Genomic DNA, 57,671 nt, shown 5'->3' with positions numbered 1-57,671 from the left:
GCGGGACAGCCGGGAAAGGGGAGTCTGATCGTCTGGGTCTCGCACAACTCGCAGCGTAGGGGCACCCCTTGCCGAACGGCCTCGGCCGAAAGGACGACGCGACGAAGCCGAACGGTGCCGGGAACGAGGTCCGACCAGGTCATCTCACCGCAGTGATCGTGCCAGCCGTCTCCGTGAGCTTCTTCCGGCCGAGCAGTTCGCTGATGTCCGACTCCAGGCATTCACGGATGTCCCGGCCCGCCCGCCGCCAGCCGAAGAACTCACAAGCCTGTCGGACGAGTTCGTCCCGCGACATCCCAGGACATTCGGCCGCGAGCTCGTACAGCGCCAACTGCCTTTCCGCGGGGGCGATATGCGCGGCCTTGCGTGGCACGTCGTCGCCGTACGGCGTACGCGCGTCCAGTGCGTCCCGGCCCGCCAGGTCCAGGAACCCACCGTTGACGGTGACGGTGCCCGCGCGGACAAGGCCTCGTACCACCTCGCGGACGTTGTCACGGATCCTGTTGCCTGCTCGGGCCAGACCCCACGCTTCACGGGCCCGCTGAACCAGCAGATCCTCATGGATGGGGCCTTCGATCCCGATGACCCTGTTCAGAAGCTTGCGCAGGGCCGGCCGGGCCTCCAGGGTGTGCAGTTCGTGAGGCGAATCGACGGACATGTCACCCATCTCATACAGGGCGCTCCACGGGCGGTCCGGCTCCGTGTCGACCGGAACGCGTTGGTGGTCCGCCGGAACGACGACGGTCGCGGGCGCGGCCCCTGGGCTCGACGAATCGCTGCCCCTGTCCCTTCCCGGGACAGCCGTGATGTTCTCCGGCGCGCCGTCGCCCGCCGGCGGTACGACCGCCGCGGCGTTCGCAAGAACCGAGAGCGGGCCCCTGGCGACCGCGAGTTCGACAGCCTCGCGCAGCCGCAGCTCGGCAGCGGCTCGGCTCCGGTACCAGTCGGTTCCCCAGATTCGGTAGAGCTGCCAGCCCAGGCCCGCGAGGACCTGTTCGCGAAGGCGGTCCCGGTCCCTGGCGGCCTTGGAGGAGTGGTACATGGCCCCGTCGCACTCGATACCGAGGGCGTACGAGCCCGGGGCCTCCGGATGGCGGACGCCTAGGTCGATGCGGTAACCGGCCACACCGACCTGCGGCTGAACCCGGTAGCCCCAACCGCGCAGTACCTGAAGAACAGACTCCTCGAAGGGGCTGTCCGGTTCGGCGTCGGCCTGGATCACGTCCTGGGCGAGGACGGCGGGCCCGTTCTCCGCGTACTCCAGATACCTCTTGAGGTGCTGGACGCTCTCGTTCGTACTGTCGGGAAGTCGGCTGCTCCGGAAGGAGGCGACGGCCTCCATCCGGAAGCGGGCCCGAGTGACGGCGACGTTGAGCCGACGCCAGCCGCCCTCCTTGTTGATGGGCCCGAAGTTCAGCCCGAGTGTGCCGTGCTCGTCCGGCCCGTAGCCGATGGACATGATCATGACGTCGCGCTCGTCGCCCTGCACCGATTCGAGATTCTTGACGAAGAAACCGTCGAGCCTGTCCTCGGTGAAGCAGTGGTTCAGGTCGGGACGGCGCAGCCGGGCCTGCTGGACGGCCTGATCGATGGCCGATGCCTGAGCCTGGGAGAGAGCGACGACGCCGAGGGTGCGGCCGGGACGTGTGTCGAAGTGGTGGATGACCCGCTCGGCCACGAGTTCCGCCTCGCCGCGGTTGTCACGGCGGCCACCGCGGTCGTAGACGCCGTCGGCCTTGATGAAGGCAACACCGACGTCGTTGCCGTGGTCCAGGGCGCCGGGGAAGGTCACCATGGAGTTAGCGTAGAAGGACCGGTTGCTGAAGGTGATCAGGTCCTCGTGGCGGCTGCGGTAGTGCCAGCGCAGGGGCAGTTCCCGCATGGCACCGGCCTTGCAGGCGTGCAGAAGTGACTCGAAAGTATCGGGAACGTCTTCGTCGTACTCGTCGGAGTCGTCCTCGACAGAGGAGTCGAAGAACGATGTGGGCGGCAGCTGCTTCTCGTCGCCGGCGACCACCAGAGAACTCCCCCGGTAGATGCAGTTGATCGCGTCGGCAGGTCGGACCTGTGACGCCTCGTCAAAAACGACGACATCGAAGTGGTAGTCGGCGGGGAGGAACTGACTGACCGTCAACGGGCTCATCATGAAGCACGGTTTGATCAGCTGTACTACTTCCCGGGTCCTGCCCAGCAGTTCACGCACCGGCATGTGCCGCCTCTTCAGCTCCGCCTGCCGGGTGATCACTGCGGCGGCGCCTCCGCCGAACCGGCGCGGCCTGCGCCTGTTGCACGACTCGATGACGGCTCCGCCCGCGGCGGCGACAAGCCGGCGGTCGGCCTCCTGGAAGTCCGCCACCCGGGCGTTCAGATCGTCGGCACGAGTGGTCCGCAGCCTCGGATCAGTGGCCAGGATGTCGTCGGCCCAGGCCCTGAGCACCGCCTGCTCGACAACTGCGGGCAGTTGCTCCGGCAGGACTCGGCGCTCGGCCGCACGGGGGACGAGGTCATCGGCGCCGTAGCGGGCCAGCACGGCAAGCGCGTCACCATGCGCCAGCCATTCCTCCGGGCCCTGGGTGTCGGACAGGAGGATGTCGAGAAGCTGCCGGGCCTGGCCGAGCGTGCCCAGCAGTACCGGGGACAGTTGCGCCCGCCGCGCGGGATCGAAGAGGCCGAGCAGCGCGGTCGCCGCTTCCGTCCAGCGCGCGGCCCGGTACGTCGCGGCCTCGCACCAGTCGGCGAGCGAGTTCCGCGCGCTGTCGGCGAGCAACCGCGGCAGCGGATCGGATTCGGTGTCGTCGGCCAGGCGTGCGGCGGGCAGGTCCCGGTTGACGGCGTCAGCGGTCAACTCGCGCACGCGGTCGGCGGTTGCCAGTGCCCGGTCGAGCACGACCAGATCCTGGCTCGTCCGCGGGGTGTAGCGGCCAAGAAGTTCCCTGTGCAGGTCAGCCTGCCGAACGACCTCGGCGGCCGTATTCTGCCAGGCCAGCGCGTGTTCCAGCCGTCCCAGTAGCGCCTTGTTCCAGGTGCCGTTCCGGGTGAGCCTCACGAGAGCACGGCGGTCGTCCTTGTACCGGGTCGAAAAGCGTGCCATGACTCCCCGGTGCTGCTCGGCGAAGCGCCCTACCAACTCGGGCAGTTCCGCGTCGGCCAGCACCTGCTCGCCGAAGACGTCTTCCGCTGTCCGACGCGCAGTTGTCTCCGCGGCGACGGCCGCTCTCAGCTCGTCCGCCGCCTGATGCGCCCGGTGCAAGGCGGAGCCGTCGAACCACTGTCGCAGCGGGCGGTCTGCGGCAGCCGTCAGGTCGGCCAGTTCGAAGAGTTCGAACGCCGTGCCGGCCGTCTCCGGCTTGGGCATGCCGAACAGGTCGGCGAGCTGGGCAAGGGTGCCCGAGAGATCTTCCGGAAGGACGACGCCTGATTCCGCCGGCTCGCGAGCGGGCAGACCGGCGCTCAGTGCACGTACGGTCTGCCTGAGATCGTGCGCGGTCCGCGGCTCGGGAACCGTGGTCGCGAAGGGGCGGCGCTCGGCAGCTGTCAACAGGGCTTCGAATGCGTCGGCGGCGTCGGAGAGGACGCTGAGCGCCGAGGTACCCACCAGTCCGCGCCAGGCGAACGCCTCCCCCTCGACTGCCGGGCGCCATGCCCGGCCAAGGGCCCCGGCGGCTTCCATGAGTGCCTGGAGCGCCCCGGCGCTGAGCTTCTCGACGGTCTTGGCGTTTCTGACACCGAGCGTCAGCTGCGGGGTGCCGGCCTGCTCAAGAAGCACCAGACGGCCCAGAACGTCGTGCAGAGTGCGCCGGAGCGGTTCTCGCATCTGGTTCATACCCGCCGCGTAGGCGGACAGCTCCTCACGCAGTCGGCGCGCTCGGTCGAGTTCGTGCTCGGCCGCCCCGGTGATCCGTACCTCCGTCGTCAGCACCCGCGAGAGTTCCGTGGCGACGGCCTTCTTACTCGTGTCGCCGCTGTGCAGGGCCATCACGAAATCGTCGAGGCCGACACCGCGCAGGCGATTGCGGACCACGTCGAGGGCCGCCGCTTTCTCACTCACGAAAAGCACGGATCGGCCGGCGTGCATCAGGCCGGCGATCATGTTGGTGATGGTCTGGCTCTTGCCCGTACCCGGCGGGCCACTCATGACGAACGACCGGCCTTCGAGGGCAGCCGCGATGCACTGCCGCTGCGAGGAGTCCGCGTCCAGGACGAGCGGGGTGCGCTCCGGCAGCTGAACCTCGTCGATGCGGTCCAACTCCGGCGGTTCGAAGCCGATCAGGTCGTCGGGCAGCCCGGAGTCGGGGCCGAGGGCGACGGCCCGCACCAACTGATGGGCCAGAATCCGCTCCTCGTTCTGCTGGAGATCCTGGTACATGGCCTCCTTGTACGAGGCGAACAGACCGAGCACCACCCGCTCGCTGACCGACCATCCGTCCTGTGACAGGGCGATTTTCCGAGCTGCGCCGAGTACCGCCTGAAGATCGGTCACGTCGGTGCCGGTGACGGGGCTCCAGTCGACGCCCAGCCGGTCCAGCTTGACCGCCAGCGCCGGGTTGTGGATCCGGTCCTGGTCCTCCGCAAGGTGCAGACGGGTCCGCCCTGCGATGTCCCGCCGCAGCTCCACCGGAACGAGCAGAAGGGGGGCCGCACTGCTCTCGTGCGCTCCGTCCTCCCGCCAGTCGAGCATTCCGACACCCAGCCACAGCACCCACAGGCCGTAGTCGTTGTACATCTGGCCCGACTTCTGCCGCAGTTGGTAGAGCGCGGAGTCCAGGGTGGCCTGGGTGGTCTTCTGCGTCACCAGACCGGAAGCACCGGGCCCACGCGCGCCGACGGGTTCAAGGTCGTACGCCTCCGAGCTGTCCGTCTCCTGCTGCTCCTCGATCGCAGCGAAGGACCATCCCCGGGTCAGCGAGGAAAGGACGGCCGCCGCGTCCGGCGACGTGACTTCCAGAGTCGCGGTCCTGGTATGGCGAAAGTTGAGCAGCCTGTTGCGACCGCCCAGATCGAGCAGGGAGGTGCGCCAGCCGCTGAGGACGGTCTTCAACCGGTCGAGACCTGGGTCGCTGCTGCCAGGGTGCACAACACCGGTCGTTTGCCGGTTGGACATACGGATGACCTCCTGATCACGGACTGTGCAGGAGGCGACACACCTCGGACCCCCCGGGCTCAGTAGTTATCAGCCCAGTCCACCCAACACAGCCGTAATCACAACTCTCGATGCGAATCCGTTGCCCCTGGCTGGGAATGTGCTTCACGAGCGCGGCACGGAAGGCTCCGCCCTGAACGCCGCCTGCGCCCGATCAGCAGTCCGATCCCGGGGGGGGATGAGCAACGCCTGATCCGAGCCCGTCACCGACCGAAGGCCCTGGACCGCGGCCCCTGAGGCGGAAGCCTTCCGCGTGGCGCGGGACATCTACAGCCCCTCCCCAACCGTCCCGAAAAAAGCAAAAGCCCCAGGTCACGGCGAGTGAGTCCTGAGGCTTCGGCAGAGCCGCCTTCGGGATTCGAACCCTAGACCTACGCATTACGAGACCATGAGTGATCATGTCGTTTGGTGCCGTGCCGTGCTGCCAAGTGACGTTCAGGCCGATCAGAGCACGTACGGCCGGTTGTCCTGTGCCGCCTCGTTCGACGTCGTCCAAAGGCGTCCGGCCACCCAGCGGCCACCGTGAGCGCCACGGCCACGAGCGCTGGCGCCTCTACGTGCCCGCTGTACCGATTGTGGCAGCCCTACAAACCTTGGAGGATGCGCGCCTTGGCGCTCGACCCACCAAACGTGCAGGCAGAGGTACCAGCGGGAGTTCACTGGACGTCGACGTAGTCGGTGACCCGGGTACTTCTGAGGTAGTGGTCTCCGGTCTGGCGGTTGAAGGTGACGGCCCAGGTGCCGTCCTGTTTGGCGGTCTCCATGTCGTTCAGGTGGCCGTGTTTGTCGGTGCCCAGGTCGGCGACGAAGTGGTAGGTGGTGGAGCCGCGGGGCTTGAAGTAGAGGGCGGGTGATTCACCGAGGGGCTTCCAGGTGGTGCCGTTCTTGTACTGGAGGGTGCCGGTGAAGCTGATCCACTGGTTCCTGCGGACCGGGTCGGGGGTGGCGTGGAAGCCGGTGATGCGGGTGGCGTAGCGGTAGAGGTGAACGGGTTTGGTGGTGCTGGTGGCCAGGTCGGGGTTGCCGTTGAAGCGGGCGCGCCAGTAGGCGTTGGTGTTCGGTGCGGTGAAGGTGCCGGCGAAATCCTCCTCGAACTGGGGCTTGTTGTGCCGGATCGTGATGGGGAGGGTGGTGGCGTTCTTCCAGCCGCTCCTGCCGTCCTTGGAGTACTGCAGCGTGACGGTGGGCTTGGTGGGCCAGTGGGCGCGTGCGTCTTCGTAGTAGACGTAGCCGGAGACCTTGAGGGACGCCTCGTCGTTGAGGTCTGCGCTCATGTCGAGGTGCGTGGTGTAGGCGACGTGGAGACTGAAGGGCTCGGTGGCGACCTGCTGGAAGGGCATGTCGCCGGTGCCGGCCATGAGTTCGGCGGCCGGGGCGGCGTTGTACGAGGAGACGTGCAGCGTGTAGGAGCCGTGGCTGTCGGTGGCGGTCTCGCCGACTACGAAGGCGGGACGGTTGTGGGCGTCGAGCCCGAAGAGGGTGATCGTGGTACTCGGCAGTGGCTGCCAGCCGGCGGTGGTCTGGATCTCGGCGCGGCCGGTGACGGTGCCGGTGGCGCCCTGCTTCAGGTTCAGGACGTGGGTGCTCGCCGTGAAGCGGACCGGTGCCTGCGTGGTGTGCAGGTACTGCTTGGGGCTCAACAGGTCGATCGCGCCCGGGTAGTTGACGGAGGCCTCGGGGCCGGCCGTCAGGTCTATGGACGTCTGGGTGGGGACGAAGGCGGCGGTGAAGCGGCCGTCGGCCGTGGTGGTCGCGCTCACCCGGCCGCGCCCGGTCTCGATGTCGACGGGTACGTCGGCGGCGGGGGTTGGGGTGTCGGGGTGGCGGGGGTCGGTGGCCAGAGCGCTGCCGGTGACGGAGACCTGCTGGTGGAGGTAGTCCGGCACGGTGGGGGTGGCGGTCAGCTCGGGGATCGTGACCAGGGTCTGGTACCGCAGAGTGTGCGGGGAGAGGGCACCGGTGACGGTGGCGCCGGAGGCGTCCTCAAGGTCGACGGTCACCCGGTAGTCGCCGAGATCGGCCAGGTGGACCGGCGCCCGCCAGACACCTGACGTCGCGTCCTGTCCGGAGTACTGGGTGAAGTCCTCCGTAGATCCGGCCTCCGGGTCCCCCGCCGGTGCGTCCAGCGGATAGAAGTGTGCCGTGATGTGGGTGAGGGGACTGTCAGAGTGGGCAGTCACGAAGATCAACCCCGGCTCGTACCAGCCGTCCGCGTCGGACAGGACGGGGCCACCGGTCGCGTTGTCCGCCTGGGCCGGAGAGAAACCCGTGAACAGGGTGGCGGACAGGGCGGTTGCCGTGGCTGTCGCCATGAACGTGCTGCGTCTCAAGATGGTCCCCCAGGGAATCGGCCGAATACGAGAGTGAGTGTGAGGATCGAGCAGAAGGGCCGTGCCAAGTCGCGAAACTGCGGAGTTCGCCGTTCGTTCGGGGGTTCGCAGGCCAGATGATCGAGAACTTTAGTGACGTGCTCTGACAGGGCGGTACTTGGGAGCGTCGTACGGGCGGCTTGGAACCTGACGGCTCCTCAACGCCGAGCGGACGGGCGCTCGACCAGGGTGTCCCTGGTCGAGCGCCGAACGCCCCTTGCAGGTCAGTCGAGTTGGCTGACAACAGGGTTGTCGCCCTTCGCGGCGGCGTCGGCCGGGGGCAGGGCGGTGTCGTAGATGTGGATGTCACTGACCTTGCCGTTGGCGTACTCGCCGTAGGTGCCCTGGTAGAGGCGGCGGCCGATCTGGACGGGACCGGCGGCGTTCCAGGAGGTGCCGCTGTAGGTCTTGGTACCGGACTGGCGGCCGTTGACGTAGAGGGTGAGTTGGTTGGTGGAGGCGTCGTAGACGCCGACCAGGTGGGTCCATTGGCCGATGGTTGGGGTGCCGCCGTAGACGGCCGTGAAGGACGTACTGGTGGTGTCGTCGTTGTGGCGGCTGAAGGCCCAGGCCTGTTTGGCGGAGGAGTAGTACAGCTGGAGTCCGTTGGCGTTGCCCGCGCTGTCGGACTGGGAGACGAAGGTCGAGTTGGTCGTGAGAGAGCCGGGGTTGACCCACGCCGAGACGGTGAAGCTCTTGGACGTGTCGACGGCCGGCCCGCTCGTGGCGGCGTATCCGGTGGTGCCCGTGAGGTTGAGGACCTTGCCGCGAGTGGTGTCGGTGGCCCAGGAGTAGGCGCCGTTCAGGGTGCCGTCGAGGGTGCCGACGCTGTCCTTCGTGGCGGTGCCGGTGCCGTCGTCGAGAGTCCATCCGTGGGTGGCGGTGTTGGTGATCGTGCCCAGGGAGACCGGGTCGCCGAAGAGGTACTGGGGCGGGGAGACGAGGACTCTGCTCCGGATGTACGGGTATTCCGTGAGCTCGCCGTGGGTGTCCACGGCGTACAGGTCGGGGTTGCCGTCGGGTCCGCCGGTCGGACTGTTCAGGTCGCCCGGTGAGGCGACGACGGGGTAGGTGCTCGGCGACAGGGTCAGCGGCAGCGTGGTGCGTATGGAGGCGTGCAGGAGTGCGGGCAGCCCGTTGGCGTCGACAGCCAGTGAGTAGCTGTAGAGCGCCCCGGTGGAGTTGTCCCGTGCCCACAGGGTGGGCGTGCCCTGGAACTCGCCAGGCGCGATCAGTGTGAGGCCCGACCAGTCGCCGTCACCGAGAAGGATCGGGTCGGTGAGGTGTTTGCCGTTGTCGGACTGGTAGATCCACAGCTTGCCGTTCTCCACCGTGATGACGGCGGGATGGTGCTCCTGGTTTCCGTAGACGTCGCCGGGTGCGATGAGTTGGGTGATGTTCCAGGGCGTGGTCGGGTCGTATCCGGCGCCCGCACAGCGGCTGTCGGGAACGGTCGGCTGGCAGGGACCCTTGGTCACGGGGTCGCTGACACGCTTGCCGATGTAACCGGGGAAGCTGGACCAGGGGGCAAGTTGGGCGGCACTGTCGGCCGCGGGATCGAGGTCGTTCGGGACGACGTACAACTGGGATGTCTTGCGGTTGTAGGCGAAGAGGTCGTCGACGTCTGCGCCGTGCAGATTGCCGCGGTGGGCGATGAGGTAGTTGTTCCAGCCGGTGCCGTCGGGCGAGTCGGCCGGGGTCGAGACGAGCGCCGGGCCGCTGATCGCGGGAGCGGTGCTGACCTGTCCAGTCTGGGCAGGGGTGGCGCTCTGGGCGGGGTCAGTGTCGCCGGGTATCAGTTCGAGGTCGCCGCTCTTGGTGGTGGCGAGGAGGTCGGGGATGCCGTCGCCGCTGATGTCACCTGGTGTGATCTTGGCATCCGGATTCCAGGGGATGGTGAAGGTATAGCTGGCGGGGGCTTGAGAGAGGTTCCCGGCCGCGTCGACGGCGGCGACATAGAGAGTGTGGACCCCCCAGTTGGTAACCGGAACGGTAACTGTGCCGGTCGCGGTGCCTGAGCTGTCGCTGCTGGTGACGGAGGCTGGGGTGCCGGTGGTGACACTGGGTTGGCTGTCCACCTGCCACAGAAAGTGGTCGACGCCGCTGGACAAGCAGGCGTTCGGGGTACAGCTGGTGTCGGAGGGCGCGCCGTCGGCTGCTGTCACGGTGAAGCTCGTGGTCTTGCCGGGCTCGGCGTGGACCACCGGGTCGGCAGGGCCAGTACCTACGGGTGGGAAGGAGTTGTTCGTGGCGACGTTGGGAGTGTCCGGTGGGGTGAAGTCGGTTTTGAACCAGCAGTGGTCGCTTATGTCGGAAGTCAGGCTCAGGGTGGAGTTGTTGTCCTTTGCGTAGGCGTCCCAGCCGTACTCGTGGCCGTCCCTGAGGGTGAAGCCGACGGGCAGGTTGACATCTCTGGCGGTGTCCGCTGAGACGTAGCCGGTAGCGGGGCTTCCCTCGTCCTGGGCGTTGCCGCTGGAGTCGAGTACGGTCCGGTCCCAGACGTGGAAGATCGCCTTGACGTTCTCGCCGGAGACATTCGACTTGACGGTGGAGTGCAGTTGGACGTTGCTTCCGGCGTCGGAGGAGGTGACTGCGCCGATCCAGCCGTCTCCGCTCGTGACGCAGTCGCCGGTGGCGCCGGTGGCGGGCGGCGTGGTCTTCAGGCTCGTCGGGACATCCGGAGGGACGTCGAATTTCACGGTCATCGTGAGTTTGCTGGACATCCGCAGATAGTCGTCATTGCTGGACGAGGTGCTCTCGTTGCCGTAGAGGGCGACGGTCCAGTAGTCGCCGCTTGCGCTGTGGTACTTCGCGATTCGCTGGGCTTGGTCGAGAACCTTGAAGGACGCGGTGTGGTTGCTGCAACTGCTGCCGGAGTTGGCCGCGCTGGGGATCGTGGTTTTGACGGGGTCGTAGTTGTTGTCGACGGGGTCGGGTTTGGTGTTCCAGTCGGTGCCGGAGTCGATCGACCCCGTGGTGTGGAGGGTGATCGGCTGGTCCTGTGAGCAGTCCCAGCTGGCTGCATACGTTGAGTTCACCGTGATGAGCGCGTCGTAGACGTGCATGGAGGGATCGAGAGTGCTGGTCGGGATGGCGTAGTACGAACGCTCCAGACCGATGCCACAGACTCCGCCCCAGCGCTGGTAGCCCACTCCTTCGCCATCGGGCTGCGGCTTGTCGTACTGCGGGCTGTCGGAGCAGGTGGAGCTGGAGTAGACCTCGTCGTAGTGGCCGGAGGTCTTGGTGTCCGGGTTGTCGAACGGGTCGATGTACACGGGGTATGTCGTACTCGTGTCCTTGAGCACGGTCGGGTTCGGCGCCAGCGTGACGCTGCTGGAGGTGGTGGTCATCGACACCGTGTCGACATTGGCTCCCTCGCCGGGGCCATCGACGGACGACGTGGCGGGGGCGCCACCGGTCGTGCCGGTGTCCGCTGCGGGCACGTTTCCCGTCAGCGCGTCCGGAAGGGTGCTGGAGTCCCACATCAGCGGGCGGGGGCTGGTGTAGGCGACGGAGCCGTCGGCGGCGGTGGCGTTCATGCCACCCGAATCCGTAGCGGAAAGGGTCAGGCCCTGGGTGGAGGCGGCCTCGGTAAGCTGTTTGATGTGCGGGTCGGCGGCGGCTGTGGCGTCGTGGACGATCAGCACGTCGCTGAAGCCGCCCTGATCCGTGACCGACACGGACAGATCCACCCCAGGCAGCACCGACTTGTACACGGCCGTGTCATCGCTGACTGTGGGCGCGGGAAGGGTGAAAGGCATGGTCAGGGCCATGCTGTGCCCGTCCTGATTGGTGAGGGTGACCAAGGGACCGTTGCCGCCACTGGACAGAGCGACGTCGTTCGGCGTGGCCTTGGGCGACAGCGTGCCGTCCGAATTTTCGGCGAGGGTGGCGTCCACCGGCGTCCAGACGCCCTCCTTGAGGACCCGCACCGGCATGACGTTGGTGGTGGAGGTGAACATGCCGTCGGGGTTGGCGGTGACTGTGGAGGTTTCCGTCGTCAACGACTCGACGGGCACGTCCTGACCGCTGGCGACGGCCTCGGTCTGCGCGGCCAGCATCGGATCGCTCGGAGCCGGATCATCTGCTCTCGCCGAAACGGCGGGAACAGTGAGCAACAGGCCTGTCAGCGCGGGTATCAGCGCCAGCCGGCGTATCAGCTCTCTTCGCTTACGCGGCTTTCGGGCGTATCCGGACAACACGAAACAGCTCCCCCTCTATTTGCCAACACTTTGCATTAGTGATCTTCGTCACGTTTACGGGTGTTGAGGATGCGGCGGGCAATGCACGTGGTGTCTGTTTTGTCGCTAGGTGATGATGTTCGCCCCTTCACGGAAAAGGCACATCAGACACTCAGTTGGCATACGTGATCGCCACATGGTCGGCACAGGGTATTGAGTTGCCTCCCTCCCATCAATAGCCTCCCGTCGATCACGCTTCCCGTGTGATCGGGGCGGGACGGTCTGTCAAGGCCGCTGGTCATGGGGGAAATGAGTGAGCGGCAAGCGGCGTTGGTTTGCGAGCGTCCAGTTCCGGATCTGGGGCAGAGCGCTGACTCTTGCCACGGCGGTCGTCGCGCTGTTGGCGCTGTTGGTGCCCATAGCGGTGGCCCAGGGTGCGGTAGTGGGGCCCTACCGTTTCAAGGGCACGGTGTGGAACCCGAAGGCCCTGCCGAAGACTCCGGCGGTCGGCAGCCATGCCTTGCACCAGCCAACTACCGCTCACCCCAAGGGCTACAAGGCCGTCAGCAAGTATCGGGCCGTCAAGCCGGTGTGGCCGACGGCCGGCACGAAGACGGTGTCACTGACGCACACCACCCAGTCCGGCAAGACCGCGTCCACCACCGCTGCGTCGCCTAGTCCGTCATCCAGCCCCGCCGATGCTTCCGTCGCGGCCACCAAGTCGACATCCACCCCTTCGCCGAGCACGCGCGTCGTCCCGGTCACGAAGCCCGTCAAGGCAGGCGCCTTGCCGGTGTGGGTGGCGCCTGCACCCGTCGCCGGCCAAAAGCCCGGCTCCGGCAAGGCAGCTGGCCCGGCTTCGGTACAGGTGCAGGTCGCATCGCACGCCCAGGCGCTGAGAGCGGGCGCCGACGGCATGCTGCTCGCCTTCACTCGCGCCGGCGCGAAGTCCAGCAGTGGCCGGGTGCGGGTGGTCATCGACTACGCGTCGCTGGCCAAGGCGTACGGCGGTGGCTTCGGTTCACGGCTGCGGCTGTACCAGGTTCCGGCCTGTGCGATGACCACACCTCAGCTGAAGCAGTGCGGGACGCGGACCCCCATCACCTTCACCAACCGGGCGACCGCGGATCAGCTGACCGCCACGCTCACACTCGGCTCGTCCACCGCCTCGGCATCACGTGCAGCAAGCGGCACGGCCAAGGCGACGGCGATGTCCGCGGCCACCACGGCAGTGGCGGTCACCTCGGGCAGCTCCGGCTCGCAGGGCAGCTATGCCGCGACCTCGCTGAACCCTTCAGGGAGTTGGCAGACGTCCGGCACTGGCGCCTTCACCTACTCCTACCCGATCGACGTCCCGTCCACGATCGGCGGCAATGCCCCGTCGGTGGCCTTCTCCTACGACTCGCAGTCCGAGGACGGGGAGACCTCGGCCCGTAACTCCCAGGCGTCCTCGATCGGCGACGGCTGGAGCTACCAGCCGGGTTTCGTCGAGCGGACGTATCGTTCCTGCGGCAGTCTCCTGAACAGCAGCGGGGACAAGATCCTCAAGGGGTCGGGGGACGAGTGCTGGGCCGGTGACAACGCCACGATCTCCTTCGGCTCGCACTCCGGACAACTGGTGCCCGACGGCACCGACTCCACTGTGCCGGGCGAGATCAAACAGTGGCGGCTGACAGGCGACGACGGAACGCTGGTCCAGGAGCTGTCCGGCGCCGCCAACGGCCTGCAGGACGGCGTCTACTTCCGGGTCCTGACCACAGACGGCACCGCCGCGTACTTCGGGGCCGACCACTCACCGACCGGCCCCGGACCGTCCGGGGGCATGCAGTCCGGCACGCCCGGCGACTCCTCGACCGATGCCGCCTGGGGCGTACCCGTGCTGCATCCGGAGTCGGGTGACCCGTGCTACGACTCGGCCAAGGGCAAGGTGTCCCAGTGCGCCAAGCACGAGGGCTGGCGCTGGAACCTGGACTTCGTCGTCTCGCCGAGCGGGTTCGTGCAGCGGTACGACTACACCACCGAGAGCAACTACTACGACCTGGGCGGCGGCCAGGCCGCGACCGGTGACTCGGGCACCCTGACCTCCTACGTCCGCGGCGGAAAGCTCGACAGCGTCTCCTACGGCTACAAGCTCGCCGACGAGCAGACGGGGCGCACCCCCGCCGGTCAGGTCACCTTCACGTCCAAGCAGCGCTGCCAGACCACGGACACCTTCACCGACTGCTCGGCCGGAAACCTCAACGACAACACGGCCCCGCACTGGCCCGATGTGCCGTGGGACCTGCACTGCGACTCCACCGACAGCACCACCCTGCCGTCCGGGTCGACCTCGGTACCGACCAACGTCTGTATCACCGGGGGGCCGACGTTCTGGTCCACCACCCGCCTGGACAGCATCACCACGAAAATCCACGTCAAGGACTCGTCGACGGACACTCTGGTCGACGTCGACAGCTATCAGCTCGGGCAGGTGTACTCGGATTCCGGCGGCACGGTCGACCCGGTCACCGGCACCACGGTCGATCCCAAGGACGCGGGCTCCCTCCAGGCCGTGATGTGGCTGCAATCGATCCAGCACACCGGCAAGGACACCTACGGCAACAGCGACATCAAGCTGAACCAGGTCTCCTTCACCGGTACGGAGATCGACAACCGGGTCAACGACACCTCGCCGTCCGCACCACCGCTGTACCGGCCGCGGATCTCCTCGATCCAGACCGAGACCGGCGAGTCCATCGCCGTCGACTACAACGCCACCCCGTGCGCGAACAAGACGCTGTCGATCTCGGCCGCGGACACGAACACCAACTCCTGCTATCCGGTCTACTGGACGGTGCCGGGGGCTTCGAAGCCGATCGCGGACTGGTTCAACAAGACCACCGTGCACACGGTCACCGCGTCCGACCTGACGATCGCATCCCAGTACAAGCCGAACTCCCAGAACATTCCGGCGGGTTCGGAGATACAGGTCTCCACCTACAACTACTCCGGGCCCGCCTGGCACCGGGACGACTCGGCGCAGACGGACGACCAGTACCGCACATGGGACCAGTTCCGCGGCTTCCGCACCGTCACGGTGCAGACCGGGCAAGCCCCCGAGCCGGTCACCCAGCAGACCACTACGTACCTGCAGGGCATGGACGGTGACTACAAGTCCGACGGCACCCGCCGCTCGGTCAGTATGGACGCCAAGGTCGGCGGCTCCACGGTCCAGAGCGTCACCGACGCCGACCAGCTCGCCGGCACGGCCCTTCAGAGCGACACCTATACGGCGGCGGGCGGCACCATCGACGCCGTAACCGTCAACGGCCCCTTCACCTACACCACTACCACGCACGCCAACCAGACCCCATGGACGGACTGGACCCAGGAGGACAATCCCGGCGACACGAAGCCAACCCTGTCGACGCTGCCCGACCTGACCGCCTACCGCATCAAGGCCGCCCAGTCGCACGGCTACTCGTTGCTCGCGAACGGGACATGGCGCCACACTCAGACCGACACCACGTACGACAGCCAGGGCCGGGTCTCCACCGTCGACGCACACGGCGACGTCAGCGTGGCCGCGCAGGAGAAGTGCGCCACCACCACCTACGCCACACCGTCGTCCAGCAACACCATGACCCTGTCCTACCCGGACCAGGTCACCTCCGTCAGCGGACCGTGCGGCACCGCGGCCTCCGCCAGCACACTGCTGGCGGACAAGAAGATCTACTACGACGGCGACGGCACCCTCACCAACCTGGGCACCTTCGGTCAGCTCGACCAGACCTCCAGCACCGCCATCGGCCAGGCCAGCGCCGTACGCACCGCCACCGGCTACACCGGCACCACCGAGAACTGGCAGACCAGCTCGGCCATGACGTACGACGGCGCCGGCCGCATCACCGACGCCCTCGACGCCACGGGGCAGAACACCCACACCGCGTTCACCCCCGCGTGGTCCCTCCTGGGCGGAAACACCAACCCGACCAGCATCACGACCACCAACTCCCAGAGCTGGAAGGTCACTTCAGCCCTCGACGCGCTGCGCGGACTGCCCACCGAGAACGTCGACGCCAACAACCGCAAGACCGACATCACCTACGACGCACTCGGGCGACGCACGGCGGTCTGGCTGCCAGGCCGCGACAAAGCCTCGGGCCAGAGCGCGGACGAGACCTTCGCCTACTCCATCAACCCCGGCGCGGTCGCTGCCCCGGGCGGCACCGTCACCTCTCCCGGCGCCCCCTCCGCGGTGACCACCAAGACGCTGCGCGAGGACGGCACATACGCCTCGTCGATCACCATCTACGACGGGATGCTGCAGCCGCGCCAGACGCAGGCCACGGCCGACGGCGACACCAACTCCGGCCGAATCATCTCCGACACCTTCTACGACTCGCACGGCTGGCAGACCGCGTCGTTCGCGCCGTACTCCGAGCCGGACAACAGCCCGTCCACCACGCTGTATGCGGCGAACGAGAACCAGATTCCGTCGGAGACGACGACCGCCTACGACGGCCAGGGCCGCCCGGCCACCAGCACGCTGTGGCACCAGGCGGTCCAGCAGTGGCACACCACCACCAGCTACCCCGGCGCCGACGAAACCGACACCACTGCCCCGGCCGGTGGTCGGTCCACCGCGAGCTACACGAACGCGCTGGGGCAGACCACCAAGAGCGTGGTCAAGAACACCGGCAGCACGGTCAAACTCACCCAGGGCCAGGTCATCCCGTCGGGCACGTCACTGACCTCGGACAGCGTGCGGCTGGCCATGCAGGCCGACGGCAACCTGGTCCTGTCCTCCCTCTCGACCGGTAAAACCCTGTGGTCCGCCGGCACCTCGGGCAACCCGGGAGCCTTCGCCACCTTGCGGAGCGACGGCAACTTCGTCGTCTACAACGCCGGCGCCACCACAGCCCTCTGGTCGACCGGAACCACCACCGGCACGACGTTGCAGATCCAGAACGACGCCAACACTGTGCTCTACGACAGCACCGGCGCCACCATCTGGAAGACCGACACTCTGAACCAGGCCGGCGAAGCCGACGCCACCACCGCGTACACCTACACCCCGGCCGGCCAGGTCGACACCATCAAGGACAGTGCGGGAAACTCCTGGTCCTACCACTACGACCTGCTGGGCCAGAAGACCTCCCAGACCGACCCGAACACCGGCACCACCAGCTTCGACAAGTACGACACCGTCGGTAATCTGCTCCAGACCACCGACGCACGCGGCCAGGTCCTCTCCTACGCCTACGACTGGGACAACCGCCCCACCGCCGAGTACAACAGCACGTGGTCGGCCACGCCCGACCCCTCCAAAGAACTCTCCTCCTGGGCGTACGACACCCTGGCCAAGGGCTACCCGACCTCGTCCACCCGCTACGTCGGCGGGACGACCGGATCGGCGTACACCCAGGCAGTCACCGGCTACAACACGGCATACCAGCCGACCGGCACCACCATGACCGTCCCGGCCACCGACGGCTTCGCCGCAGCCGGACAGTCCACCGCACCCACCAGCGGCACGGTCACCTACACCGCGTCCTCCTTCTACACCCCGACCGTCGGACTGCTGTCCACCCTCCGCTACCAGGCAGACGGCAACCTGCCCGCCGAGGACATCGACTACGGCTACACCCAGCAGGGCAACCTCGACGGGATCGGCGGTTTCATCACCGCGGCCAACACCCCCGACTACCTGGACACCGCCGTCCACGACCCCTTCGGCCGGGTCCTGCAGACCAACTACGGCACCACCGGCAAGGAACTGGCCACCTTCGCCCAGTACGACGCCACCACCGGCCGGGTCACCCAGACGTCCAGCATGCTGCAGACGTCCACCACCGCCCTGGACGTGGCCAACTACCGCTACAACCAGGCCGGCGAGATCACCGCGATCGACGACCTGCAGAACAACACCACCCACGACACCCAGTGCTTCACCTACGACTCCTTCCAGCGCCTGACCGCAGCCTGGACGGACACCGCAGGCATCACCAACTCCTCCAGCGCACCGGTCGGGAGCGTCGGCGGCTGCACCACGGGCTCCGTACAGACCACCACCACGGCCCCCGTCACGACCAGCACAATCGGCGGCCCGGCCCCGTACTGGCAGACGTACACCTACGACCTGCTCGGCGACCGCACCGGCATGGTCAACCACGACACCACCGGCGCCGCGGCCAACAACACCACGCAGACCACCGCGTACACCGGAACCGACGGCACTACCAGCGCGACCCTGCCAGACCAGTCAGGCACCACGACCAGCAGCAACCCGACCACCGGCACCGCCACTTGGACACCGACCTACACCGATCCGGCGTACAGCAACAAGAACGCCGGCGACACCATGACCCGCAAGGTGTCCAGCACAGGCCCTGTCAACACCGGCTTCGCCCTCTCCGGCGGCGGCAAGCTCTGCATCGACGACGCAAGCGCCTCCACCACGCCCGGCGCGGTGGTCCGCACCTACACCTGCAATGCCTCCGCCGCCCAGAACTGGACGATCGGCACCGACGGCACCGTCAAGGTCCTGGGCACCATGTGCCTGGACACCACCGGCAACGCCACCACCGCCGGCACCCTCCTGGTGCTCGACACCTGCAACAGCGACGCCACCCAGAAGTGGAAGGCCACCAGCACCGGCACCCTGGTCAGCAACGCCAACAGCGCGATGTGCGTGACCGACCCCGGCGCCAGCGCCACCATCCGCACCCAGCTCACCCTCGCCACCTGCGGCAGTGCCGGCCAGACCTGGACCACCGCCGGCACCGGAGCCCTCCCGTCCGGCCAGACCCAGACCCTCACCTACGACGCCGAGGGCCGCACCGCCACCGTCGCCACCGGCTCGGGCACACACACCAACACCAGCAAGTACCTCTACGACGCCGACGGCAACCTGCTGGAACAGACCAGCGCCGTCGACGGCACCGACAAGACCCGCATTCTGTACCTCTTCGGCGGCACCGAACAGATCACCCTGAACGTCTCCGCGAAGACCTGGACCGGCCTGCGCAACATCACCGGCCCCGACGGCACCACCATCACCCGCTCCAGCAGCGGCACCGTCACCTACCAGGTCGCCAACGCCCAGGGCACCGCCACCACCGCCATCGACGCCAGCACCATGGCAGTCACCCGCCGCTACTACGACCCCTACGGCAACTCCCGCGGCACCAAACCCACTTCATGGGTCGCCGCCGACGAAAACCACGGCTACCTCGGTCAGCCCACCGACGCGACCACGGGCCTGGACCTTCTGGGCGCCCGGAACTACGACCCAGCCCAGGGGCGCTTCCTCACTGCCGACCCGCTCTTCGAGGCGGGGGATCCGAACCAGATGGGCGGCTACACGTACGCGGGAGACAACCCGGCTTCGGGAAGCGACCCGACAGGGATGATCCTGGTCAACTCTGACGGCACACAGTGCAGCGGCGGTTGGCAGAAATGCGGGGGCCAGGGCGGGGGCGAAAGCTCGGGCGGCGGAGGCTCGGGCAACACAGCCAACTCCAATGGCAACACGACTGCCGCGCCGTCCACCACCCCCGCACCCCCCATGGGCAGTACGCCCGCCTCAACGCAGACCCCCACTCCGACCCTCGGTGAAGTCCCCTGCCAGCCTGCTGACTTCGGCACGAACCGGTGCGGAAAGTGGGGCGGCCTCAAGGCTCTGGAAGTCGAGGCGGGCACCATCGTGGCAGCGGCTGCGCTCTACGGGTGCATAGTGAGTGGCGTCCTAGACTGTGTTTCCGGTCTGGTTCTGGGAGCCGCGGATGCAGAGGCGGGAGGAAGCCTGCTGCTCGGTAGCCGCATCATCGTGGGGCTTGGCACTGCGGCAGCCAGCGCAACCGAGGAATACGCCGACGAGTTGGCCGCCGAGGCCGGGGCAGCCGAGAAAGCCACCAAAGATGCCTCCGCAGCCAAGGGTGCCGCAGCCAAGGACGCCGACCCACAGGCCGAGGCCACACACTCCAATGCAGCCGCGGCCAAACCGGACACCCCCGCAAAGGGCGCGAGCGGCTCCCCCAAGGGTTGCAGTTTCTCGCCCGACACACCCGTCCTGCTGAGCGGCGGCAAGACCAAACCGATCGGCAAGATCAAACCCGGCGACAAGGTCGAAGCCGCCAACCCCAAGACCGGCAAGCACCAAGGCGCCCGCACCGTCCAACACGTGTGGATCAACCACGACCGCGACCTGCTCGACCTCACCATCCGCACCGCGGACGGCCAAACGGCCACCCTCCACACGACCGCCAACCACCCCTTCTGGGACGACACCTCCCACACCTGGGTCCCCGCCGGCAAACTCCACGATGGCGACGCCCTCAGCACGGCCACCAACGGCCACGCTTTCGTCGTCTCCACCCAGCCCACACCCGGTGCGGCAAACCGCTGGAACCTGACTGTCCAGCAACTCCACACGTACTATGTGATGGCTGGCACCACGCCGGTACTGGTCCACAACAAAAATTGCCCGGATAGCGTTGTGCTCGGAGTCGGCAAGCATTCTGATTCCCTGGCGACGTCACGTCGAGCAGCCGGCGATTCGAATGCTCACACATTCAACGACAGCGACTATGGAGATCAAGCAGAGAATGGCCTTCCGGCCTGGATGAATGGCGTACAAGAAGCTGTCGGTGATTCCAACACCAGACTCACCGTGACGCTTGATGGACTTCCCGGAGATACTCCTGCCGAGGCTTTCGCAAATGCCTATATTAGAGGAGTTCAAGGCGGCCTGAAGATGGCAACTAAGTCGGGTTATGGAACAGCATGGGAAATGGGCGTCATCGGCAGGAACGTGATGCTAGGGAATCGCAGTTGGGAGTCAATCAACTGGTACTGGAATGGCATGCCGGCGACGATGCATATGCCTGATTTCATTGGAATTCGGAAGGCGGCAGGCATCGGATGAATACACTGTTCGAGTCCCGTAGGGAATTTGAATTGTGGAGCTTTAGCGCATCACATCGGCAATTGATTCTGCGAAGCAATCCTGATCGAATCGCCCGAACGTCGACGCGAGTTGAAATCTACTTCGGACATGTAGAATTCATGTCTATAAGGTCCACTTATCACAGTATTCTAATCCGGGAATCCGGACCTGATGATGCCGCACATATCGCCAATCGCATTCCGACTGACCTCAGGCCCGGAACTACATATTTCCTGGAAGTGGGCACGCAGAGCTTCGTCGTATCTGCCAGGCCTGCGTGGCGTGAAGCGGAGTGCGATTTCGATGATCCATCTCTCTTCGAGCCACGCGAATAGCCACACGAGCTGACGGGATTTCGCCACAGAGACCTCAGATCCGCACTAAGGCTCTTCCAGCCTTCCCAAAAGAGCGTTTCCTCCCGGAAGGGCTATTTGACAGCTCGGACGGCGAAGCCGTTTGGATCAGATAATCGCGCATACGACGAGTCGGGTCGCGCGAGCCCGCAAAGTCTGCGGTTGAACGCTGGATCGCCAGCAGGGGAAAGGAGGCGTGTCGCGAGTCGCCACTATCGGAACGTTCCGTTCCAGGTCGGCCATAGGACCGAATCGGTCACGGTGTGGGTCAACGGCAACTGCTTCCACCTCAGCGACGCGGAAGGGAACGCGATCGACTCGGCCGACTCGCAGTGTCCTGCTCAGGGCTCTGCCTCCTGAGGTGTCCTCAGGAGTCGCGCTCGTTTGGAGTGACCCCCGAGATTCCGACACCTGGACGCTGGATGTTTCGTCATCCAGGGGAAGTGATCCATGGTGGCAAAGCGAAGGAATTTCCCGGACGAGTTCAAACGGGACACAGTCGACCTCGTGCGTTCCTCGAAGGACCGCACCCTCACCGACATCGCTCGGGGCCTGGGTATCCATCTGGAAACCCTGCGGAACTGGGTCCGCGAGGACGCCACCCGGCGTTCCCGGACGCTGGACGGCGAGGGTGAAGCCGGTATGACCTCCGGCGAGCAAGAGGAACTCAGGCGACTGCGGCGGGAGAACGCCCGGCTGAAGGAGGACAACGAGATCCTCCGGAAAGCCGCTGCCTATTTCGCTCGGGAGACGACACGGTGATCCGCTTCCGTTTCGTCGACGAACACCGGGACGCCCATGGCGTGAAGCGGATGTGCGACGTCCTGGGCTGGGACCGCTCCGGCTACTACACCTGGCACAAGAACAAGGAGACACGACAGCAGAGGGCGGACGAGGAAGAAGAACTGGCGCGGCAGATCCGGGAGATCCACACCGATTCCCGGGGCGCCTACGGAGCCCTGCGTATCACCCGCTCCTTGCGGGGGCAGGGCCACGTCGTGAATCGAAAGCGCGTCGCGCGGGTCATGCGGGAACGGCAGATCTCCGGGATTACGCGCGGGAAATCACGGTCGCTGACGAAACCGGATCGCATGGCGCCACCAGCCCCCGACCTCATTCAGCGGGATTTCACCGCACCGATGCCGGGCCTGAAGCTCGTTGGCGACATCACGTGCCTGCCCACAGCCGAGGGGTGGCTGTACCTGGCCACGGTGATCGACCTGTGCACGCGTGAAGTCGTGGGCTGGTCGATGGCCGACCATATGCGCACGCAGCTGGTCGATGACGCCATTCGGATGGCTCACGCCGGCGGGCATACGGCCGGTAACGCGATTTTTCACACCGACCGCGGATCGCAATATACGTCTGTCCAATTCCGGGAAACATTGGCGGAGTTGGACGTCCGGCAAAGTACAGGCCGAACCGGCTCGTGCTTCGACAATGCGGCTGCGGAGAGCTTCTTCGCCGTACTCAAGTCCGAGATCGGCACCACCGCTTGGCCGACCCGGATGCAGGCCCGGCAGGACGTATTCGGATGGATCGCGCAGTATTACAACCGAGAGCGGATCCACTCGACCATCGGCTACCTCACCCCGCATCAGGCACGGACCCTCTATCGGCAACGCCTCGACCTCGCGGCATAAAAAGGAAGTGTCGGACCTCAAGGGGTCACTTCACCGCCGGCAAACTCCACGATGGCGACGCCCTCAACACCGCCACCAACGGCCACGCCTACGTCGTCTCCACCCAGCCCACACCCGGTGCGGTAAACCGGTGGAATCTCACCGTCCGTCACCTCCACACGTACTATGTGCTGGCCGGATCCACGCCGATCTTGGTCCACAACACGAAGGGCTGCGAAACAGATCCGACGTGGGGCGGGAGCGTACAATTTGCGGGGACGGACACCTTGGGGCGCCCTCAGGGTATGCCCGCCGCTGTTAGTCGCCCAATGATCGGGGAAGGTACGCCAGCAGACGCTGATATTCGTCCGCCGGGATTCACCGGAGGGCGTCCAATTGGAGATCAGGCGCGTGGCCACTTGCTTGGAAGGCAGCTGGGCGGCTCTGGCGATATTCCAGAGAATTTGGTAACGCTTCTCCAGAATCCCGTGAACACTCCCATCATGAGCGGCTTTGAAAGGCAAGTTCGACTAGCCGTAGAAGGTGGTCAATTTGTCCAGTACTCGGTTACTCCTATATATCAGGGAAGTAATCTAGTGCCGCGCGCCGTAACCCTTTCAGCGTACGGCAACGGGGACTTCAGCCTAAATGTCTCAATTTTGAATAGGAGGTAGTGTGAGCATCGATGAACTAGCGTCTGTCGTGCCACCTCCCCCGGGTGTCCAGCCTGGTGAAGTCGACTGGCAGTCTGTCGAGCGCCTGATCGGCTGCGCCTTGCCCGCCGACTATAAGGAGATGGTCCAGCTATACGGTCCGGGCTGCTTCGCGCAGTTCATTCACATCTATCAGCCGTCGAGCGAACTGCGGGCTATTGATCTTCCTACTCAAGTTGGCGAGTCGTTGTGGGCGCTCAGGTATCTGAGAGACGCCGGTGAGCCAATTCCGTATCGGATCGACGATCCAGCGGAAGTGCTCGCTTTCGGCCGAACGGACAATGGAGACGTCCTCTTTTGGAGGCGTGCGGACATCGATGCTCCCGATGCATGGACCGTCCTCGCGAAGGAGCCTCGGGGTGAAGAGTGGTTCGAGTTCCCTGGTGACATGTCGGGATTCTTGGCTAAGGTCCTGGATCGTACAATTACTGTGCCTATTTTTCCACGACGATTCCCGTCAACGGAACCGATCTTTGAGTCTTACTAAAGCCTGTTCCAGAAGTCTCCGGGCGGGCATTTCTCTTGCATAGGTGGGGTGTTGAGGGCAGGGCCCCGGCGTATGCCCCGCTCGCCCCTGCTTGGAGTGGTTGATCACGGCAGCAGGCCCCGGAAACTGGTGAACACGGCACCTGGGGATCATGGAGTCCTACCTTTCTTGATGTGGTTCTGAGCTGGTCATTCGTAAGTAGCTGTTGCTCTATCGATCTTGGTGGGCATTGGTTCGAGCAGTGAGCCCCGATCGGGTGGTGTGAGTCGGGGCATGCATGGAAGCAGGGCCTTTGGTGCAGCTCGGATTGTCGAGTCCGTTGAGCGTGCTGGGAGATCCTGGTGTCGCAGTTCTATGTCCTGGCCTTGCTGGGTCCAATTCGTGAACGCCACGACCGGCAGGGCGACAGGGTCCGCGAGGCGGCTTACCGCGATCGGGAGCCCACGGCAGAGGTCATCAACGCTCAGTCAGTGAAGGGGGCCGCGACCGTGCGGGCCGCCAGTCGTGACTTCGATGGCGAGTCGATGGCTAACGGGCGCAGGCGGCACATCGTGGTGGACACCCTGGGGCTGCTGCTGGCCGTGATGGTCACCGCGGCATCGGTTCTGCACTGTAGCGCCGCCGTCGAACCCCGAGCCGAGGCAGTTGAACGCAAACTGCCGAAGACGCAGGAGCCGAGCTGCGAGCAGGTTGTCGATCGCGCCTGAGGCGGAGCGCATTGATCGTGGGATTGTCCGGATGGGACAACCCTGCGGCCACGAGCACGCCTGTGACCACACGGCGGATCGGGACCCGTTTGCGCGATCGCTGCACACTTGGCCACCATATGGCCACCACGCCGAACCGGGCAGCCCCGAACCGACCGGCAAGACGGAACAAAAGACCAGCTCAAAGCCCTGTGGATCGAAACAGCCATAGACAGTCGATCTCAGACCTGCGCATTGCGATGCGTAGCTCGCAGGTGCCCGATTTGCCAAGATTCCAAGGTCACCCGAAACAAGAAACCCCAGGTCAAAGGCTTGACCTGGGGTTCACCTTGGAGCCGCCTTCGGGATTCGAACCCGAGACCTACGCATTACGAGTGCGTTGCTCTGGCCAACTGAGCTAAGGCGGCGCGCTGTCCGCACCATGGTGCGATCAGCAACGTCGGAAAGTCTACACAGTTTCCGGGGGTGCTCCGTACACCCCCCAGCAGCACTCCCGATGCACCCCCAATGCACCCCCAACGCACCCCCGACCACGGCCCCGCGGAGCGGCACGGAGCCTACGAGCAGCGCTTCCCCTCCCCCGGCGGGGTCCCGCGGAGCAGATACGTGTCGATCGCCGTGTCGACGCACGCGCTGCCGCGGCCGTACGCGGTGTGGCCGTCGCCGACGTACGTGAGGAGGCGGGCCGAGGAGAGTTGGCGGGCCAGGGACTGGGCCCAGCGGTACGGGGTCGCCGGGTCGCGGGTCGTGCCGACGACCACGATCGGGGCGGCGCCCTTCGCCTCGATGCGGTGGGGTTCGCCCGTCGCTTTGACCGGCCAGTACGCGCAGTTCAGGGAGGCCCAGGCGAGGCCGTCGCCGAAGACCGGGGACGCCTTCTCGAACGCGGGGAGCGCCTTCTCGACCTGCTCGGTGGTGGAGAACGCGGCCGGGAGGTCGAGGCAGTTCACGGCGGCGTTGGCGAACATCAGGTTCGAGTAGCGGCCGTCGGCGTCCCGCTCGTAGTAACTGTCGGAGAGGACCAGCAGCCCCGCTCCGTCGTTCTCCTTCATCGCCGACGTGAGCGCCTCGCGCAACTGCGGCCAGGCCGCCTCGTCGTACATCGCCGCGATCACGCCGGTGGTGGCGAGGGCCTCGCCGAGTTTGCGGCCGTCCGCGTCGCCGGTGGGGATCGGGTGCGCGTCGAGCTTGCGGAAGAAGGCCTTCAGGTTCGTCCCGACCTTGGCGGGCGTCGTGCCCCTGCCGCCGAGCGGGCAGTCGGTCTGCCGTACGCAGTCCTTCGCGAAGGACTGGAACGCCGTCTCGAAGCCCGCCGTCTGGTCGAGGTTCATGCGACGGGCGGGGAGCGACGGGTCCATCGCGCCGTCCAGGACGACGCGACCGACCCGGTCGGGGAACAGGCCGGCGTAAGTCGCCCCGAGGAACGTCCCGTACGACGCCCCCACATACGTCAGTTTCTGGTCCCCCAGCACCGCCCGCAGGATGTCCATGTCCCGCGCCGCCTCGATCGTGGAGACATGGCGCAGCACGTCCGGCGAGTGGGCCCCGCAGCCCTCCGCGAACTTCTTGTACTCGTCGACGAGTCGGTTGGTCTCCCGCTTGTCGTCGGGGGTGGTGTCGGTCTGCGTGTACGTGTCCATGGCCCGGCCGTCGAGGCACTCGACCGGCTCGCTGCGGGCGACTCCCCGGGGGTCCATCGCGACCATGTCGTAGCGGGCGCGGACCTCCGCCGGGTAGCCGATCCCGGCGTACTGCTGGAGGTAGCCGACCGCCGAACCGCCCGGCCCACCCGGGTTCACCATCAGCGAACCGAGCGGCTTCCCCTTGCCGGTGGCCTTCTTACGGGCGACCGCGAGCCGGATGTCCCCCGCCGTGGGCTTGGCGTAGTCCAGCGGCGCCTTCATCGTGGCGCACTCGAAACCGGGGACGCCGCAGGTGTGCCAAGCGAGCCTCTGTCCGTAGTACGGCGCGAGGGTGGACGGCGTCGACCGCGGCAGCGCGGCCAGCGCCACGTCCGCGGCCGGACTCGCCGCCGTCGTCGAACTCCCCGACGAGCACGCGGACACGAACAACGCGGCGACGGCGAGCAGCACGCCGCCGGTGCTACGGAGTCGACGGCTTCGGAGGCTATGGGGGCTACGACGGGTGGTCCGGCTGGGCTGACTCGGCTGGCTGCGCTCGCTGGGCCGGCGGAGGGGGCGCCTGATGTGCATCGACCGAGCGTAACCCTGCGCGATCACTTGAATGCCCAGCGTGCGCGATCCACCCCGGACGAGTTACGCCGTCAACCTCACGCCCGAAAGTTCAGCCCCGCTCGACCCGGCCCGACCCCGCTCAGCCCACTCAGCCCGCTCTGAGCGCCAACGTCATCGCCTCCACCGCGAGCAGCGGTGCCACATTGCGGTCGAGCGCCACGCTGCACGCACCGATCGCCTCGATACGGCGCAACGTCGACTCCGGGGAACCGGCACGGGCCAGCCGCTCCAAGGCGTCCTCCGCGTCCGCGTTGGCGATCGCCACCCGGGAACCGAGCTGGAGCGCGAGGACATCGCGGTAGAAGGCGGTGAGGTCGGTCAGCGCGAGGTCGAGGCTGTCGCGCTGCGTACGCGTTCTCCGGCGCTTCTGCTTGTCCTCAAGGTCCTTCATCACCCCCGCCGTACCCCGCGGCATCCGGCTGCCCTGCCCCCCGCCCATCGCCGCCTTCATCTCCTCGGTCTCCTTGCCGTCCACCTCCTCGGCCAGGTGCTTGGCGTCCTCCGCGGCGGCGTCGACGAGTTCCTGAGCGGCCTTGAGACAACCGCCGACGTCCTCGACGCGCAATGGCAACTTCAGTACGGCGGCCCGGCGTTCACGCGCCGCTGGGTCGGTGGCGAGGCGGCGGGCCCGGTCGACATGGCCCTGCGTGGCGCGCGCGGCGGCGGCGGCCACGCCGGGCTCGATGCCCTCCCGCCGTACGAGCATGTCGGCGACGGCGTCGACCGAGGGCGTGCTCAGGTTCAGGTGGCGGCAGCGGGACCGGATCGTGGGCAGGACGTCCTCGATGGAGGGGGCGCAGAGGAGCCAGACCGTGCGGGGGGCGGGCTCCTCGACGGCCTTGAGGACGGCGTTGGCCGACTTCTCGTTCAGCCGCTCGGCGTCCTCGACAAGGATGATCTGCCAGCGGCCGGTCGCCGGCGAGGTGAAGGACTTGCGGACCGTGTCCCGCATGTCGTCGGCGAGGATCTGGGTGCCCACCGCGGCGACCGTGGTGACGTCGGCGTGGGTGCCGATCAGTGCCGTATGACAGCCGTCGCAGAAGCCGCAGCCGGGGCTGCCGCCGAGCGCGCGGTCGGGGCTCACGCACTGAAGCGCGGCGGCGAAGGCCCGCGCCGCCTGGTTGCGTCCCGCGCCGGGCGGTCCCGTGAACAGCCAGGCATGCGTCATCTTCGACGCCTCCGGAGGGGCCGTACCGGTGGTCGCCGCGGTGACGAAGGCGTCGGCGTCCCGGGCAGCGGCGTCGAGCTGCTCGCTCACCTTCTCCTGCCCCACCAGGTCATCCCACACGCTCACGGGTCACCGCCCCTTTCGCCACGCTTCGGGTTACGCGATCCATTGTGCGGGCCACCACTGACAACGGGCGCCGGGCAGGGGGTTACGGTGCGCCGGCCCAAGGGATGGGACTTGTGCGCGGGCCCGCGCACAAGTTCCGATGGGCGGTGGGCCCGAGCCCGTCAGTCCCTGCGCCCCCGGCCGCGACCCCGTCCACGACCCGTGTCGTCATCGTGGTCGAAGTCACCGGCCTCACGCGGACCGAGCAGTTCGTCGGCCAACGACGGCAGGTCGTCCAGCGGAGTCTCCTCGGCCCAGTCGGGTCGCGGCCGGCGTCGCGGCACCCCCTGCTCGTCGACCTGGGGAAGCTCACGCGTGCGGTCCTCGGGCCCCCGGTCGGCACGACCGGCCGGACGCTCGTCCCGGAAGAAGCCTTCGGGCACCCGGTCCGACGGATCCTGCCCGCGCACCGGCGGCAGTACCGCCGTCTCGTCCGCGGCACCGACCGGCGGCAGTACCGCCGTCTCGTCCGCGGCACCGACCGGCGGCAGTACGGCCGTCTCGTCGGCAGCCCCTGACGGTACGGGCGGCAGGACCGCCGTCTGCTCGGCGGCGGACACCGGCGGCAGTACCGCCGTCTCGTCCGCGGCCCCCGCAGGAGCCGGCGGCTGCGGCAACTGCGCCGTCACCTCGGAATCGCGCACTTCAGAATCGCGTACGTCAGAATCACGCGCCTCGGAGCCAGCGGCCTCGGAGTCCCCCGACACCGACGACACCGACCGCAGCACAGTCGTCTCGTCCCGCCCACCGGAGCGCACCGGCCGCAGCACAGCCGTATCCTCCGCCGAACGCCCAACCCCACCCGCACCCGCACCCGCACCCGCCGGCTTCACCAAAGGCGTCTGCACAGTCGACGCCTCAGCCCTGGCCTCCGGAGCGGACGGAACCACAGGCACCGCAGACACCACAGGCACAACTGGAGCCGTCGGCTGTCGAGCGGCCACCTCCGCGGCGGCCGCCGCCTCAGCCGCCAACCGGCGTGCCTCCTCGGCCGCGAGCAGTGCCGCCTCGGCCCTGCGCTGCTTCTCCAGGCGGCGCTCCTCCGCCTCGGCGCGCAGCCGGGCCTCCTCCTCGGCCTGCTTGCGGAGCCGGTCGGCCTCGGCCCTGCGGCGGGTCTCCTCGGCCGCGCGGGCCTCTTCCTCGGCGAGGAGGCGCGCCTTCTCCTCCTCGGCACGCCTGCGCGCGTCCTCGGCGCGCTGCCGGGCTTCTTCGGCCTGGCGTTCGGCCTCGCGGCGCTGGGCCTCCTCCAGCTCGCGCCGCTTGCGCTCCTCCTCCTCGGCGCGCAGCTGGGCGAGCTGCTCCTGGCGCTCGCGCTCCAGGCGCTCCTCCTCCGCCTTGCGGGCGGCCTCTTCCTCGGCCTTGCGGCGGGCCTCCTCCTCGGCGGCCTTGCGTGCTTCTTCCTGGGCCTTGATCTCGGCCTCGGAGAGCGGCAGGACGGTGTCGAGGCGGTGCCGGATCACCGTGGTGACGGCCTCGGGCTCCTGACCGGCGTCGACCACCAGGTAGCGGCCGGGGTCGGCGGCGGCCAGCGTGAGGAAACCGGACCGTACGCGCGCGTGGAACTCGGCGGGCTCCGACTCCAGTCGGTCCGGTGCCTCCGTGAACCGCTCGCGGGCGGTCTCCGGGTCCACGTCGAGCAGGACGGTCATGTGCGGGACGAGTCCGTCGGTCGCCCACCGGTTGATGCGGGCGATCTCGGTCGGGGACAGATCACGGCCGGCGCCCTGGTAGGCCACGGACGAGTCGATGTAGCGGTCGGAGATGACGACCGCGCCGCGCTCCAGGGCGGGTCGTACGACGGTGTCGACGTGCTCCGCGCGGTCGGCGGCGTACAGCAGCGCCTCCGCGCGGTGGGACAGTCCCGCCGACGACACGTCGAGCAGGATCGACCTCAGCCGCTTGCCGACCGGTGTCGCGCCGGGCTCGCGGGTCAGCACGACCTCGTGTCCCTTGCCCCTTATCCACTCGGCGAGGGCCTCGGCCTGGGTGGACTTCCCGGCGCCGTCGCCGCCCTCCAGGGCGATGAAGAAACCGGTGCTCGCGGGCACCGTGTCGGGGTCGTCGCCGCCGAGCAGCGCGTCCCGCAGATCGTGCCGCAGCGGCACTCCCGCGCGGTCGTCGACCTTGGCCAGCACCAGCGCGGCGACCGGCAGCAGCAGCGCGCCGACCAGCATCAGCGTGAACGCGGCACCGCCGTGCGCGAAGACGAACTTGCCGTTCTCCAGGCGGTGCGGGCCGATGAGCGCCGCCACCAGGGGGGCGATCAGCGCGCCGAGTGCCACGGAGACCTTGACGACCGCGTGCAGATGCTCGGTCATGCGGGTCCGGCGGTAGTCCTCGGCCTCCTGGTCCAGCAGTGTGTGCCCGGTGTTGGCGGCCACGCCCGCGCCGATGCCGGCCAGCGCGGCGATCAGCAGCACGGTGGTGAGGTCCGGGACCAGGCCGGCGGCGAGCAGCGCGATGCCGGTGAAGGCGATCGCCAGCGTCAGCAGGCGGCGCCGGGACAGCGTCGGCAGCAAGGAGGGCGCCGTACGGATACCGACCACGACCCCGCCGGTCAGTCCGAGGACCAGCAGTCCGAAGGTGACCGGGCCGCCGTGCAGGTCCTTGGCCTGGAGCACGGACACGGCGACGGCGGCGGAGATCGCCCCGGCGACGGCCGCGCAGGCCACCACGAGAAGCGCGATCGCGCCCGTACGGCCCTTGTCGATGCCGGTGCCCGTCCTGGGGCGGCGCAGCCCTTCGAGCGGCGACCGCGCGCGCGGGGTGCGGGCGGCGGGCAGCTCCAGGGCGGTCAGCACGGAGAGGGACGCGGCGAACAGCCCGGCCGCGACGTACGAACCGAGCGCGGCCTGGTGCTGGTCGAACCAGGCGACGCCCGTGCCCAGCAGGTTGTTGAGCAGGGCCGCCACGACGAGGGCGGCGGCGGCGAGGGGGATCGCCACGAAGCTGGTGCGCAGCGACAGCCGTCGCAGGGCGTCCATGTGGTCGGGCAGCGGCCGGACCGTGGCGCCCTCCAGCGGCGGGGCGGGCAGCAGGGCGGGCGCCGCGCTCTCGCGGCACACCGTCCAGAAGCGCTCGGCGACCCCGGTCACGAAGGCGGTCACCAGGAGCACGGCCAGAGCGTTGTCCGGAGTCCAGTCGATCCACAGGGGGGCGACGATCAGCAGGGCGGCCCGCAGACCGTCCGCGCCGACCATGGTCCAGCGCCGGTCGAGGGGGCCGTCCTGGGAGGTGAGCGAGCTGAGCGGGCCGAGGAGTACCGCTCCGAAGAGCAGTGTCGCGAGGATGCGCGCCCCGAAGACGGTCGCCACCGCCACCGCCACGCCCCGGTAGCCGCCGCCGAAGGAGCCCTGGAGGATCGCCGCCTGGAAGGCGAGCACGACCAGGACCAGCAGGGCGAGAGTGTCACCGACACTCGTCACGAACTGTGCGCTCCACAGCCGCTTGAGCTGCGGCTGGCGCAGCAGGGCGCGGACGGCACGCTCGCGGGAGTCCGCGACAAGGGCGTCGTCGGGGGCCGGCTGGTGGGCCGTTGGCTGCTCGGCTGGCGTCATGCTTTCAGCCTATCGGCAGCCACCGACATCAAGCCGCGCCCGCCCGGACCTGCGCACGCCCCGACACCAAAGTGATGCCGGGGCGTTCGTTTCGCGACCTTGTGGTGGAGAAAGAGTGCGCTCCCCAGCCCTCGGATCAGTCCTCGGATCAGTCCTCGGATCAGTCCTCGGGCGACAAGCGCGACAGGCGTCAGTCCTCGGAGGTCACCTTGGAGGTGGCCGTCTTCTTGGCCGTCGCCGTCTTCGCGGCGGTGGTCGTCTTCTTGGCTGCCGTCGTCGTCTTCGCGACGGTCTTCTTGGCCGTCGTCGTCTTCTTGGCGGGCGCCTTCTTGGCCGCCGCCTTCTTCGCCGTCTTCTTGGCGGGCGACTTGGCCCGCTTCTCGGCGAGCAGCTCGTAGCCGCGCTCCGGGGTGATCTCCTCGACGCTGTCGTCGGAGCGCAGGGTCGCGTTGGTCTCGCCGTCGGTGACGTACGGCCCGAAACGGCCGTCCTTGACGACGACGGGCTTCTCGCTGACCGGGTCCACGCCCAGTTCCTTCAGCGGCGGCTTGGCCGCGGCCCGGCCGCGCTGCTTGGGCTGGGAGTAGATCTCCAGCGCCTCTTCGAGGGTGATCGTGAAGAGCTGGTCCTCGGTCTGCAGCGAGCGCGAGTCCGTGCCCTTCTTCAGGTACGGCCCGTAGCGCCCGTTCTGCGCGGTGATCTCCACGCCCTCGGCGTCCTTGCCGACGACGCGCGGCAGCGACATCAGCTTGAGGGCGTCGGCGAGCGTCACCGTGTCGAGGGTCATCGACTTGAACAGCGAGGCCGTACGCGGCTTGACGGCGTTCTTGCCGGTCTTCGGGGTGCCCTCGGGGAGCACCTCGGTGACGTACGGGCCGTAGCGGCCGTCGCGGGCGATGATCTGGTGGCCCGACTCGGGGTCGGCGCCCAGCTCGAAGTCGCCGCTCGGCTTGGCGAGCAGTTCCTCCGCGTGCTCGACGCTCAGCTCGTCCGGCGCCAGGTCCTCGGGCACGTCGGCGCGCTGGTGGTTCTCGGAGTCCTTCTCGCCGCGCTCGACGTAGGGGCCGTAGCGGCCGACGCGCAGCATGATGTCGTTGCCGACCGGGAAGGACGACACCTCGCGGGCGTCGATCGCGCCCAGGTCGGTGACGAGTTCCTTGAGGCCGCCCAGGTGGTCGCCGTCGCCGTTGCCGGCCTCGGCGGCGCCCGTCGCCTCGCCCTCGCCGAAGTAGAAGCGCCGCAGCCACGGCACGGCCTGTGCCTCGCCGCTGGCGATGCGGTCGAGGTCGTCCTCCATCTTGGCGGTGAAGCTGTAGTCGACGAGCCGACCGAAGTGCTTCTCCAGGAGGTTGACCACGGCGAAGGACAGGAAGGACGGCACCAGGGCCGTGCCCTTCTTGAAGACGTAGCCGCGGTCGAGGATCGTGCCGATGATCGACGCGTACGTCGACGGGCGGCCGATCTCGCGCTCTTCGAGCTCCTTGACGAGGCTGGCCTCGGTGTAGCGGGCCGGGGGCTTGGTGGCGTGCCCGTCGACCGTGATCTCCTCGGCGCTGAGCGCGTCGCCCTCGGCGACCTGCGGCAGCCTGCGCTCGCGGTCGTCGAGCTCGGCGTTCGGGTCGTCGGCGCCCTCTACGTAGGCCTTCAGGAAGCCGTGGAAGGTGATCGTCTTGCCGGAGGCGCTGAACTCGACGTCCCGGCCGTCGGACGAGGTGCCCGCGATCTTCACGGTGACGGAGTCGCCGACCGCGTCCTTCATCTGGGAGGCGACGGTCCGCTTCCAGATCAGCTCGTAGAGCCGGAACTGGTCGCCGGTCAGGCCGGTCTCGGCGGGCGTGCGGAAACGATCACCCGAGGGGCGGATCGCCTCGTGCGCCTCCTGGGCGTTCTTGACCTTCCCGGCGTACACGCGCGGCTGGGCCGGCAGGTAGTCGGCGCCGTACAGCTGCGTCACCTGGGCGCGGGCGGCGGTGATCGCCGTCTCGCTCAGGGTCGTGGAGTCCGTACGCATGTAGGTGATGTAGCCGTTCTCGTACAGCTTCTGGGCGACCTGCATCGTCGCCTTCGCGCCGAAGCCGAGCTTGCGGCTGGCCTCCTGCTGAAGGGTCGTCGTACGGAACGGGGCGTACGGCGAGCGTCGATACGGCTTCGACTCGACGGACCGGACGGCGAACCGCGTGTCCTCCAGGGCGGCGGCCAGCGCACGGGCGTTGGCCTCGTCGAGGTGGAGGGTGTTCGCGCTCTTGATCTGTCCCAGGGAGTCGAAGTCGCGGCCCTGGGCGACCCGCTTGCCGTCGACTGCCTGGAGGCGGGCGACGAGGTTCGACGGGTCGCTCGCGTCACCTGCCCGGCCGGTCCCGAAGGTGCCGGTCAGGTCCCAGTACTCGGCGGAACGGAACGCGATGCGCTCGCGCTCCCGCTCGACGACGAGCCGGGTGGCGACGGACTGGACACGGCCGGCCGACAGGCGCGGCATGACCTTCTTCCACAGGACCGGCGAGACCTCGTAGCCGTAGAGGCGGTCGAGGATGCGGCGGGTCTCCTGGGCGTCGACCAGGGGCTGGTTGAGGTCGCGCGGGTTGGCGACGGCGGCGCGGATCGCGTCCTTGGTGATCTCGTGGAACACCATGCGCTTGACCGGGACCTTGGGCTTCAGGACCTCAAGGAGGTGCCACGCGATGGCCTCGCCCTCGCGGTCCTCATCGGTGGCGAGGAAGAGTTCGTCGGAATCCTTGAGCAGGTCCTTGAGCTTCTTTACCTGGGCCCGCTTGTCGGCGTTGACCACATAGATCGGCGCGAAGTCGTGGTCGACGTCCACACCGAGGCGGCGGACCTCGCCGGTGTACTTCTCGGGCACCTCCGCGGCGCCGTTGGGAAGGTCGCGGATGTGCCCGACGCTCGCCTCGACGACATATCCGGGGCCGAGGTAGCCCTTGATCGTCTTCGCCTTGGCAGGGGACTCGACGATGACGAGTCGGCGGCCGCCGTGTGCGGTCTCGCTGGTCGGGGACAACTTCGCTCTTCTCTCCGGTCGACGCTGGGGGCCTCCCCCGGAGCCGCTCGGTCCCGGGGTCGGGTCATGGTGACGCTGCGGAGTGTGACGGTACATCCCGCCCCCGTGTCAAACGGGGAAAGCCCGCAACGGCCACTCGAACGGTAACCCGACTACCGCCATTCCTGCCGCCCGGAGTCCCCACCGGCCTTTTCGGAGCCATCCGGAGGGTGATCCCCCGGTTACCCGCGCCGCACACCGGGCGCGGCGCTCAGACGTGCAGGAAGCACCAGGTTCCGAGGAACAGGGCGGTGACCGCGACGACGCTCGCGAGGGTCGCCGATGCGACCGGGTTCACACCCTGGGCGACGGGTTCGCGGTGTCGCACCCTGACCGCGGTCCACAGCAGCAGCGCGCCTCCGAACAGGGCGAACACCAACCCCGCGAAGATCGCCGGCCCGCTCTCCATGCTGTCCCCTCCCGACCCGGATACCCCGGTCCGGGAGGCTGGCACCCGTGGGCGACGGGCAGGCCAACCCCCGGTGAATTCGCGGCGGACAGCCCTCAGGCGGCCGTGCCGGAGGACGATATCGCCCCGGTCGTCCGGGAGTGATCGGCCTGCCCCACCGTGCAGACGACCGAGTTGAATCCGGCCTTCCAGTTGTTCTCGTCGGACAGATACCCGAAGACGGAACGGTCGGATCCGGGTGCCCAAGTCGACTCGAACTTGTTGCCGCACAGCTTGTTCCCCTGCTGCAGCGCCTCCTGGAACGCCATCGTCTTCGGGGCTGTCGCGAAACCGATCACCTGGTCGGTGTGCTCATCGGCACAGTCGGTCAGGGTCGCGGTGAAGTAGGTCTTGTGGTCGACGTAGAGCCAGCAGTCGCCGACGCTCATCTCGGTGGTCCACACGTTCGACTCGGTGCTGCGGAAGCGCCCTATCTCGCCGCCGATCGGCACATGACGGCCGAGCACGAGACACGCCGTACCGCCCCCGGCCGCCCCGAAGCCCGCTTCCGTCGGCGTGAGGGCGTACACGTCCGCGTCGGCCAGGGAGTCGGCGGTCGCCTTCGCCTTGCCCGCGCACCGCTCGGCACCGTGATCACGGGCGTCGGCGAAGTCGCGCGCCGCGTCGACCGCCATCACCTGGCCGTCCGGATCGTCGTGCGCGCAGCTCACGACCCCCAGGTTGGGCCGCGACGCGAACGCCGTCCCGGTCCACACCGCGTGCACGCAATCGCCGGTCTCCAGCGCCTTCTTGAGCCCGACCTCCTCGCCGTACGGATACGCGGACCCCGTCGGCGACGACGACGCGGACGGGGACGCCTTCTTCGTCGCCGCCGTGTCCTTGCCGCCAGTGAGGGAGTTCACCGCCCACACCCCACCGGCGATCACCAGCGCGACGGCCACCACGAGCGCGAGGACCGCACCGACCGGCATCCGACGCCGCCGCCCACCGCCACCGCCGGGCCCCGGACCGCCCGGATGCGTCGGCCCCTGACCACCCGCGTACGGCGGCGTGGGCGCGCTGCCCTGATAAGGCTCCTGCTGGACCCCCTGACTGGCACCCGGGTAGGACATCGTGGGGCTGTTCGCGTACGGGGTCCACCGGCCGTACGGCCCGCCCGAACCGGCCTGCCCCTGGGGGTCGTACGGCGGCGCGGCGCCGGCCGGGGTGTTCGGTGTGCTGGGGGTCGGCGGGGCGCCGGGTGTCTGCGGGGTGGGTCGGCCCGGGGGCGTGGAGCCCCCGAGGAGGGCCGCGGGCCGGTCACCGTAGGGCGCCGGGCCCTGGTGGGCGGCCCCGGGGCCGCCCGGTGTCCGCGGGGCGTAGGGGCCTCCCACGTAGGGACCGCTCACGGCGTATCCGGGCGGTCCGCCCGCGACGTGCCCCTGAGGCCCGCCGGTGACGTAGCCGGGCGGACCGCCGGCGGCGGGCCCCGGCGACTGATCGGGCGTGGACCAACCACCGCCTGCCGGGCCGAAACCGTCCGGTGTCGGCCCGAAGCCCTCCGGCGTCGGCGGGCTCCCCGGTGCGCGGCCGGCCGACCGCGCCACCCGCTCCAGCCCGTGTGCCGCCGCCTCGGGTGTCGACCTCAGCACCGGGTCCTTGACCAGCAACCCCTGGAGTACGGGCGCCAGTTCGCCCGCGCGGACGGCGGGTGCGGGTTCCTCGCCGAGCAGGGCGGTCAGGGTCGCGTAGTCGCCGTGGCGGTCGAAGGGGCCGCGGCCCTCGACGGCGGCGTACAGCGTGGCGCCCAGGGAGAACAGATCGGCGGCCGGGGTGGGCGGCTCACCGCGGGCCCGCTCCGGGGCGAGGTAGCCGGGCGTACCGAGGATGCCGGCGGTGGCGGTGAGCCGGGGTTCGCGCGACTCGGGCTGGAGGGCGATGCCGTAGTCGGTGAGCAGCACGCGCGCGTACGGATCGCCCGAAGCGTTCGGCGCCAGAAGGATGTTGGCCGGTTTCACATCCCTGTGCAGGATGCCGATGCGGTGCCCGGCGGTGAGCGCGTCGAGGACGGCGAGTCCGATACGGGCCACCTGCGCGGGCGCCAGCGGTCCCGAACGCCGTACGACCGCCTGGAGGTCGACGCCGTCGGGGACGTACTCCATGACGATCCAGGGCAGGCCCTCGTGGATCACCACGTCGTGCACGGTCGCCACATGCGGATGGCCGCGCAGCCGGGCCGCGTGCCGGGCCTCGCTGCGGGCCCGCGCAATGCGCTGCGCGCGCTCGCCGACGTCCCCCGGCACGTCCGGCAGCGAGATCTCCTTGACGGCGACCTCGCAGGCCAACTCCTCGTCGTACGCGAGCCATACGCGCCCCATGCCGCCCGCGCCCAGCGTGCGCAGCAGCCGGTAGCGCCCGTTGATGACCCTGCCTTCGCCCTGCTCCGGCGTATCCCCAGCCATCACGCCTCCCCCGAGACGGCGCGCCTCCCCCGAGGACGCGTGGAACCTGTCTCCGAAGGTAGCCTCGCACCCGCCACTGACAGGAGGTCTTTTCCGCACCGATCCGAACAATCCCGGTCGGTGCGGACACACGCGGCTCAGTGGTACGGGGAGGCCTCAGGCGTGACAGGGGCGGGAGGGGAATCCGGAGTGCCGTACGGCAGGCGGGCGGTGGTTGTCGGCGCCCGCAACTGACCGCCGTCCGGCGCCGGTCAGCCGCCGGTTCCACTCACCCCACCGGGATCACTCACTCCACCGGCTCCAGGAACCCCTGTTCCACCAGCAGCCGGATCTGAGCCGGCGTCCGGTCGCGGAGCAGGACCGGGTCCTCGCCGACGAGTTGGGCGATGGCGTCCAGGATGCGGCCCGCGCTCAGCGTGCCGTCGCAGACGCCGGCGAAGCCCGCGCCGACCGTGTCGACCTTGGTCGCGCGGCGCATGCCTCGGTGCTGGCGGAGCACGACGTGCTCGGGGTCCTCGGCGCCGGGCAGGCCGACCTGTTCCTGGATGATCTCGGGCGCGAGTCCGAAGTGGGCGGCGAGCAGGGCCGCGTCGTCGTGGGCGCGCAGGTAGTCGACGCGGTCGAAGTGCACGCGCACGGTGTCGCCGAGCGGCTGCTCGACCGGGTGCGGCCACTCCTCGACGGTGATCGAGGGGGCGTCGGACCCGGTTTTGCGCAGGGTGATCCAGCCGAAGCCGACGGCCTTGACCTTACGCGCCTCGAACTCGTCGAGCCACGCGTCGTAGAGCGCCTCGTACGCGGCCGTGTCACCCCGGTGGTCGCCGGCGTCCCTGAGCCACAACTCGGCGTACTGCGTGACGTCCTGGACCTCGCGCTGCACGATCCAGGCGTCGCAGCCGCGCGGCACCCACGACCTGAGCCTGTCCTGCCAGTCCTCCCCCTCCACGTGCTGCCAGTTGGCGAGGAACTGCGCGAATCCGCCCTCGCGCAGCCGCTCCCCCGCCTCCTGAACGAGCGACCGGCACAGATCGTCCCCGCCCATCCCGCCGTCCCGGTAGGTGAGTCGGGCACCGGGCGAGATCACGAAGGGCGGGTTCGACACGATCAGGTCGTACGTCTCGTCGTCCCGGACCGGCTCGAAGAGCGAGCCCTCGCGCAGGTCGGCCGCCGGTGCGCCGGACAGCGCGAGGGTGAGGGCGGTGATGTGCAGGGCGCGCGGGTTGACGTCGGTGGCCGTCACGCGCGTGGCGTGCCGGGCCGCGTGCAGTGCCTGGATGCCGGAGCCGGTACCGAGGTCGAGCGCGGCGGAGACCGGCGTCCGTACGGTGATGCCCGCGAGTGTCGTGGACGCGCCGCCCACTCCGAGGACGACGCCTTCCTCCCGGCTGCCGATCCCGCCGGCCCCGCCGACCGCGCACCCCAGGTCCGACACGATGAACCAGTCCTCGCCGTCGGGCCCGCCGTACGGCCGTACGTCCACGGTCGCGGCCACCTCGTCGCCGCCCACGGACGCCAGCCATCCGCTCGCCACGCACTCGGCGACGGGCAGCACGTCCGCCACGCGTGCGTGCGGCACGGGCTGCTGGAGCAGGAACAGCCGGACCAGCGTCTCCAGCGGGGTGTCGCCTCTCGTCGCCCGGAGGGCCGGCACGGTCTCGCTGCGGGCCAGCGCCGCGTACGCGGGGGCGCCGAGCAGGTCGAGCAGTCCGTCGGCGGTGAAGGAGGCGCCGAGCAGGGCGTCCCGGAGCCGGGCGGCGGCCTCCGGGCGGTCGGACGCGGGCAGGGTGGGCAGGGTGGAGTTACTCACACCCCCATTGTGGCCGCTCGGACCGACAACGCGCCCGCAACTGCGAGAGCCCCGGCACGCACGCGTACCGGGGCATCTTTCAGCAACTGAAAGATCGCTGCCTACAGGGAGCCCATCCGCAGGGAGGACCGCCGGGCGCGGGTCAGGCCGACGACGAGGCCGACGCGGACGCCGACTTGCAGGCCGCCTGCTTGGTCATCGCCTTGCCGACATCGCCCTCTTCGAGGGTCTTCAGGGCGTCGTTCCCGCTCGTGCTGAGCTTGTCCAGCGAGGTCGCGATGCCCTTGAGGCCGTCCGCGAACTTCGCCTGGTCCTTGGTGTTGAGCGCGTCCACCTGCCCCTTCAGGGTGGCGTACGACGTGGAGATGCCGTTGAGCTCCTTGACGGCGTCCTGCTGCTTCTTCGCGCCGTTGTCGACGTCCGGTGCCCCGGCGCTGTTCACGGCGGCCCCGATCGCCTTGTAGGCGTCGGACATGTCCTGGAAGGCCTGCGAGTCGGTCTTCTGAACCTCTTCCGGGGTGCTGTTGTCCGAGGTCTCCTTCTGGATCGCCGTGTTGGCGGCCTCGATCTTCTTCGCCTGCGGCTGCACGGCGAGGCAGACCTGCTTGGCCCAGGAGTCCAGCTTGGCGTTGCTGTTGTCGCCGCTGCCGCCGCATCCCGACAGCGCCAGTACCAGTACCGCACCGCCGGACAGTGCGGCCGCGAGCTTCTTGTTCACCGGATTGGTCCCTTCCATGGCTCTCGGCCCCGGAACATACACGCCGGACGGGCGACACCCCCGGGCCCAAGGTCCGATAGAAGAACTTTTGGGGCCATTTGCACCAAGCGAGAGAAGGCTCACGGCGAGGGCCTGAACACATACGGAACGGGCGGGCGGCGCCTCCAACTCGCGCCACCCGCCCGCCCGTTGAACAGAGCCTCGTAAGAAGGCCTACGAAACCACCGCCGGATCCGCCGACTTGGCCATCCGTTCGGCATCGCCCTCGTCCCCCACGGCGATCCCGCGCCGCTTGGAGATGTACACCGCGACGACGATCACCAGGAACGCGAGCACCGCGATCGTGATGCGCACCCCGATGTTCTTGTCGGCGCCGTAGCTGAACTTGATGACCGCGGGCGCGATGAGCAGCGCGACGAGGTTCATCACCTTCAGCAGCGGGTTGATGGCCGGTCCCGCGGTGTCCTTGAACGGGTCGCCGACCGTGTCGCCGATCACCGTGGCGGCGTGGGCCTCGCTGCCCTTGCCGCCGTGGTTGCCGTCCTCGACGAGTTTCTTCGCGTTGTCCCAGGCGCCGCCCGAGTTGGCGAGGAAGACCGCCATCAGCGTGCCGGTGCCGATGGCGCCCGCGAGGAAGGAGCCGAGCGCGCCGACCCCGAGCGTGAACCCGACCGCGATCGGCGTGAGCACGGCGAGCAGGCCCGGCGTGGCCAGTTCGCGCAGCGCGTCCTTGGTGCAGATGTCGACGACGCGGCCGTACTCCGGCGTCTCGGTGTAGTCCATGATCCCGGGGTGCTCGCGGAACTGCCGCCGCACCTCGTAGACCACGGCCCCGGCGGACCGGGAGACCGCGTTGATCGCCAGGCCCGAGAAGAGGAAGACGACCGCGGCGCCGACGATGAGCCCCACCAGGTTGTTGGGCTGGGAGATGTCCATCATCAGGTTGAGCGGCGCGCCCGGTCCCGAGATCTTCTCGCCCACGTCGTTCGCGGCCGTGAGGATCGCGTCCCGGTACGACCCGAAGAGCGCCGACGCGGCCAGGACGGCGGTGGCGATGGCGATGCCCTTCGTGATGGCCTTGGTGGTGTTGCCCACCGCGTCCAGGTTGGTGAGCACCTGGGCGCCCGCGCCCTCGACGTCGCCGGACATCTCGGCGATGCCCTGCGCGTTGTCGGAGACCGGCCCGAAGGTGTCCATGGCGACGATCACACCGACCGTGGTGAGCAGACCGGTGCCGGCCAGCGCCACCGCGAACAGCGCCAGCATGATCGAGGCGCCGCCGAGCAGGAACGCCCCGTAGACGGCGAGCCCGATCAACAGGGCGGTGTAGACGGCCGATTCGAGGCCGAGGGAGATGCCCGCGAGGATGACGGTGGCCGGGCCGGTGAGCGAGGTCTTGCCGATGTCCATCACGGGACGGCGGTTCGTCTCCGTGAAGTAGCCGGTCAGCTGCTGGATCAGGGCGGCGAGCACGATGCCGATGGCCACGGCGACGAGCGCGAGGATCCGCGGGTCGCCGTCCTTGACCTTGATCGCCGCGTCGGTGACGCCGTCGAGGTCGGCGTAGGACGACGGCAGGTAGACGAAGACGGCGACCGCCACCAGCACGAGCGAGATCGCCGCGGAGATGAAGAAGCCCCGGTTGATCGCGGACATGCCGCTGCGGTCGGTCCGGCGTGGCGCCACCGCGAAGATGCCGATCATGGCGGTGATCACACCGATCGCCGGCACGAGCAGCGGGAAGGCGAGCCCGGAGTCGCCGAAGGCCGCCTTGCCGAGGATCAGCGCGGCGACCAGCGTCACGGCGTACGACTCGAAGAGGTCGGCCGCCATGCCCGCGCAGTCGCCGACGTTGTCGCCCACGTTGTCGGCGATGGTCGCGGCGTTGCGCGGGTCGTCCTCCGGGATGCCCTTCTCGACCTTGCCGACCAGGTCGGCGCCGACGTCGGCGGCCTTGGTGAAGATGCCGCCGCCGACCCTCATGAACATGGCGATCAGGGCGGCGCCGAGGCCGAATCCCTCCAGCACCTTCGGCGCGTCGGCCGCGTACACCAGCACCACGCAGGAGGCGCCGAGCAGACCGAGCCCCACCGTGAACATGCCGACGACGCCGCCCGTGCGGAAAGCGATCTTCATTGCTTTGTGCGAGACGGCGGTGAGATCCTTTTCGGGCTCACCCTCCGCCGGGGTCGCTTCCCGGGCCGCCGCGGCGACACGGACATTACTGCGTACGGCGAGCCACATGCCGATATAGCCGGTGGTCGCCGAGAACACCGCGCCGATCAGGAAGAAGATCGATCGTCCGGCGCGCTGATTCCAGTCGTCCGCGGGCAGCAGCAGAAGCAGGAAGAAAACGATCACGGCGAATACGCCGACCGTGCGCAACTGCCTGCCCAGATAGGCGTTCGCGCCTTCCTGGATAGCCGTCGCGATCTTCTTCATGCTGTCGGTGCCCTCGCCGGCCGCGAGTACCTGGCGGACCAGGATGCCCGCGACCACGAGCGCCGCCACTGCCACGACGGCGATCACCGTCACGAGGACGCGGTTGTCGTCGGTCAGGACTGCGGCTGCGAAGGTTGTGGGGTGGTCAAACTGCTGAGGGGTAGAAAGCCCCGCCATTCGTCCTCCTTGACGCCTGTGCTGAGCTCAAGATGTGGACGGATTGTAGGTACCGGAACCTGATCAAAACAGTGCGCGGCAAACGGAATTGGCCTTCGCATAGTAATGCCTTAAAAGCATTGGCGCTTGATCAAATTATCGGGGCAACGATCAGGCATTGATCGTGAATTGATTCACGAATTCTTTCGCACCGCCGGTGCGCACCGGTGCACGGTCGCGGAACTCTTCCGGAAATGCCGAAGGGCCCTGCTCAGCAGGGCCCTTCGGCTGTGGTGTGCGGCGGTTTTCAGGAGAGCGTCACGGCCGGCGGTGTGGTCGGCCAGGTCATACGGATCGATCCGCCGTGCTCCCCGGCGGTGACCTCCACATCGTCGACGAGCCCGCTGATGACAGCGAGGCCCATCTCGTCCTCCTCGGTGTCGATGTCCGGATCGTCGCCCAGGGACCCGGGCGCCTTGTCGCCGGGAGCCGAGCGTGGTGCCTCGTCGCCGACCTCGATGGAGAACTGCTTCTCCTCCTCGATCAGCAGCACCTTCACCGGGGCGGTGATCCCGCTGCTCTGGTGCAGCCCGACGGCGCGGGTGCAGGCCTCACCGACGGCGAGTCTCACCTCGTCGAGTACAGCCTCGTCCACTCCGGCCCTGCGCGCCACCGCTGCCGCCACCAGTCGGGCGGTCCTGACGTGCTCGGGCAGCGCGCTGAAGCGGAGTTCAACGGTGGCCATGCATCCCCCTCGGGACTACGGGCGTGCTGTCGGAGGGCCGGGCCGCCGAAAGCCCGGTCCACCGGTCGTCTATACGGCCGATCGGGGAGCGGTCGTTCACCGCTCCCGAAACGGTCGGTCAGTCGGTGGCCGCCACCGCTTCCTCGACCGAGGTGTGAATCGGGAACACCTTGGTGAGGCCGGTGATACGGAAGATCTTCAGAATGCGCTCCTGGTTGCAGACCAGGCGCAGCGAGCCCTCGTGGGCACGCACCCGCTTCAGGCCGCCGACCAGCACGCCGAGCCCGGTGGAGTCGAGGAAGTCGACACCCTCCATGTCCACGACGAGGTGGAAACTCCCGTCGTTCACCAGCTCGACCAGCTGTTCGCGCAACTTGGGCGCGGTATATACGTCGATTTCGCCACCGACCTCGACGACCGTACGATCGCCGACGGTACGGGTCGACAGGGACAGGTCCACGGATCCTCCAGCACCTTGCTATCGAGCGGTCATCCCATGGGACACCTCGGCAGAGCCCCCAGGACGGTTCGCCAGCCGCGATGGCATTCAATCACTTACCGCAGGGCGTGCACGACGCCTTGGCTCCATTGTCCGTCACGCCAGTGACACACTCGGTGCCGATGGCCAAGAATCAGCGATCCGATCGACCCTCGGCGAACCCTGTGTCCGGGCTCTCGCCGGGCACGGTTCTGGACCGGCTCGCGTCCGGACCGGGCCGGGCTTCGCGCATCACTCATACGGAGCACTTGCCCCCACGTGAGGGCCGCCATGCCGTCTGGCCTGACCGGATTCGCGCCGAGGTGATCGCCACCGTCCAGGAAGCCGGTATCGAACACCCCTGGGCCCACCAGGCACAGGCCGCCGAGCACGCCCTCGACGGCGAGTCAGTGATCGTTGCCACAGGCACCGCCTCGGGCAAGTCGCTCGCATATCTGGTACCGGTCCTCTCGGCGCTCCTCGACGGCTCCGAAGCGCCGAACGGCCGCGGCACCACCGCCCTCTACCTGGCTCCCACGAAAGCCCTGGCGGCCGACCAGCTCCGTTCTGTGAAGGAACTTTCACAACCGCTGGGCAATGCGGTTCGCCCGGCCGTGTACGACGGCGACACTCCGTTCGAAGAGCGTGAGTGGGTACGCCAGTACGCCAACTACGTCCTGACCAACCCCGACATGCTCCACCGGGGCATATTGCCCTCGCACCCCCGCTGGTCCTCCTTCCTGAAGTCCCTGAAGTACGTCGTCATCGACGAGTGCCACACCTACCGGGGTGTCTTCGGCTCGCACGTCGCCCAGGTACTGCGCCGCCTGCGCCGCCTCTGCGCCCGCTACGGCTCCTCCCCCGTCTTCCTGCTCGCCTCCGCCACCGCCGCCGAGCCCTCGGTCGCCGCCGGCCGCCTCACCGGCCTCCCGGTGGTCGAGGTCGCCGACGACGCCTCACCGCGCGGTGAACTGGTGTTCGCCCTCTGGGAGCCCCCGCTCACCGAGTTGCACGGCGAGAAGGGCGCCCCGGTCCGCCGTACCGCCACCGCCGAGACGGCAGACCTCCTCACCGACCTCGCCGTCCAGGGCGTCCGCTCGGTGGCCTTCGTACGGTCCCGGCGCGGCGCCGAGCTGATCGCGCTGATCGCCCAGGAACGCCTCGCCGAGGTCGACCGCTCGCTGGCCCGACGGGTCGCCGCCTACCGCGGCGGCTACCTCCCCGAGGAGCGCCGCGCCCTCGAACGCGCCCTTCACTCCGGCGAGTTGCTCGGCCTCGCCGCCACCACCGCCCTCGAACTCGGCATCGACGTCTCCGGGTTGGACGCGGTCCTGATCGCCGGCTACCCCGGCACCCGCGCCTCCCTGTGGCAACAGGCGGGCCGCGCGGGACGGTCCGGCCGGGGCGCGCTGGCCATCCTGGTGGCCCGCGACGACCCCCTGGACACCTTCCTCGTCCACCACCCCGAGGCCCTCTTCGACCAACCGGTGGAGTCCACGGTCCTGGACCCCGACAACCCGTACGTCCTGGCCCCCCACCTGTGCGCGGCGGCGGCCGAACTCCCGCTCACCGACGACGACTTGGACCTGTTCGGCCCGGCGACGGCGGACCTGCTGCCGCAGCTGGAGGCCGCGAAGCTGCTCCGCCGCCGGGCGAAGGCCTGGCACTGGACGCGCCGGGAACGCGCCGCCGATCTCACCGACATCCGCGGCGGGGGCGGCAGGCCGGTCCAGATCGTCGAGAACGGCACGGGCCGCCTGCTGGGCACGGTCGACGAGTCCGCCTCCCACGCGACCGTCCACGAGGGCGCGGTCCACCTCCACCAGGGCCGCACGTACCTGGTGCGCACCCTGGACCTGGAGGACTCCGTGGCCCTCGTCGAGGAGGCCAACCCCCCGTACTCGACGGTCGCCCGCGACACCACGGCGATCTCCGTCCTGGAGACGGACGTCGAACTCCCCTGGGGCCAGGGCCGGTTGTGCTACGGCTCCGTCGAAGTCACCAACCAGGTCGTCTCCTTCCTCCGCAGACGTGTCCTCACCGGTGAAGTCCTCGGCGAGTCGAAACTCGACCTCCCTCCTCGTACGCTCCGCACCCGCGCGGTCTGGTGGACCGTCACGGAAGACCAGTTGGACGCCGCCCGCATCAACCCGGAGATCCTCGGCGGCGCCCTCCACGCCGCCGAACACGCCTCGATCGGCATGCTCCCCCTCTTCGCGACCTGCGACCGCTGGGACATCGGCGGTGTCTCGGTCCCCCTGCACCCGGACACCCTGCTCCCCACGGTCTTCGTCTACGACGGCCACCCGGGCGGCGCGGGCTTCGCCGAGCGCGCCTTCCACACCGCCCGCGCCTGGCTCACCGCCACCCGCCAGGCCATCGCCTCCTGCGCATGCGACGCCGGCTGCCCGTCCTGCATCCAGTCCCCCAAGTGCGGCAACGGGAACGAGCCGTTGCACAAACGGGGAGCGGTGCGGTTGCTGACGGAGCTGCTACGGGAGGCGCCGGAGGAGAAGCCCGACGGGCAGGGGGCTCACTGAGTCGATGCGGGCGGAGGGGCAGGCGCCGGCGGTACAGGGACCCCTGGAGGCGCAGGCGCCGGTGATGCAGGGACCAGTGGCGATGCAGGCGCCGGTGATGCGGAGGTCGGTGCGGGCGCCGGTGGCGGTACCGGTCCCGCAGGTCCCGCCCGTGCCCTGACCTCCGCCGCGAACGGCCCCGGGCCCGCCGCCGCCGTCACGTCCGACGTCTCCCCCACGACCGCGCACCGCACGAGCCGCGTCCCCTGCGCCCGCGCCACCAACTCCGCCCGAGCGCAGGCCCCCGCGCCGCCCTCCGCCCAGTGGTCGGCCGCCGCGAGCGCCGCGAGATCCGCACCGCCGGCCGCGCGGTGCCTGGCCACGACGGCCTGCCCCAGGCCGAGCACCACCCCGAACACGACACACAGCACGGCCATCGCACCGAGGCTCCACACGGTCGCGGACCCCCGGTCCGAGTGACGGGACCTCCCGTGCCCCAGAGGGGCCGCACGGCGCCTCACAGCGGCGTGGATACGGCACCTCACGGCCCCGCCCTCCCCTCTCCCACCGTTCCCACCGTCTCCTCCGCCATCGCCACGGCCTCCTCCCGCACCTCGAAGGGCAGCCCGCTCAGCACCGGCGGCTTGGCGATCACGACCACGTGGACCTGGTCGCCCTCCCGGCCCACCGTGACCCGCGCACCGCGCGGTGCCGTCTCCCGGGTCACCTGGACGACCGCGTCGGCCGGGTCCTGCCGAGCCGCCGCGCGGGCGCCCATGCGGGCCGCGTCCACGCACTGGATCTGCGCGGCCACCACCAGCAGCCCCCACACCAGCGCCATCGCGAACATCACCAGCACGGGCAGGACCACGGCCGCCTCCGCCGTCACGAACCCCTCGTCCCCGCCCCGGCGTTCACACCTTCGCATCGAGGGCCCGCTTCACGATGCTCTGCAGCTCCGCGCTGACCGCGCCGCTGGTCACCACCTTGTAGAGCACCACGGCGAACGCCACGGCCGCGACCAGCCCCATCGCGTACTCGGCGGTGGCCATCCCCGCGTCCCCGCGCGCCCCGGCGCCCAGCCGCGCCCGTGCCCGCACCGCCCGCAGCACCCGTACCGCCGCTCCCCGCATTGCCCGCACTGCCTTGTTCATCTCAACCCCCGTGAGGTTCCTGTTGGTTCAGTTACTCGATTGCCGGATCAGTCGTTGTTCGTCGTACGTCCGTCACCGCTCGCGATACCGTCACCGCTCGCGCTCGCTCCTTCCGTCAGCCACCACCCCCTCCCACCGCCCCGCCCGCGAGGCCGATCACCACGGGCAGTACGCCGACCGCGATGAACGCGGGCAGGAAGCACAGCCCCACCGGTGCGGTGATCAGGACGGCCGCCCGTCGGGCCCGTGCCGTCGCGGTGCGGGTCCAGTCGGCGCGGGCCTCCGCCGCGAGCCGTGCGACCGGTCCGGCGGCGGGGAGCCCGGACTCGTCGGCCCGTTCGAGCAGCCGGGCCAGCGGGCCGGCGCCGGGAAGCGCGGCCAACCTCCGCCAGGCGTCGGCCGGTTCACCGCCGAGCCGTACCTCCGCCGCAGCACGCGCCAGCCGTTCCCCCACGGGCCCCGCGAGGGCCTCTCCCACGGCCTGGGAGGCGATCACCGGCGAGGCTCCGGCGGCGATGCAGGCGGCCAGCAGATCGGCGGCGAGCGGGAGTTGGCGGGCGGCGGGCGCGGCATCGCGCTCGGCGACGGTGTCGTCGGTCACCTGCCGGCGCCGCCACTGCCACAGCCCGACGGCGACGACCCCGCCCACCACGATCCCGGCGACCCCACCGACCACCACGCACCCGGCACCCACGACGCCCACCACGGGCAGCCACCGCCGCGCAGCCTGCCGAACGCCGAACCGGCCCCCGGCAGGCGCCACTTCCCGAACTTCCCGAAGCAGCAACCCCGCCAGCCGCCGCCGAGCCCTCCGCTCCCGCCGCAGCCCGTCCAACCACCGCACCAGCAACCCCACGACCAACGCGGCCCCCAGGGTCACCCCCAGCCTGTGGACAACTTCCGCACTCACGCCGTCTCCCATCCCCAGCCCCGGCCGACTTCCGCTTCCGTACTCACGCCGCTCCCCGCCCTCACCGAGCGGCCGATCCCCTCAAGGCCGCCGCCCTCGAATCCCCGCCGCCGGCGCATCACGCCCGCTCCCTGCCCCGGCCCACAACAGCCGCCGATTCCCCCGCACATACCGCCGCCGAAAGCCGAACGGGCCCGGACACCACCAACCACTCCCGCGGTCACGTCACCACCCCCGCTCACGCCGCCTCCACCCCTCGCACGATCCGCAGCGCCCACCACAACCCCAGGCCCTCCAGCAACCCCCCGACCACCAGGCACCCGAACCCCGCCCCGCTGTGCAGCAGCACCCGCAGCGGATCGGCGCCCATCGCCGCGCCGAGCAGCAGCCCGAGCACCGGCAACCCGGCGAGCATCACCGCGGTGGCCCGCGCCCCCGCCAACTGGGCGCGGAGGTCGGCCCGTTGGTCCCGGTCGGCACGCAACGCCCCTTCGAGCCGGTCGAGTCCCGCCGCGAGGCCGGCGCCCTGATCCACGGCCACCCGCCAGCACGCGGCCAGCCCCAACAGCCCGTCCGCGCCCGGCTGCCGTGCCGCCGAGGTCAGCGCACCCGGTACGTCCCCGCCGAACCGCGCCGCCGCCAACACCGCGGCCTGCGCCTCACCGAGCCCGCCGGAGTCGAGCGCCGCCCGCAGCAACGCCTCCCCCGGCTGCCGCCCCGCACGCACCTCCCCGGCGAGCGCCGAGCACAGCGCGATCACCGCGTCGCCCCGCGACTCCCCCGCGCGCCGGGCCTCCCCGGCCAGCCGCACCCGCCGCAGCAGCGGAACCCCGACCGCCCCCGCGACGACCGGAATCACCGAGGCACCCAGCACCGCCAGCACCACTCCGGCGCCCAGCGACCACCACTCGGCCCGCAACCGGCCCCGGATCCGCCGCAGTTCACCTACGGCCCGCTCCCACGAGGGCGGTCCCACGCCCACCACCCCGCCGCCCGCGAACAGCAACTGCGCCCGCCGCGCCCCGGATCGCCGCCCGCCCATCAGCCAGACCAGGGCCCCGACACACACGGCTGCCACCCCGACCGACATCTCACCCGTTCCCACACCCATCACCACTCCCGCTCGTCTCCATGCAGCCCTGACCCACGCCGATCACCACTCCTGCTCGCCAACGCCGGTCCCGCGCGCACCTCCAGCACCGCCGCCCCCACTCGCCCGACGCCCAATCGGCACGCACCCCCGTCACCGCCTATCCCACTCGTCGACACCCGCCCCGCACGCACCCTTGTCACCACCCCTCCCGCTCACCGACACCCGCCCCGCACGCATCGCCCACCGCCACTCGCCCTCCCCAACGCCGATCCCATAGGCACCCCCTCGCCCACCACCCGTCCCGCCCACCGGAGTTCGCCACCCCCACGCCCCTAACCCCCTTCGCCCCCACCCCGAATCAACTCCCGCAACCGCTCCCACCCCCGCTCGTACGAGAACGCCTCCGCTCCCCACCGCAGCGCCGGCACGGTCCGCACCCACCCCGACGGGTCCCGCTCCAGGACATGCACCTCGGCGATCCGTCGCCGCCCGGCCCGGTCCCGTACGAGATGCAGGACCACCGACAGGGCCGCCGCCAACTGGCTGTGCAGCGCGGCCCGGTCGAGGCCGGCGGCCGTGCCCAGGGCCTCCAGGCGGGCGGGGACATCGGCCGCCGCGTTCGCGTGGACGGTCCCGCAGCCGCCCTCGTGGCCCGTATTGAGCGCGGCGAGGAGGTGGAGAACCTCAGGGCCGCGGACCTCGCCGACGACAAGCCGGTCCGGCCGCATCCGGAGTGCCTGGCGGACCAGGTCCTGGAGCGTGACGAGTCCGGCGCCCTCCTGGTTGGCGGGTCTGCTCTCCAGCCGTACGACGTGGGGGTGGTCCGGTTTCAGCTCCGCCGAGTCCTCGGCGAGCACGATCCGCTCGCCGGGTCCGACCGACCCGAGCAGCGCGCTGAGCAGTGTCGTCTTGCCGCTGCCGGTTCCGCCGCTGATCAGGAAGGAGAGCCGCGCCTCGATCAGGGCCCGCAGGACGCGGTCCCCGCCGGGCGGCACCGTGCCCGCCGCGACCAGTTCGTCGAGCGTGAACGCGCGCGGTCGTACGACGCGGAGCGACAGGCAGGTGCAGCCGACGGCGACCGGGGGCAGTACGGCGTGCAGGCGGGTGCCGTCGGGCAACCGGGCGTCGGCCCAGGGACGGGCGTCGTCCAGTCGGCGTCCGGCGACCGCGGCCAGGCGCTGTGCGAGGCGTCGTACGGCGGCGGCGTCCGGGAAGGAGACGGTGGTCAGTTCGAGGCCGCCGCCCCGGTCGACCCACACCCGGTCCGGGGCCGACACGAGGACGTCGGTGACCGAGGGGTCGGCGAGGAGGGACTCCAGCGGGCCGCTGCCCACCAGTTCGGACCGCAACTGCTCGGCGGCGCCGAGGACTTCGGCGTCCCCCAGTACCCGCCCCTGCTCCCGCAGTGCCTGCGCCACTCGCGCGGGCGTCGGCTCACCCCCGCTCTCGGCCAGCCACCGCCGCACACCGTCGAGCAGCCCGGCAGGCATCTCCGCCCCGCCGCCCGTCTCGACCTCACGCGAAGCCCATCGCCCCGGAGCACCCGCCGAATCCCGCACCCGCTCAGGCCCGACAGCCCCGGTCGCCCGGATCTCACCCGAAGCCCGCCGAGCCGAAACCCCCACCGCATCCCGCACCCGCTCAGGTCCGACAGCCGCCCCGCTCACCCCGGCCGCGCCCGAAGCCCACCGCGCCGAAACGCCTGCCTCCTCCAGCCCGACCGCCCCACTCGCCGGGACCCCTGCCGGACCTCCGTCCGCAAGAGCCACGCCCCTCCACTCGGCCGCTGCACCGCCCTCCCCCAAGGACGCGCCCCTCAACGCCCCCGCCGAACCACCCGCCCCCGGGAGCCCAGGCAAACCGCCCCCCAGGCCCCCCGCCGAACCACTCCGGGAGGAGAGCGCACCGCCCCTCTCGGAATTCCCCGCGCGCCTCATCAACCCCCTCATACGCCACCCACCTCGACCAACGCCCGCTCCAGGAACTCCCGGCAGAACCGCGCCAACGGCCCCCTGCCCGCCGCCCCAGGCGGCGCCTTGCCCTCGTGCGGCCGCAACAGCCCCGATTCGACCGGCACTTCGCCGGCCAGTGGCAGGCCGAGCAGGCGGGACACCTCGCGGTCGTCGAGGCCGGGGGCGTACGGGCCCCTTACGGCCACGCGGAGGTCGCGCAGGACCATGCCGACGGCGGAGGCCACCCGTCCGGCCGCCGCCACGGCGCGCAGTTCGGCGGGGACCACGAGGAGACCGACGTCGAGTTGGGCGAGGGCCTCGGCGACCCCGTCGTCGAGACGGCGGGGCAGGTCGACGACGACCGTGCCGCCGCGCCTTCTGGCCGCGGCGAGCACCGCGCGGACCGCCTGGGGCGGGATGGCGACGCAGTCGCCGCGGTCCCAGCTGAGCACCCGGAGCGAGTGGAGTTCCGGAAGGGACTCCTCCAGGGCGCCGCCGCCGACCCGGCCGCGCGAGGCGGCGAACGCGGGCCAGCGCAGGCCCTGGGCGGTCTCTCCGCCGAGGAGTACGTCGAGTCCGCCGCCCAGGGGATCCGCGTCCACGAGGAGCGTGCGCAGTCCCTCGCGCGCCGAGGTGACGGCGAGGGCACACGCGAGCGTGGACGCTCCGGCCCCGCCGCGTCCGCCGATGACGCCCACGGTGAGCGCGGGGCGGCCGACGCCCTCGGCCACGTCGGCGATGCGGTCGACCAGCCACTGTTCGCCGTCGGGCAGCATCAGGACGTGATCGGCGCCGATCTCGACGGCCCGCCGCCAGACCCCGGAGTCGTCCTGGTCCCGGCCGACCAGCACCACCCCGCGGCGGCGGGCGGCCCCGCGCACCCGGCGGGCCGCGTCGTCGCCGACCAGGACGAGCGGTGCCGTCTCCCAGCCGCCCCGGCGCTCCGGCACCCCGTGATGGACCTCGGGGGTCGCTCCGGCCGCCGCGCACAGCCGCAGCAGGTCGTCGAGGAGTTCGACGTCCTCGGTGACGATCAGCGGTCCGCCCTGTCGTCCTCCGGCGGGAGGCGGCGGATCGTGTGTGACAGTTCCGGCCATGTTTTCCATCCCCCATCGTTCTGCTTCTCCCACGTGGCCCCTGCGGCCCCGCGATTCCCAAACGTGTGAAGAACCGGTGACCGGCCTCCCTGTGCACGGCCGACAGAAACCGGCCGAACGCGTCCGACAAACGGAACCGGCCATGAACTCGCCGCGAGCGAGGACGCGTGGGAATCACGGTGCGGGCTTCACGGAAATCGTGTGGATCTTGGTCGAAAACCGTGGACAACTCAGGGCCTGTGAATATCGCCCTCACCCATACCGGTGACCCCTGTACCGGTCTCTGTGCGAGTTCCGCAACGCAGTCCACCAACTACACAAAGTGACGAGTTCTGGGCATGAAAAAGAGGCGGCACCAGCCGCCTCGGGTTGGCCTCACGACCATGTACAGGAGGGGAAAAAGCGTCCGGACATGCGACGACCCCCACCGGGGGGGAGAGTGGGGGTCGCCTTCACGGCCGACTCGGGGGGGGGAGGAGCCGGGCCGCGTTAGCACGGTCGCGAACGATCCGTGACTTCCATGGTGTACCCGAGAGGCCTCTCAGGCAAACCCACGCGCCTCACCTTACGCCGAATGGGCTGCGCCTATGCTCTGGGTTGTGGAAAGCCACTCCTTGCCCCGCACAGCAGCCTTCTTTGACCTGGACAAGACGGTCATTGCGAAGTCGAGCACGCTCACCTTCGGCAAGTCCTTCTACCAAGGCGGACTGATCAACCGCAGGGCCGCCCTGCGGACCGCCTATGCGCAGTTCGTCTTCCTCACCGGCGGCGCCGACCACGACCAGATGGAGCGGATGCGCAAGTACCTGTCCGCACTCTGCCGCGGCTGGAACGTCCAGCAGGTCAAGGAGATCGTCGCCGAGACACTGCACGACCTGATCGACCCGATCATCTACGACGAGGCCGCCTCCCTCATCGAGGAGCACCACTCGGCCGGCCGCGACGTCGTGATCGTGTCCACGTCCGGCGCCGAGGTGGTCGAGCCGATCGGTGAACTCCTGGGCGCGGACCGGGTGGTGGCGACCCGCATGGTCGTGGGCGACGACGGCTGCTTCACGGGCGAGGTGGAGTACTACGCGTACGGCCCGACGAAGGCCGAGGCCGTCAAGGAGCTGGCCCAGTCCGAGGGATACGACCTCGACCGCTGCTACGCCTACAGCGACTCGGCGACGGATGTGCCGATGCTGGAGTCCGTGGGCCACCCCTATGCCGTGAACCCGGACCGCGCCCTGCGCCGCGAAGCACTCGCGCGCGGGTGGCCGATTCTGGACTTCAACCGCCCGGTCCGGCTCAAGCAGCGGCTGCCCGCGCTCTCCGTACCACCCCGCCCGGCGCTGGTCGTGGCCGCGGCCGTGGGCGCGGCGGCGGCCACGGCGGGGCTCGTCTGGTACGCGAGCCGACGCAGGGCGACGACCGTTTAGGGCGTTTGATTACCCTTTGAAGGTAAAAGTAAAGAACCGCGGCCAGGGGTTCCGCTTCCTCCAGGGCTGGAGTACAAAGGATTCAACGGCCCGCGAGACCAAGGACATCCGAAAGGATCACCTTAATAACGCATTTGGCCCACGGACCGCGCATGAACACCGAGCACCCACGCGACGTCGACCCGTCGATTACGGGCCAGCCGCACCAGGTGACGGGCAAGGATCCCGGCCTGATGGGCAATATTTCGAGGACGCTTGGTAACCCGGTGGAACATGCCAGCGGCGGTACGAATCCTCGTACCGCCGCACCCTTGTGAAGGCCCTCTCCGTAGAGGGCCTTTTTCCTGTCCGGCGATGTCAGGCGGCTCCGCGCTGCAGCGCCTCGCACACCGCCGTCGACTCGCGCGCTCCCAGCTCGACCGCCCTGCCGCAGTGGGCGATCCAGGCGGCCATGCCCTCCGGGGTGCCGGAGACATAGCCGTCCAGCGCCGCCAGATAGGCCGCGCGTCCCAGATCGGCGTGGCCGACCTCCGCCGGGCAGACGGACTTCGGGTCGAGACCGCTGCCGATGAGGACGATCCGCTCGGCCGTCCGCGCGACGAGGCCGTTGTGGGAGGCGAAGGGGCGCAGCGCGAGCAGTTCGCCGTGCACGACGGCGGCCGTCACCAGCGCGGGTGCCGAACCGCCGGCGATGATCAGCTCCGAGAGCCCCTCCAGGCGCCCCGACACCTCGGCCGCACTGGGCAGCGGCAGTTCGACGAGCGGCTCGTCGACCGGCTCCCCCTGCTGTCGCGGCCGTCCGACCTCGTCGCCGTCGCTCGCGGCGGCCACCAGGTGCAGCCGGGCGAGCACCCTGAGGGGCGACTGCCGCCAGATGGACAGCAGTTGGCCCGCCTCGGCGCTCAACCGCAGGGCCGCGCCCATCGTGCGGGCCTCCGCGTCGCCGCTGAAGTCGGTACGCCGGCGCACCTCTTCGAGGGCCCAGTCGGCCCCGGACAGCGCGGCGGAACCGCGGGCTCCGCGCAGCGCGGCCTCGGCGGTGATCTCGTTGCTGCGGCGCCGCATGACCCGGTGCCCGTAGACCCGGTCCACGGCCTTGCGCATGGACTCGACGGACTCGGCCACTGTGGGCAGCGCGCCCAGGGCCGCGAGCGGATCGGCGGTCGCACCTGTCGTACTCATGAGTACGACAGTAGCCATTCCGGCGGCGCGCCCCACGATTGAGTGGTCTTCTTCACGCACACCTGACACGTACAGCTACTTCACGACTACGCTTCGTGAACATGAAAATTGCTTTCGTCGGGAAGGGCGGCAGCGGCAAGACCACGCTGTCCTCCCTGTTCGTCCGCCACCTCGCGGCCACCGCCCAACCGGTCGTCGCCGTCGACGCGGACATCAACCAGCACCTGGGCCCCGCCCTCGGCCTGGACGAGGCGGAGGCCGCCGCACTGCCCGCGCTGGGCGAACACCTCCCCCTGATCAAGGACTACCTGCGCGGCACCAACCCGCGCATCGCCTCGGCCGACACGATGATCAAGACGACCCCGCCCGGCGAGGGCTCCCGGCTGCTGCGGGTGCGCGGGGACAACCCGGTCTACGACGCCTGCGCGCGACCGGTGGAACTCGACGGCGGCGCCGCCCGTTTGATGGTCACGGGCCCCTTCACCGACGCCGACCTGGGGGTCTCCTGCTACCACTCCAAGACGGGAGCGGTGGAGCTGTGCCTGAACCACCTGGTGGACGGGCGCGACGAGTTCGTCGTGGTGGACATGACGGCGGGCTCGGACTCCTTCGCCTCCGGCATGTTCACTCGCTTCGACATCACGTTCCTCGTCGTCGAGCCGACCCGGAAGGGGGTCTCCGTCTATCGCCAGTACAAGGAGTACGCCCGCGACTTCGGAGTCGTCCTGAAGGTCGTCGGCAACAAGGTGCAGGGGCAGGACGACCTCGATTTCCTCCGCGCCGAGGTCGGGGACGACCTGCTCGTGACGGTGGGGCACTCGGACTGGGTGCGTGCCATGGAGAAGGGCCGGCCGCCCCGGTTCGAGCTCCTGGAGGACGCCAACCGACGTGCCCTGCGCCTGCTGGAGATCGCCGCCGACGCGACGTACGAACTGCGTGACTGGGAGCGCTACACGCAGCAGATGGTGCACTTCCACCTGAAGAACGCGCGCAGTTGGGGCGACGCGCGCACCGGGGCCGACCTGGCCGCGCAGGTCGACCCCGGTTTCGTACTCGACGAGAGCGTCACCGCCTCCGCGTGAGGCGCCCTCTCCCCGGTCCTGCCTACTGCTTGACCGCCGGCGCCCCGGGCACGCCCTTCGGGGCCGGTGCGGGGCGGCCGGTCAGGAAGGACGTCCAGCCCGGCTTCGGTGCCTCGCCGACGTTCAGGGTGCGCAGCTTGGCCAGGGTCCGCGGGTCCTGGGCGTCCAGCCAGTCGGCCAGTTGCCGGAAGGAGACACAGCGCGTCTCGGGCTTGTCGCAGACCTTCTCGATGACCTCGTCGAGGGCACGCATATAGGTGCCGCCGTTCCAGGACTCGAAGTGGTTGCCGATGACCAGGGGCGCGCGGTTGCCGTCGTAGGCGCGGTCGAAGCCCTTGAGCAGGCCGTCACGCATCTCGTCGCCCCACTGGTCGTACTTGTCGGGGTCGCCCTGGGTCAGGGTGCCGGACTGGTTGACCATGAAGTTGTAGTCCATGGTCAGCTGCTCGTAGGAGTGCCCGGGGAAGGGGACGAGCTGCATGGACAGGTCCCACAGCCCCTCCTTCTTCTTGGGCCAGATCTGGTCGTTGACCCCGCTGGTGTCGTAGCGGAAGCCCAACTGGCTCGCCGCCTTCATGAAGTTGGCCTGGCCCTCCAGGCAGGGTGTGCGGGCGCCGACGAGTTCCTTGTCGTAGTCGAAGGGCAGCGAAGACGCCTTCTTCATCCCGGAGTTGGTCTTCCAGGTCTTCACGAACTGCTTCGCCTGGGCGATCTCGCTCTTCCACTCGGCGACCGACCACTCGCCGACCCCGCCGTTCTTGCCGCAGAAGTGACCGTTGAAGTGGGTGCCGATCTCGTTGCCCTCCAGCCACGCCAGGCGCAGCTGCTTCACGGTGTCGGCGATGCCCTGCTCGTCATTGAAGCCGATGTCGGAGCTGCCGGGCGAGTGCTCCGGGGGCTTGTAGAGGTCGCGCTTGTCCTCCGGCAGCATGTACACGCCGCTGAGGAAGTACGTCATGTTCGCGTGGTTGGCCTTGGAGACCTTGCGGAAGTGGGAGAACAGCTTCTGGCTGTCCTCACCGGCACCGTCGAACGAGAAGACCACGAACTGCGGGGGCTTCTGACCGGGCTTGAGCCGCTCGGGTCTGGGCAGGTGCGGCTGCGCCCCGGTGTACGACGTGGAGCCGTCCCCGATCAGGCGGACTCCGCTCTTGGGTGCCGGGGCCGGCGCCGCCTTGTGCGGACCGTGCGCTCCGTGCGGGGATCCGTTGCCGATCGCGCAACCGGCGAGCGACGCGGCACAGGCCGCGGCGATCACGGCGCCCGCGGTGATCCTCTGGGTGGCGGCCATGTCCGCCCACCTTCTTCCTTCGTTCGGACCGACGCCGATCAGGGCGTTCTCTGGCGATGCGCCGGGAGTCCCGGCA

The 57,671-nt window shown here is 69.2% G+C and carries 34 protein-coding genes and 1 tRNA gene (1 of these 35 cut by a window edge); 10 read left to right on the top strand and 25 right to left on the bottom strand.

Annotated features, from left to right (window positions below):
* The 4 genes from ACIQBL_RS23940 to ACIQBL_RS23925 form a co-directional block, all read right to left on the bottom strand.
* Window positions 1-45: the 5' end (the start) of a sensor histidine kinase gene (locus ACIQBL_RS23940; protein WP_401944846.1), read on the bottom strand. It extends 1,194 nt beyond the left edge of the window; only the first 45 of its 1,239 coding nucleotides appear in the window; it begins with the start codon at window positions 43-45; its stop codon lies off the left edge, out of view.
* Between the two features lie 94 nt (window positions 46-139).
* Window positions 140-5,101: a DUF3320 domain-containing protein gene (locus ACIQBL_RS23935; protein WP_401944844.1), complete on the bottom strand. Its 4,962-nt coding sequence runs from the start codon at window positions 5,099-5,101 to the stop codon at window positions 140-142.
* Between the two features lie 695 nt (window positions 5,102-5,796).
* Entirely contained in the window at window positions 5,797-7,470 is a 1,674-nt protein-coding gene (locus ACIQBL_RS23930) for a hypothetical protein (RefSeq protein WP_401944843.1), read from the bottom strand.
* Between the two features lie 263 nt (window positions 7,471-7,733).
* The gene (locus tag ACIQBL_RS23925) at window positions 7,734-11,570 is read right to left on the bottom strand and encodes a LamG domain-containing protein (protein ID WP_401944841.1); all 3,837 of its coding nucleotides are present in this window, start codon (window positions 11,568-11,570) and stop codon (window positions 7,734-7,736) included.
* Window positions 11,571-12,003: 433 nt separating this feature from the next.
* Here ACIQBL_RS23925 and ACIQBL_RS23920 point away from each other — a divergent pair, with 433 nt between their 5' ends.
* The 6 genes from ACIQBL_RS23920 (at window position 12,004) to ACIQBL_RS23895 (ending at window position 24,501) form a co-directional block, all read left to right on the top strand.
* Window positions 12,004-20,598 (top strand): ricin-type beta-trefoil lectin domain protein, encoded by an 8,595-nt coding sequence (locus ACIQBL_RS23920; protein ID WP_401944840.1) that lies wholly within the window; start codon window positions 12,004-12,006, stop codon window positions 20,596-20,598.
* Between the two features lie 824 nt (window positions 20,599-21,422).
* Window positions 21,423-21,734 (top strand): transposase, encoded by a 312-nt coding sequence (locus ACIQBL_RS23915; RefSeq protein WP_401944839.1) that lies wholly within the window; start codon window positions 21,423-21,425, stop codon window positions 21,732-21,734.
* Window positions 21,731-22,615, top strand: a complete 885-nt coding sequence (locus ACIQBL_RS23910) for an IS3 family transposase (RefSeq protein ID WP_401944838.1) — start codon at window positions 21,731-21,733, stop codon at window positions 22,613-22,615. Before ACIQBL_RS23915 ends, ACIQBL_RS23910 begins: the two co-directional genes overlap by 4 nt.
* The gene (locus ACIQBL_RS23905; protein ID WP_401944836.1) at window positions 22,507-23,268 is read left to right on the top strand and encodes a DNA/RNA non-specific endonuclease; all 762 of its coding nucleotides are present in this window, start codon (window positions 22,507-22,509) and stop codon (window positions 23,266-23,268) included. The genes ACIQBL_RS23910 and ACIQBL_RS23905 overlap by 109 nt, the downstream gene beginning before the upstream one ends.
* A 1-nt stretch (window position 23,269) precedes the next feature.
* Window positions 23,270-23,794, top strand: coding sequence for a hypothetical protein (locus tag ACIQBL_RS23900; RefSeq protein WP_401944834.1), 525 nt, complete (start codon window positions 23,270-23,272; stop codon window positions 23,792-23,794).
* Window positions 23,795-24,135: 341 nt separating this feature from the next.
* Window positions 24,136-24,501: a hypothetical protein gene (locus ACIQBL_RS23895; protein WP_401944832.1), complete on the top strand. Its 366-nt coding sequence runs from the start codon at window positions 24,136-24,138 to the stop codon at window positions 24,499-24,501.
* Window positions 24,502-24,831: 330 nt separating this feature from the next.
* Here ACIQBL_RS23895 and ACIQBL_RS23890 read toward each other — a convergent pair.
* The 12 genes from ACIQBL_RS23890 to bldG all read right to left on the bottom strand — a co-directional run bounded on the left by ACIQBL_RS23890 (window position 24,832) and on the right by bldG (window position 43,876).
* A tRNA-Thr gene (locus ACIQBL_RS23890) sits at window positions 24,832-24,908 on the bottom strand.
* Between the two features lie 150 nt (window positions 24,909-25,058).
* Window positions 25,059-26,714, bottom strand: a complete 1,656-nt coding sequence (locus tag ACIQBL_RS23885; protein WP_401944830.1) for an alpha/beta hydrolase — start codon at window positions 26,712-26,714, stop codon at window positions 25,059-25,061.
* 130 nt (window positions 26,715-26,844) lie between these two features.
* On the bottom strand, window positions 26,845-28,050 hold the full coding sequence (locus tag ACIQBL_RS23880; RefSeq protein WP_401944828.1) for a DNA polymerase III subunit delta': 1,206 nt from the start codon (window positions 28,048-28,050) through the stop codon (window positions 26,845-26,847).
* A gap of 161 nt (window positions 28,051-28,211) precedes the next feature.
* Entirely contained in the window at window positions 28,212-31,646 is a 3,435-nt protein-coding gene (gene tmk, locus ACIQBL_RS23875; protein ID WP_401944826.1) for a dTMP kinase, read from the bottom strand.
* A 190-nt stretch (window positions 31,647-31,836) separates the two neighbouring features.
* A complete protein-coding gene (topA, locus tag ACIQBL_RS23870) occupies window positions 31,837-34,659 on the bottom strand; it encodes a type I DNA topoisomerase (RefSeq protein WP_401944825.1) in 2,823 nt (940 codons plus the stop codon).
* A gap of 250 nt (window positions 34,660-34,909) precedes the next feature.
* Window positions 34,910-35,107 (bottom strand): hypothetical protein, encoded by a 198-nt coding sequence (locus ACIQBL_RS23865; RefSeq protein WP_401944824.1) that lies wholly within the window; start codon window positions 35,105-35,107, stop codon window positions 34,910-34,912.
* Between the two features lie 95 nt (window positions 35,108-35,202).
* Window positions 35,203-37,548 (bottom strand): protein kinase, encoded by a 2,346-nt coding sequence (locus ACIQBL_RS23860; RefSeq protein WP_401944822.1) that lies wholly within the window; start codon window positions 37,546-37,548, stop codon window positions 35,203-35,205.
* 286 nt (window positions 37,549-37,834) lie between these two features.
* Entirely contained in the window at window positions 37,835-39,355 is a 1,521-nt protein-coding gene (locus tag ACIQBL_RS23855) for a methyltransferase (protein WP_401944820.1), read from the bottom strand.
* Window positions 39,356-39,497: 142 nt separating this feature from the next.
* The gene (locus ACIQBL_RS23850; protein WP_401944818.1) at window positions 39,498-40,091 is read right to left on the bottom strand and encodes a small secreted protein; all 594 of its coding nucleotides are present in this window, start codon (window positions 40,089-40,091) and stop codon (window positions 39,498-39,500) included.
* 195 nt (window positions 40,092-40,286) lie between these two features.
* The gene (locus ACIQBL_RS23845) at window positions 40,287-42,692 is read right to left on the bottom strand and encodes a sodium-translocating pyrophosphatase (RefSeq protein WP_401944816.1); all 2,406 of its coding nucleotides are present in this window, start codon (window positions 42,690-42,692) and stop codon (window positions 40,287-40,289) included.
* Between the two features lie 286 nt (window positions 42,693-42,978).
* A complete protein-coding gene (locus ACIQBL_RS23840) occupies window positions 42,979-43,416 on the bottom strand; it encodes an ATP-binding protein (RefSeq protein ID WP_401944814.1) in 438 nt (145 codons plus the stop codon).
* A 118-nt stretch (window positions 43,417-43,534) separates the two neighbouring features.
* The gene (bldG, locus tag ACIQBL_RS23835; RefSeq protein WP_003975386.1) at window positions 43,535-43,876 is read right to left on the bottom strand and encodes an anti-sigma factor antagonist BldG; all 342 of its coding nucleotides are present in this window, start codon (window positions 43,874-43,876) and stop codon (window positions 43,535-43,537) included.
* A gap of 80 nt (window positions 43,877-43,956) precedes the next feature.
* Between bldG and ACIQBL_RS23830 the strand changes: the two genes are divergently transcribed.
* Complete coding sequence (locus tag ACIQBL_RS23830) at window positions 43,957-46,434, top strand: DEAD/DEAH box helicase (RefSeq protein ID WP_401944811.1); 2,478 nt, start codon at window positions 43,957-43,959, stop codon at window positions 46,432-46,434.
* Here ACIQBL_RS23830 and ACIQBL_RS23825 read toward each other — a convergent pair.
* The 7 genes from ACIQBL_RS23825 to ssd form a co-directional block, all read right to left on the bottom strand.
* Window positions 46,428-46,934 (bottom strand): Rv3654c family TadE-like protein, encoded by a 507-nt coding sequence (locus ACIQBL_RS23825; protein WP_401944809.1) that lies wholly within the window; start codon window positions 46,932-46,934, stop codon window positions 46,428-46,430. The genes ACIQBL_RS23830 and ACIQBL_RS23825 overlap by 7 nt on opposite strands.
* A 20-nt stretch (window positions 46,935-46,954) precedes the next feature.
* Window positions 46,955-47,341 carry a TadE family type IV pilus minor pilin gene (locus tag ACIQBL_RS23820; RefSeq protein ID WP_401944807.1) on the bottom strand — a complete coding sequence of 129 codons (387 nt, stop codon included), beginning with the start codon at window positions 47,339-47,341 and terminating at the stop codon, window positions 46,955-46,957.
* Window positions 47,328-47,567 (bottom strand): DUF4244 domain-containing protein, encoded by a 240-nt coding sequence (locus tag ACIQBL_RS23815; protein ID WP_401944805.1) that lies wholly within the window; start codon window positions 47,565-47,567, stop codon window positions 47,328-47,330. The genes ACIQBL_RS23820 and ACIQBL_RS23815 overlap by 14 nt, the downstream gene beginning before the upstream one ends.
* 115 nt (window positions 47,568-47,682) lie before the next feature.
* A complete protein-coding gene (locus ACIQBL_RS23810; RefSeq protein WP_401944803.1) occupies window positions 47,683-48,477 on the bottom strand; it encodes a type II secretion system F family protein in 795 nt (264 codons plus the stop codon).
* 238 nt (window positions 48,478-48,715) lie between these two features.
* Window positions 48,716-49,588, bottom strand: coding sequence for a type II secretion system F family protein (locus tag ACIQBL_RS23805; RefSeq protein WP_401944801.1), 873 nt, complete (start codon window positions 49,586-49,588; stop codon window positions 48,716-48,718).
* Window positions 49,589-49,902: 314 nt separating this feature from the next.
* Window positions 49,903-51,060 carry a TadA family conjugal transfer-associated ATPase gene (locus tag ACIQBL_RS23800; RefSeq protein ID WP_401944799.1) on the bottom strand — a complete coding sequence of 386 codons (1,158 nt, stop codon included), beginning with the start codon at window positions 51,058-51,060 and terminating at the stop codon, window positions 49,903-49,905.
* A 455-nt stretch (window positions 51,061-51,515) separates the two neighbouring features.
* Window positions 51,516-52,619 (bottom strand): septum site-determining protein Ssd, encoded by a 1,104-nt coding sequence (gene ssd / locus ACIQBL_RS23795; protein ID WP_401944797.1) that lies wholly within the window; start codon window positions 52,617-52,619, stop codon window positions 51,516-51,518.
* A 587-nt stretch (window positions 52,620-53,206) separates the two neighbouring features.
* Between ssd and ACIQBL_RS23790 the strand changes: the two genes are divergently transcribed.
* Together ACIQBL_RS23790 and ACIQBL_RS23785 are read left to right on the top strand one after the other, a co-directional pair.
* Window positions 53,207-54,040, top strand: a complete 834-nt coding sequence (locus tag ACIQBL_RS23790) for an HAD family hydrolase (RefSeq protein WP_401944795.1) — start codon at window positions 53,207-53,209, stop codon at window positions 54,038-54,040.
* Window positions 54,041-54,192: 152 nt separating this feature from the next.
* Window positions 54,193-54,357 (top strand): hypothetical protein, encoded by a 165-nt coding sequence (locus ACIQBL_RS23785; protein ID WP_401944793.1) that lies wholly within the window; start codon window positions 54,193-54,195, stop codon window positions 54,355-54,357.
* A gap of 40 nt (window positions 54,358-54,397) precedes the next feature.
* On the opposite strand, the gene ACIQBL_RS23780 is transcribed toward ACIQBL_RS23785, so the two are convergent.
* Complete coding sequence (locus ACIQBL_RS23780) at window positions 54,398-55,222, bottom strand: oxidoreductase (protein WP_401944791.1); 825 nt, start codon at window positions 55,220-55,222, stop codon at window positions 54,398-54,400.
* 101 nt (window positions 55,223-55,323) lie between these two features.
* On the opposite strand from ACIQBL_RS23780, the gene ACIQBL_RS23775 reads away from it, so the two are divergent.
* Complete coding sequence (locus ACIQBL_RS23775; protein WP_401944789.1) at window positions 55,324-56,304, top strand: ATP-binding protein; 981 nt, start codon at window positions 55,324-55,326, stop codon at window positions 56,302-56,304.
* A gap of 22 nt (window positions 56,305-56,326) precedes the next feature.
* On the opposite strand, the gene ACIQBL_RS23770 is transcribed toward ACIQBL_RS23775, so the two are convergent.
* Entirely contained in the window at window positions 56,327-57,595 is a 1,269-nt protein-coding gene (locus ACIQBL_RS23770; RefSeq protein ID WP_401944788.1) for a hypothetical protein, read from the bottom strand.
* Window positions 57,596-57,671: the final 76 nt, after the last annotated feature.

Source organism: Streptomyces sp. NPDC088350 (assembly GCF_044753545.1).
Classification (GTDB): domain Bacteria; phylum Actinomycetota; class Actinomycetes; order Streptomycetales; family Streptomycetaceae; genus Streptomyces.
This window is presented reverse-complemented; position numbering and strand designations above follow the sequence as displayed.

Excerpts from the sequence above, each read along its gene's own strand:
- ACIQBL_RS23935 (WP_401944844.1), bottom strand. The coding sequence starts at position 5,101 with ATGTCCAACCGGCAAACGACCGGTGTTGTGCACCCTGGCAGCAGCGAC.
- ACIQBL_RS23925 (WP_401944841.1), bottom strand. The coding sequence starts at position 11,570 with ATGCTGGCCGCGCAGACCGAGGCCGTCGCCAGCGGTCAGGACGTGCCC.
- ACIQBL_RS23915 (WP_401944839.1), top strand. The coding sequence starts at position 21,423 with ATGGTGGCAAAGCGAAGGAATTTCCCGGACGAGTTCAAACGGGACACA.
- ACIQBL_RS23905 (WP_401944836.1), top strand. The coding sequence starts at position 22,507 with ATGGATCGCGCAGTATTACAACCGAGAGCGGATCCACTCGACCATCGG.
- ACIQBL_RS23885 (WP_401944830.1), bottom strand. The coding sequence starts at position 26,714 with ATGCACATCAGGCGCCCCCTCCGCCGGCCCAGCGAGCGCAGCCAGCCG.
- tmk (WP_401944826.1), bottom strand. The coding sequence starts at position 31,646 with ATGACGCCAGCCGAGCAGCCAACGGCCCACCAGCCGGCCCCCGACGAC.
- ACIQBL_RS23865 (WP_401944824.1), bottom strand. The coding sequence starts at position 35,107 with ATGGAGAGCGGGCCGGCGATCTTCGCGGGGTTGGTGTTCGCCCTGTTC.
- ACIQBL_RS23860 (WP_401944822.1), bottom strand. The coding sequence starts at position 37,548 with ATGGCTGGGGATACGCCGGAGCAGGGCGAAGGCAGGGTCATCAACGGG.
- ACIQBL_RS23850 (WP_401944818.1), bottom strand. The coding sequence starts at position 40,091 with ATGGAAGGGACCAATCCGGTGAACAAGAAGCTCGCGGCCGCACTGTCC.
- ACIQBL_RS23845 (WP_401944816.1), bottom strand. The coding sequence starts at position 42,692 with ATGGCGGGGCTTTCTACCCCTCAGCAGTTTGACCACCCCACAACCTTC.
- ACIQBL_RS23840 (WP_401944814.1), bottom strand. The coding sequence starts at position 43,416 with ATGGCCACCGTTGAACTCCGCTTCAGCGCGCTGCCCGAGCACGTCAGG.
- ACIQBL_RS23830 (WP_401944811.1), top strand. The coding sequence starts at position 43,957 with ATGGCATTCAATCACTTACCGCAGGGCGTGCACGACGCCTTGGCTCCA.
- ACIQBL_RS23820 (WP_401944807.1), bottom strand. The coding sequence starts at position 47,341 with ATGCGAAGGTGTGAACGCCGGGGCGGGGACGAGGGGTTCGTGACGGCG.
- ACIQBL_RS23815 (WP_401944805.1), bottom strand. The coding sequence starts at position 47,567 with ATGAACAAGGCAGTGCGGGCAATGCGGGGAGCGGCGGTACGGGTGCTG.
- ACIQBL_RS23805 (WP_401944801.1), bottom strand. The coding sequence starts at position 49,588 with ATGGGTGTGGGAACGGGTGAGATGTCGGTCGGGGTGGCAGCCGTGTGT.
- ACIQBL_RS23800 (WP_401944799.1), bottom strand. The coding sequence starts at position 51,060 with ATGCCTGCCGGGCTGCTCGACGGTGTGCGGCGGTGGCTGGCCGAGAGC.
- ssd (WP_401944797.1), bottom strand. The coding sequence starts at position 52,619 with ATGGCCGGAACTGTCACACACGATCCGCCGCCTCCCGCCGGAGGACGA.
- ACIQBL_RS23790 (WP_401944795.1), top strand. The coding sequence starts at position 53,207 with ATGCTCTGGGTTGTGGAAAGCCACTCCTTGCCCCGCACAGCAGCCTTC.
- ACIQBL_RS23785 (WP_401944793.1), top strand. The coding sequence starts at position 54,193 with ATGAACACCGAGCACCCACGCGACGTCGACCCGTCGATTACGGGCCAG.
- ACIQBL_RS23780 (WP_401944791.1), bottom strand. The coding sequence starts at position 55,222 with ATGAGTACGACAGGTGCGACCGCCGATCCGCTCGCGGCCCTGGGCGCG.
- ACIQBL_RS23775 (WP_401944789.1), top strand. The coding sequence starts at position 55,324 with ATGAAAATTGCTTTCGTCGGGAAGGGCGGCAGCGGCAAGACCACGCTG.
- ACIQBL_RS23770 (WP_401944788.1), bottom strand. The coding sequence starts at position 57,595 with ATGGCCGCCACCCAGAGGATCACCGCGGGCGCCGTGATCGCCGCGGCC.